The sequence below is a fragment of the Arthrobacter sp. 05T410 genome (assembly GCF_056396505.1).
Map to the genome: position 1 here is coordinate 1 of NZ_JBFTLP010000017.1, position 57,671 is coordinate 57,671.

Below are 57,671 nucleotides of genomic sequence, written 5' to 3' on the forward strand. Positions count from 1 at the left end.
CCTGGATCGAGCGCAGCTACCACCGAAAACGCCGTCAACGTGCCCTAGGACGGCTGACACCCATCGAGTTTGAGACAATAAAAAACGCGGCCTCAGCCGCGTAAGAAAATATCAACCACAGCTGTCAACTAAACCTTCAGCAGTCCCGACAGCTCGGAGATGTAATGCAGTAGAGCAGCTTCATCCTCCCTGTTGATCGAGGCTGAGAAGTACAAGTATGTGCAGAAACTCCTGAAAAATGTCGCGATGATTTCAAGCCTGTTATGCTCGGCAGTCACTCCGCTGAGTTTGCTCGCCCAGCCCGACTCTTGTATGTCGGTTAGCATGAATGCGGCCGCAATGGCGCTTTCTGCTTCCTCAATGAAATGTCGGTCATCTATCGCCTTGTCAAGAGCCTTGAGAAGCTTCCGCGACGAAAGTGAAGCTGAAATTCCAGACATGGTCATTAGGGACGGGAAAATATCGACTGTGCGATCGATGAATTCCTCTCGCTTGGCATCCGGGATCCCCACTGCCTGGGCCGTGATCTCGGCGACGTGTTTGAAGGCTTCCTTCAGAATTGGATCTGACGTGACGAGCCCAAGGTATCGTCCCCAGCCAGCCAGTACTTTCCGCAGCAACTGCGCTTTCAATTCGGGATCGGGCACTTGATCGCAGTCTCGCAGGGCAGTTGAAACGACATCGAGCACGATTGAGTACCTAAACGCCGCCGGCAAATCCTCAGGGATGGACAGCGGGAAAGCCTCAGGCTCTTCGTACGGGAGCAAGCCGTCCTCTGGATGATGGTCAGGTTCAACAAGCTTCTGAGAACCATCTGGCTGGCTACTTCCAGTGAACTCGATATCTATTGTGAGGTCAGACGGCGCGTCCACGACTTCAACTTGTCGAAGAGTCACTCGATCAGCCGCAAGATGTTGCGATTCGTTGAGATACTTTTCCAGACGGGCGAGCAGCTCTGCGTCCTGGCGTTTTAGGGAAGCGTAGTGACGAATGATAGGGGCGAAGAGTGTGGGATCGCCCAGTATCACTTCTCGGAACGAAGTATTCTCGGCTGCAGCCTTTGCCGCGAAAAGATAGAGGTAGCTGTGGTGGCTAAATCGAACGAGATTTCTGCTGCTTCGCACGACTCGTTGTGCTCGAAAATACTCGAGCAATTCGACGGCGGACTCTGAGATATCCCGTTTCTCGAAATAGGTTTCGATGCGGGCGATCACGGCTGACCCGGGAAGCGAACCAACGCGCTCCTCCACGAATAGCATTGCCAGGTCCGCCAACACGGCTTCTCGCAGACCAGCATCAACTGACCACCGGGCATCCTCGTCGACGTTGCCCCGCCCCAAAAGCTGGCTCAGATATTGGTCAAGCAGCGACGTATGCGAACTGTTCGCTGAAATGGAGTTTCCTGCGAGGAGGATCGATGCCAGCAATGCCACAATGAACGGCGTTCGAGGAAGGTTCTGCTGGGACAGAACGGACAGCACTCGCTGGGCAACTGATTCGGGCCGGCTTGCAGACGCTAGGCTGACAAGCTTGATGACGTCTTGCCGGCCAAAGCGTCCTATATAGCGCACCTCAGGGGCAAGGCCGGCAGCGACAAGTCTTTCGACGAGCTCCGCTTCGTTCTCAAGGCGGCAGCCGACGAAAACCTGACGGGGGTTGATCTTGATCAAATCTTGGATCATCTGCTCGCATAAGCGCCCAGCGTAAGGGGTCACGTTGTCGATTCCCACTACGACGTCAGCAGTGATCTCTGCGCCAGACGGTAGGAGATTCAAGGCCCGGGCCTCCGCCCGCAGTTGAACGACCAGAGGTTGGCCACCCTTGGTGAACTTGTTGAAATCCACAAGAACGGGTGGCGTGCCGGAACTGCTCGCGGCTTGGTCGAGTAACCACTGTAGGGCCGTTGTGAGTCCTGTGTTCTCTTCCCCGACAATGACAGTCACTCCGTTGAGCCGACTTATTTCGTAGGGATCTGACCTTTTGATCTTTTTGGTGTCAGCGATGTGTTCAGCGGCTTGAATGCGATCGCTGGAAACAGGGAAGAGCACAGGAGGGACGAGTAAGTCCTCAACCCGTCTGGAATCACGATCCGTGGCATTTTCACACATGATCGACTGCATCCTGACCTGATCGGCAAGAGCCTCGATTGCAAGTTGGGTCGGGTCGAGCACCTGCCCGGAAGGTGAGATGACGGCTTGATTGTCCGAGTTCGGGACCAAAGACTGGAGAAATGCCGGCAGATCTGAAAAGTCGCTGCCGTAGGCGACAGGATGGATGTGGTCTGACCTGTGCCCCACCATTAGCGCATCGACTTCGGAGGCTCGGCAGAGTCGATAGTGTCGATGCCCTGACGTACCAAAGGAGCTCCGGTGCCAGTCAATGAGACGGGAGAAGTTGGGGTCTGTTAAGCCAGCCCCCACTCCAACGTAGACAATGGATTTGAGTACGGAGGCGGCCTTCTGCAGTTCCTGGGCGCTACCGCTGTTCAGCAGGCGAGTGTAATCACCCTGACTGAGAACGACTGACGCCGGTTCTTCCCAGAAGCCGTGAAGATGTCCGACCTTGGTCGAGTTGTTGACTAGGATCTTCTGCATTTCCGAGCTGCTTTGCCATGTTGTCGACTGCCGTCCAGTGGCCTGCTCGATCAGAGAATCGTAGTTGGTGGTGAGAATTGGGCACCCGACCTTGTCCAGAGCCTCCGCCCATGAAGAATCCGTTGGAGTCAGGGCACCGATAGTGCCCTGAAGCCAATTGCTGACTGCTGTTTCCCCAGATTCGGAAACCTTGGTCTGAACCATCCCCGCCACCGAGATCAAGGCGTCCGTATCATTATTGTTGACGGCGTATTTCAGCGTCTGCTGGATCATGTCGTGCCAACCTTGCTGAGCCATGCTCCGCGCTGCAATATGCTTCAGGGTGCTCTCGATGAAGCCCACCCAGCTCGCGCAGTCGGCGTTATCTGTGCTCGATATGGACAACCCTGTTCCAACGACGAAGATGACCCGGCCTCTCGCGATGGCATCGCGCAATTCTTGCATTGGACTCCCCCTGGGATGTTGGACAGATCGAGACGATTCCTAGTCGGCCAGCCTATTCTGTCAGGTTCGGTAAGTCCGTATTGGTCTTGCTCCGCAGCGGTCTCGGGTTCGGCCCATTCCAGCGTTGCGACGATGTGTCCTTCGTTGGGAAGTGCTTCTTGTTCGGCGGGGAAGTTTGTCGTAGGCGTGGGAGAACCGATGCACTACGACACGGTGAAGCACGAGCTGTACCCGGATTCCTCGGAGCTGGAGGACTTCAGCTACGCCTGCGCAGATCGGCTTGCGCGTCTGATCGCCGGGGAACGGTACGGGACTTTTCCGGCCGGTATCGTGTGGTCGAGGAATTCTCCAACCGCGTCGAGCCGCGCTCCCCCGGTCTTCGGGGCCGCCTTTGGTACGGGGCGGCCAGCAGGAAGTCGGCGACTGTGCCTTCCGTGAGGCCGCCGCAACGTCATCACAAGCGCATGGATCGGCCCGTGTTTCGCAGGGCTTGGTGGTGATCCCAACCGATTCGGCGTCACCGGGTCAGCGGAAGAAGTACCAGCGGTACGTCGATGAGCGCACTCCCCGCACCCGGGCCCCGCAGGGGCCAAACGGCATGCTGTTCGCCCCGGATCTCATCGGCAGCAGCGGTGAAATCGCCGAGCAGCGACGCACACTCAGGATTCCAGGAAGTCGACGAGGTGGCCTTCGCGCTGCCCTTCAGCTTTGACCAAGAAGACATCCAGATCCTTACCGACATCGCCGACAGATTGGGTCCCGTCCTGGGATGGAATCCGGCCTACAGCCTTTGTGGGCGGGGTCAGAGACGCATTCTTCTCTGCCCCGGCACCGGAAGTGCCGGAGAATCTAGTCCACTGGTCAAGAGTTCCGTCCAGTTGGAGCACACCCCAAACTGACGTCGGGCTTGTTTGTCTTGACTTCCTTCCGGAACGGGCCTAGAACTCAACCTGACAGGATGAGGGTCGGAGGCGCCGGTGACGGGACAGCGGATCGGGTACGTGCGGGTGAGCACGCTGGACCAGAACGAGAAACGCCAGCTCGAAGGCCAGGTTCTGGACCGGGTTTTCACGGACAAGGCCTCCGGCAGGGACACAGTCCGGCCACAACTCACGGAACTGTTGCGGTTCGCCCGCGATGGGGACATCGTGGTTGTGCACAGCATGGACCGTCTCGCCCGGAACCTCGATGACTTACGTGCCCTGGTCCAGGGCCTGACCCGCAAAGGGGTGCGGGTGGAGTTCGTCAAAGAGAGCCTGGTCTTCACCGGGGAGGACTCCCCCATGGCGAACCTCATGCTTTCCGTGATGGGGGCCTTCGCTGAATTCGAACGCTCACTCATCAGGGAACGCCAACGGGAAGGCATCGCCCTGGCCCAGCAGCGCGGCGCCTACAAAGGGCGGAAAAAGACCCTCACACCGGAACGGGCAGCCGAGCTGGTCCAGCGCGCCGGCAGCGGTGTCCCCAAGTCCGTCCTCGCGCGCGACTACGGCATCAGCCGGGAGACCGTCTACCAGTACCTGCGCCAAGCCAGACCTTCATGAAGCTCTCCCCCGCCGACACATCGTTCCGCCATTGCGGCAACCTCGCCAGGTTGACGGAATCTTCATTATCGGCTCTTAAACCACGGGAGTAGATGTAGCTGCGAGACCCCCGTTCCTTGACGAAATCGGGCGTTTCCTCAGGTGAGGCAGCTGTTGCGGCGATGACGACGGAACCATCCGGCGTGCGTGCAGACGCAGGTCGGTCACTCGTACTCTTCGACCATCGGCCTCCACGCATCGGTATCGTCGGACTTCAAGCAGAAACAGTGCGGCAGATGATCACATGCCGCGTCGCCACCCTAGAAGACCCAGATGCCTGAACACCGCCGGATCGGCTACCGCTGGAACCTGCGTGCCCTCATGGCAACACTCCCTAGGGCCTGTTTTCCATGATGACACTTTTGTTCTCAACGCGCATTAGTATTCCTGATACGCATATCTCTCTCCACTGATGCCTGACATACGCTTGTGCTGCCTACGCGCACCTCCCCCAAAAGACTTCCAAGAGCAGAGGATCCATGCAGAACCCTTTGAGTCAGGACACGGCCGTACTGTGGCCTGCCGATCCGGACGTTTCCCACAGTGCCATGCTGCTGGACCTGATCCGGCGCGGTGCGTCCAAAACGCGTCCGCAGCTGGTGGCAGACAGCGGACTGGGCCGGAAGGCCGTTACGCAGCGCGTGGCGCAACTGCTGGAGGTTGGCCTTCTTGAAGAAACGGGACTGGCTCCGTCGGGTGGGGGCCGACAGCCCCAAACGCTTTCGGTAAACCCGAGGGCTGGTACCGTACTGGCCGCATTAATCGGTTCGACCGAACTGACCGTGGCCTCCGTTGATGCGGCAGGGGCGATAACGGGTACCGAGCAGGAGGCGTGGCGACTCGAAAAAGGACCTGAGCAAACCATGCAGCGCCTCGCGTCCCTGATGCGCCGTCGAATTCGCTCTTCTTCACATCGGCCATGGGCGGTGGCCATTGGAGTGCCCGGACCGGTGGAATTCAGCACCGGGCGGATCATAGCTCCGTCAGTAATGCCGGGGTGGGACGGGTTCAATCCCCGAATGTGGCTGCGAAGCATTATCGACGCACCCGTGTGGGTCGATAACCACGTGCACCTCATGGCATTGGCCGAGTGGAACGCAGGCGGTGGTTCCCGGCGGGACATGCTCTTCGTGGAGGTTGGAGTGGATGTAGGAGCGGGTGTCATTTCAGGCGGGCGCGTGCTCCGCGGTGACCGTGGAGGGGCGGGCGCAATCGGGCACATCCGAGTAACGGAGGACCCCGGCGCGCAGTGCCGGTGCGGCCTTACCGGATGCCTGGAAGCCGTTGCCGGAGGATGGGCCGTCCTAGCACGCGTCGCCGCGGCAGATTCGGTGGCGCCGCCGGGCTCATCTAAAAACCCGATAACTCCAACGCTGGAGGAACTTGGCCTGCGGGCGCGCGCCGGTGACGAAACAGTCCTGAAGGTCCTTCGCGATGCCTCCAACTCGCTGGGAGGCGTCATCGCCGACCTGGTCAACTTCGTGAACCCCGGCGAAGTCGTCCTCGGAGGGGGCATTCTTCGCACAGGAGGGCAGATTCTTGAGGAGTTCACCGCCATGATCAAACGGCGCGGGACTCCGCTGTCCACCGAACAGCTCACGGTGCGTGCCTCTGCCCTGCCATACGACTACGGGCTCTCAGGTGCAGGCAGGCTTGCCCTCGATGGCGTGCTGCAACCCGAAGCCTTGGCGCGGTGGCTTCCGGCTGGAAGCCCGGGGGCCCGTGCCGCCGAGTTGCAAGCTCTTCTAGCTTAGGCATTTGTGCTTCGCGCACATAAGTCCTGCTAAGCTGATGTGGAGATCGCAGATAGGCGATTCATGATCTGACAGGACTTCCTATGCGCACCCCCAACCTCCTTTCCCCCGACGGAACGCCGTACCGCGACCTGAACGGCAACGGGGTAATGGATCCCTATGAGGATCCGCGGCTTCCGGTTGAAAAGCGCGTCTCTGACCTGCTGGGGCGATTGAGCCTTGACGAGAAGATTGGGCTGCTGTTCCACACGGTGATTCATGTCGGGGAGCCAGGGGATCACGACGACCCAGGGCATGTGGGAACAGGCTCTGCCCGTGATTTGGTCCACGGCAAGTTCATGAATCACTTCAATGTGACCCACCTGAGGTCGGCACGCGACACTGCGCGCTGGCACAACGCGCTGCAGGAACTGGCCGAGCAAACCCCGCACGGAATCCCGGTGACCATTTCCAGTGATCCGCGCCACGGGTTCTCCCAAACGGAGGGAATGGCACAAGCGGCCGGAGACCTGTCACAATGGCCCGAAACCCTCGGCCTTGCCGCCATCGGCGACCCGGGCCTGTTCGAACACCTTGGAGAAATCGTCCGGCGCGAGTACCGCGCAATCGGTATATCCACCGCAATCCATCCCCAGATCGATCTGGCAACCGACCCCCGGTGGTCACGTCAGCTGCAGACGTTCGGGCAGGACCCGCAACAGGTCAGCGCATTCGTTCAAGCCTTCCTGCGCGGATTGCAGGGAGAGAAACTGGGCCCGCACAGCGTTGCCGCCATCGCCAAACATTTCCCCGGCGGAGGTCCCCAAAAAGACGGCGAGGACCCGCACTTCCCCTACGGCCGCGAGCAGGTCTACCCGGGCGGCAGATTCGACGACCACCTCCAACCCTTTGTCGCAGCAATTGAGTCAGGCGTATGCTCCATCATGCCCTACTACGGGATGCCCATAGCCCTTACATGGGAGGGCATCCCGGTCGAAGAAGTGGCCTTCGGCTTCAATCGCACCATGATCACCACACTCCTACGCGAACGACTGAAATTCGACGGAGTCGTGGTCACAGACTGGGCGATCCTCACCGATATCGAAGTCGGCGGACTGCCCTGGCCAGCAAAGGCGTGGGGCGTCGAACACCTCGACCGCGCAGAGCGCGCCGAGCTCGCCCTCCATGCCGGAGTCGACCAGTTCGGCGGGGAAACTGCCGTGGAGGTGCTCCAGTCACTCGTTAAAGCGGGACGACTGACCGAAGCGCGCATCGACGAATCGGCCCGTCGCATCCTGGACGTCAAATTCCAGCTAGGGCTCTTTGATGACCCCTATGTCGACGAAGAGAACGTGGCGCTGGCCGTCGGCGCTGCAGATGCCATCGCCGCCGGGCATCAAGCGCAGGCCCGATCGGTCACAGTACTTGCCAATGACGCTTCCCTGCCCCTGCTCCCAGGCACGAGAACGTTCCTTGACGGTGTCGGCGTGACCGCCGCAGCTGACGCCGGACTTGTCGCGGTAAGCGCACCGGAAGAAGCCGACGTTGCCCTCGTAAGGGTCAACACGCCATACGAGCCACGTTCAACTTACTTCCTCGAAGCCGGCGCCCATCAAGGCAGCCTCGACTTCCCGGCCGAAACGGTCACCCGCATCGCAGAACTAGCCGCAAAAGTACCCGTCATCCTCATCGTTCATTTGGAACGTGCCGCGATTCTTACACCGCTCGTAGACCACTGCGCAGCGATCGTCGGTGAATACGGTGCCTCCGATAAAGCAGTTCTGGATGCTCTGACCGGCCGCATCGAACCGGTGGGACGACTTCCGTTCGAGCTGCCCAGCTCAATGGAAGAAGTAAGAGCGAGCCATCCCGACGTAGGATCCGACACTGCAAACCCCCTGTTTCCCGTCGGCGCCGGGCTTTCGCTGAAACCTCAACCGACCACCGTTCAATCCAGTGAGTCCATGGCTTAGAACTTCCGGAGCACGCCCGGCTGGTGGATCACACCCCAGATTGACGCCCCTCGGCCGGCCGTGGAACTCCTTGCAGGACCAGCGCTAGCAATCAACGCTATGTGCGGTCGGGTGGAAGCTTCCGCTGTACCAGACGAGAACTGTAAGCAGGCCGTGGGATCTGGCAGAAACCACGTAAACGGCAATTCCGTGCGTACTCGCCGGTCAACCTATTGAAGGAGGACTTGTGTCCTGCAATTTGTATGAAGCGGAAGCCAGCGCTTCCTTCCCGCTAACGGGCGGCGGCCTGTTCCCACGCGCGGAGCTTCCTCTTTCCCTTGAAGTCATCGCTTTGGAGGAGCCCCAGAGCGGAGACGAGTGCCTAACCGTGCCATCAGCAGACTCATACCCCCTAAGTCGGGACGAGTAGGTACCCGATGCCCCGCCCGAGCGCGACACCCGCCAGTAGTGACCCGTGAGGGTAAGAACCTGCGCGGACGGTTTCTGGAAGTCGTTCTCGGAACCATCGGCAAGAGCGTCCTCGTGAAGGCGTTCCACCACACCGTGAAGGAGATCGAGGCCCGCGCTAAGTCCCACAAGGAGGCCGCGTAAGCGGCGGCCCGAACCATCCGCTTCGACATGGATGAAACGCCGACACAACCAGACAGAGCACCCCCTTTACACCTGCCTGATACCGCTGCCACCCTCATCACTCCCCGGCCCGAAGCCTGGCGCCTACCCGGGCTTCAGCGGGAAAACGAGAGGCCTGAACTCCTTCTCGATGGGCGCCTCATCCCGTCTTATGACCTCAGTATTCAATTCCTAAGAGTCACCTACGAACCCGGGACCGAGTCCTGCCCAACCAACATGACGCATAACGCCCGAATGCTTGCGCGGACAGCGCATAGGACTCGAAGGGGTACCGTCAGCGGCACACTTCGGCTGTCGCAGCTGGACATCAGGACAGAGATGGAACAGGCCGGGCGCGACATCGCAGAAGGGAACACGGTCAGCGGCGATGACTGCCGCCGAGGTGACCGAGGAATCATCCAACGACCAAGAGCCATGGAAAGTCGACGTCACCACCCCTGCAGTACCTCCGCCAGGTCACACAGGCCTGAACCTCTCCCCCGCCAGGCAGGCCGCTCACGCTGCAGCTGAAACCCGCCAGCTTTACGAAATCGCTGCGATAGCAGCGATTATGACAAGCGGAGGATCCTATTGCAGAATCTGCAGATTAGATCCGTTGATACGCATCCCCCGGTTTCGGCTGCCTGGACGCTGAAGTCCGCGCCGTTACGGGGATCCGGGCCTGTTCGGCGCCGCGCCGGGCAACAGCACGGCCCGTGGAATGGTCGACGGGTCTGAGGTACCCCCTAGGCGGATAATTCCGCGGATTTCCGGGCCCGCTGACTTGCCCGCCAGCGTTCTCTTCGCATAGTATTCCTGACATTCGTCTTGGCCGACCCTCTGTCGGCGCGGTTGTGCCGCCTCCCGTGGTTCGGTGGCACGATCCGGGCTGGAAACCCAAGGACCTTTCTGAACTCTCGAAAGGACCCGTCATGTCCGCTTCCACTCCATCACCTGGCCGTTCGCTCGCGCTGGGCCCCGGCACACCGCCCCTCTCTTCCACCCGCCTACGGCTGCTGATCGCGGCGCTGCTAGCTGTATCATTCCTCGGTGCACTCGACCACACCATCGTTTCGACATCGCTTGCTACTGTCGCCGGTGAACTAGGAGCCCTTGAGCGAATGAGCTGGGTCGTCGTGGGCTACACGCTCGCCAGCACGGTGCTTGTGCCCATCCTCGGCGGGCTGGGTGACCGAACCGGACCGCGACGAGTGTTCCTCATTGCCCTTGCCGCCTTTGTCGTATCTTCATTTGCGTGCGGCCTCGCACACGACATGATGCAACTCGTAAGTGCGCGAGTCCTCCAAGGGATGAGCGCTGCTGGCCTGCAACTCATGTCTCAAACGATTGTTGCGGAAGTCACGACCGCACGACAACGCCCGCGATATCTTTCTCTCATTGGCTCCGCGTTCCCCGTCGCAATCCTCATCGGGCCGCTTCTGGGGGGCCTGATCACGGACCACTGGGGCTGGCAGTGGGTGTTCTGGATTAACGTCCCCGCGGGGCTCGCCGCACTCCTCCTGGCAGTGATCGCCGTCCCCCACATTCAACCGGTCGGGGGGCGGCCATTCGATCTGATCGGCGCTCTACTGCTCACGGTCGTCCTAGTGTCGGTCGTTGTCGCCGTAGCATGGTTCAGCACAGCAGAGCTATCAGCTTGGATCGCCATCGGAGTGGGCGCCGTTGCGCTGGGCGGGCTCGTCGTCGTAGAGCGTGGCCAGGGAACGCCCATCATCCCTGTGCACATGTTTCACGATCGCACCTTCGCTGCAGGGGTAGGCCTGTCGGCGGTCATGGGGGCGGGCCTCATCTCCGCCACAGCCTACCTACCCACCTATTTTCAAATGGCGTACGGCGTAAGCGCGACGCTCTCAGGTCTGGTACCCATCGCCACCGTTTTTGGAATGCTGGTGAGTAACCTCCTGACAGGGTGGATCGTGTCCCGGACAGGTCGGTACCGCGCCTTTCCCATCGTTGGCACAGCCATGGGAGCGCTGGGACTTGGGACAATGTCCGTTCTCCCGGAGGGCGCACCGCTGTGGTTGCCAGCGGCAATCATGGCTTTTGTTGGACTTGGCACCGGGGCATTCATGAGCTTGGCGGTCGCAATTGTGCAAAGCGCTGCGCCTCGCAGTGAACTCGGTGCTTCGACCGCAATCGCGGGCCTTAGCGGCCAGATCGGCTCGACCATCGGGTCAGCCGTCGTCGGCGGCGTCGTCGGATTTGGCGTCGCGGCGCTCCTTCCAGACGGACTTGACGCCCGTACCCTTACACCAGCATCAGTTCACGCTGCCGATTTTGCCGTGCAGTCCGCGATCGCGACCATATATCACAACGTTTTCTCGCCGGTCTTCCTCGCGTTGGCGGGAGTTTATGTCCTAGGGTTGGTTGCAGCGTTGATGCTGCCCAATGGAAGCCTTTCCGACGAACCTGTGGCCACTGGCATCGAACCTGCCGATGTGGCAATGCAAGCAAAGGTCTGAAATGCCTGGCGGATTGCCCGTGTTTTCGCACGGCGTTCCTTCGGTGGACGCTATTGATGATTCTCATGCCACCACCTAATTTGCGCACGGCTGCAACCTTTCGGTCTAATCTGCTAACTACGCAGCCAGCGCTTCACTGCGCTAAAGCCGTAAAATTCTCGCCCTCAGAGTTGATACGGCGCATGCCAGGAAAGTCTGCTGCACAGCCCGTGATTGAAGACAAGAGATGCGCTGATCGATGCAGGACTAAGCTGTGGCTTTTACTCCTTCTGGGGACGGCCGGCCGTGGGCGAACCAGCGTGGGAAGGTTACGTCGAAGAGTTGCTCGCGGGCCAGTTCGACTCCGCCCCGTAAAGGTTCTCGTTCGTCATTGGCGGACTGGAGGACGATGAGGTCGCGCGTGGCCAGCGGAAGAGATAGTTCGTAGATTCTCTGCCGGACTTCAGAAAGGAAGACTTCCCCAGCAGAGGCCATCACGCCGCCTATGACGATGACTCCGGGGTTGAACATATTCACCAGGGTCGATATGGCTTCTCCTGCCACCTGTGCCGATTTCCGGATGAGGGCGATTGCCAGCGGGTCCCCTTCTGCCGCGGCCAAGGTAATGTCCTCAGGTATCAAGGGCGCTTTTCCGGCCCTGCTGGCCAGTGGGCCTTGTGCTCCATGCCCGATCGCCGACTCTGCGTCGCGCACCAACGCCCATCCGCCGGCAACCGCTTCCAGGCAGCCGATCTTCCCGCAGCGGCATTGGGCATCAGAGCCTGCGACTCTGACATGCCCGATGTCGCCGGCAGCACCGTTTGCCCCGCGATGCATTCGTCCCTCGGACAACAGTCCGGCGCCCATACCCAACCCGATTTTGCAGTAGATCAAGTCCGTAGGCACCTCCCGGCGGCGGGCGCCTTCACCCAGCGCCAGGAGATTCACGTCATTGTCCACCCAAACGGGTGCATCGTATCGCTCCTCGAAGGGTGTGCGGACGTCGAAATCGTTCCATCCTGGCATGATGGCCGGTGCCACAGGCCGTCCGGTGGAGAAGTCCACGGGTCCGGGAAGCCCCACCACAACGCTCCACACGGGTTGTTTGTTCCCCTTCTCCAGCAGGTCGTCCACCATCGACATCACGATGTCAATGGTTTCCCCTGGCCCACGGGAAATGTCCCAGTTACGGTGCATGTGCTCCAGGATGTCGCCGTCCAGCCCGGCAATGCCCACCCTGACGTGCAGGGCTCCCAGAGCACAAACGACAATAAGTCCCTGTTCAGCGCGAAATCGGAGCTTCCGAGGTTGGCGGCCACCGGAAGAGGCTCCGAATTCACCGTCGGCCAAGAGGCCCATCTTGATTGCCTGATCCACACGCTGGGAAACCACGCCGCGGCCAAGGCCAGTCACTTTGCCGATTTCCGGACGGGTGGTCGCCTCACCAGTGCGGACCATGTTGACGATCCGCAGCAGGCTCGTCACTTCATCCGTTTGGGCTCCGAAGCGGAGCGTGGACTCTGTCGTCATGCTTGAACACTCTTCCACAGCAGCGAGGACCAAGTAGGGGAACCTGTGATGTCGGGACCCACCCCATTCATGAATGGTCGAAAAAATAATGCCATAGTGAACAAATGCCTTCCGCCGGATTTGCAAACACAAAAAATGGATCAAAGCAGTGAGTGAGGCGAGCAAGGAGATCTTCGGGTGGGACTAGGAAAAGCCCCAAAAGCTTCCGTGGGTGCCGAAGCAATCACGGCGTGTTGCCGTGCAGAGATCCCTACCCGCTGCCGAGGAAGCCTAAAAGGGAACGATGGATAGGCTCTACGACGTAGCTACCGGCGCCGGGCGACACCGCGTTTGGATTGGAGCGCAATATCGTTGCTACGGACGTGCGCCGCACTTATTGTCCTGACCGCCGCCTGGTTCGGTCGACCTGCCAGCGCTACTCGCCCTAATATAGCTCAGCCTAAAAGGCACGGTAGGTGAAGTTCCTGAACCTCACCGCTCCCGCGCCGGTTGCGAACAGCGCTGGGCGCAGGCTGAGGAGCTCGTCGGCGGTGTTGGTGTTGTAGCCGGCAACGTTGAAACGCAGCCCATGTCTGGTCCACTCGGTCCCGTCGGTGCTGTAGTACTGGGTGACGATGTGATTGTCGTTGACTATGCGCAGGTGCACCGTTTGAGAAGCCGGCGCTGGTTCCCGCCAGTACGGGATAGCCCTTCCGGCCCGGAAGCTGGTCATGTGGGTACCGTCGTGGCCCATTCCGCAGAAGAGGCGGTCGCTGTAGTACAGCAACAGCCCGCCTTGGGCGCCGTCCCGAAGTTCCATCTCCACGCTGATCTCGTAGCTCCGGTCGCCCACGATGCAGGTCAGCGGTGAGCTGTCCGATGGGCTCGCTCCCCGCGCTTGCAGAACCAGCCCCTCATCAAAGGACACACGGAGATACTCGTCCTTGGCCGGGGCGTGGAACGACCACTGGACACCAAAACGCTCTGTGGAAAAATCGTCGGACAACGGCGAGCCGTGGGTCCGATCGGTTGCCAGGGCTGCGGGGGGGAGGGGCGCGGGCAGAGCGGTCGAGAGGTCTCCTCCGGCTGCTCGGGGCCACCCGTCGTCCTCCCACTCAATGGGTTCCAGCAGCGTCTGCCGGCCCAGCGTCGCAAACCCGTTTTCGTAGCCATGATAAATGCTCCACCATTGACCGTTCGGACCCTCGAACAAGGTGGCATGGCCCTTGCTCCACCATGGCTCATCCGCGTCCCAGGTCCTGATGATGGGGTTGCGGGGGCAATCCTCCCACGGCCCGTTCACGGAGCGGGAGCGGGCGACTGTGACCATGTGCCCGGTGGGTGGACCCGAGGTGCCGCCCACCGCCGTCGTAAGGTAGAACCATTCCCCACGACGGGTCAACTTGGGCCCTTCCAGCGCGTAGGCCTCCGTGACCCACTCGTCGGGGTAGCGCCAGCCGTCGTAGACGTGCTCCACCGGTCCGTTTGTGGCTAGTCCGTCGGCAGTGAGCCGTACGCGGCTGACGCCGCTGAGGAACAGGTAGCGGTTGCCGTCCTCTCCGATAACGTGCCCCGGATCGATATGCCCTTCGATGCCCAAGCTGACGGGCTCGCTCCATGGTCCTGCCATGTTCTCGGCATGGATTACGTAGATCAGCACAGGGGCAGTGGGATCCGGCGATACGGCGGTGGGAATGATCGGTATGTAGATGAAGAACCTGTCACCGACCTTGCACATGTCAACCGCGAAGACGTTGCCAATCGGCGTAGGCAGGGCCGACCCAAGGGGTTGCCAGTTCAGCAGGTCCCGCGAGTGCCAGATGATGAGCCCTGGGGTGGATTCGAAGGATGAGAAGGTCACATAGTAGTCATCCCCATCGCGCAGGATTGCGGGGTCCGGGTGGTCTCCCGCGAAGACCGGATTGAGGTAGGTTCCGTCTCCGAGGTCCGCGCGGCGCTGACCTTCCAGTCCCCCTGCGCGTGCTGCCAAGACCTTCCCTCCTGGCATGTGGGCGGTTGGGTTTTCCATAGAATAATCCCTTCGTTGTTGCCGGACTTCCGGACGATTTAGAATTCCGCGGCCATGTCCGTCCAACCCATCGCGCAGGATGGGCTCCGGGCGGATGGTCTCAGATGAAAACGCGGGCTGTTGTATAAGGGTTTACGGTGGTAACGCCGGATGTTCGGTCAAAGATCGTGATTGGTCCGGTGACGGATTTTTGGAGGCCAGCCTAATGACTCCACACGGTGACCGATGTGCGGGCCCACTGTCAGGTTCTTGGTGACTAGGCGCAATCAGCCGGGCTGAAGTGGGTCTTACCGTGGCCTCTACTCGGTCAAATGAAGACGCGGGCCGTTTCATACGGGTCTTCGAGCGTGACCCCGGATTCGCGGTCAAAGATCATGACTGGGCCGGTCCCTGTGATGGGGTTCCACCCGGGGTTGCCCGTCGCACAAAACGTGGCAATGCAGGAGTGCATACATGCGGCAAGCTCCGCGGGAGGCTCGTTCCCAAGTACCTCTCGAACTCCAATGGATTCCAATCTGTTGAAGGCGAACGGCAGGTCGATGCAATGTCCGGCGAATCCTGTAGGTGCTTCCCACTGAAATTGGTATGCCCAGACCGGTGACTTGGATTGTGCCGCCATCCGCGGTATGACGTGACGAAACAGTGAGTCGTTCAAATATGCTTCTGCCAACCAGGAGACAGACGGTGCATTTGATGCTTCCAAGTACGCGTCGGTGATGGCTGGTTTGGCTCCAAGCTTGTCAAGCGCTGTCTGGGGCTTCATAAGGTTCACATCCGCGGCCACGCCTCTGATAAAGCCGGAAAATTCGTCCCGAGTAGCGCCAATCAGCGTGGGAACGTCGTTAGGGACCGATTTGTCCAGCCCCTCTTCAACGGGTCCGTACTCACGTGAATTCGCGATGAAACTTGCTACCGCCATGGCTCGCTCCACAGGGGTTCCGTCCCCGGCGGGTAGTGGACTTAGCTGGGCATCGAGCAGTGCCTCTTCAGAAACCGAAGCGAACCCGCGTTTTGACACCCCAATACCCAGCCTCTCAGCAACCCGGTCAGTTGTTTCCATTGCCGATTCCGGACTCACTGACATAGACGAGCCCGACATGATTAGCGCCTGTGAGAACAGCCCCACGGCATCATGTCTTTTCATGAGTGCCAGTACTGCTCCACCGCCTGCGGATTGACCTCCAACGGTGACGCGGCGCGGGTCTCCCCCGAATGCCGTGATGTTGCTTTGCACCCATTGCAGCGCCGCGATGCAGTCAAGCATGCCCCGGTTGAGTGGTGCATCCGGCAACCAGCCAAAACCTTCGAAACCCAGCCGGTAGGAGATAGTCACGACTATGACTCCACTGCGGTTGAAGGCTGCGCCGTCGTACCAAGGACTAGCGGGGCTGCCCGCGATGAAGCCGCCTCCGTGAATCCATACCAGGACGGGAAGTCCTGACCCCGGGCCGGCCACCTCAAAAGGACCTGGCGCGAATACATTGAGGTTGAGGATGTCTGGGCCAAGGATCGATGGTTCAGGAATTGTTGTCACCGGGCCCAGCCCGCGCCGCTGAGGTGTTGGTCCGTACTCCAATGCGTCACGTACTCCACCCCAAGCCGTCGGAGGCACAGGTGCCTCAAAGCGCAAGTCGTTCACTGGCGGCTGAGCATATGGAATATTAAGGAAAGCCGCAGAACCCGCGCGCCAACGTCCGCGGACCCTTCCTTCGGCTGTCTGAACAATGGGCATATCGGATATCACGATCTGGTTCCTGTCTTAGCTGCCGAAAGCGGCGTCAAAGCTGGTCTGGGACGCGGGGAAGTCAAACTTCTTGAGGTTGGCGAGGGCTTCGGGGGCGCCGTGGAGCCGGTCCATGCCGGCGTCTTCCCATTCGATCGAGAGGGGGCCGTCGTAGCCGATGGCTGCCAGTGCGCGGAATGAGGATTCCCAGGGCACGTCGCCGCGGCCGGCAGAGACGAAGTCCCAGCCGCGGCGCGGGTCGCCCCAGGGCAGGTGCGAGCCCAACACGGTGTTCCGGCCGGTGGGGCGCAGCTTCGTGTCCTTGCAGTCCACGTGGTAGATCCTGTCCTTGAAGTCCCAGATGAAGGAGACGGGGTCGATGCCCTGCCACATGAAGTGCGACGGGTCCCAGTTCAGGCCGAAGGCCTCCCGGTGCCCGATCGCCTCGAGGGTGCGGACGGTGGTCCAGTAGTCGTAGGCGATCTCGGAGGGGTGGACCTCGTGCGCGAAGCGGACACCGCACTGGTCGAAGACGTCCAGGATGGGGTTCCAGCGGTCGGCGAAGTCCTGGTAGCCGGCCTCGATGACCTTCTCCGGCACGGGCGGGAACATCGCGACGTACTGCCAGATCGAGGACCCGGTGAACCCGACCACGGTGTCGACGCCGAGGGCCTTGGCGAGCCGGGCGGTGTGTTTCATTTCCTCGGCCGCGCGTTGGCGGACGCCTTCGGGCTCGCCGTCGCCCCAGACCCTGGCCCCGACGATCGCCTCGTGCCGGAAGTCGATCGGGTCATCGCACACCGCCTGGCCCTTGAGGTGGTTGGAGATGGCCCAGACCTTGAGGTTGTACTTCTCCAGCACGGCCAGCTTGGACTCGACGTAGCCGGGTTCGTCCCAGCGCCAGGCGTCCAGGTGGTCGCCGGAGACGGCGATTTCCAGGCCGTCGTAGCCCCAGCCGGAGGCCAGGCGCGCGACTTCCTCGAAGGGCAGGTCGGCCCACTGGCCGGTGAACAGGGTGTACGGGCGGGACATGTCAGGCTCCTTCAACTGTGGCCAACGACCTGTGCTCAACCTGGGTAAGCGTGCTCTTGCCTTTGGCTGATTTTTCGATGGCGGTGAGGATGTGCTGTACCTGGAGGCCTTCTTCAAACGACGGAGAGGGCGCCTCGCCCGCAGTGAGGGCGGTGAGGAAGTCGCGGATCTGGTGGATGAACGTGTGTTCCCAGCCGATGACGTGGCCTTGCGGCCACCACGCGTCAATGTACGGGTGCTCGGGTTCGTTGACGAGGATCCGCCGGAAGCCCTGTTCCCGGACCGGCACCGTGGCGTCATGGAAGTTGAGTTCGTTGAGGTTTTCGAGGTCGAAGGTCAGGGCGCCGTTGGTGCCGTAGACCTCGATTCGGAGGCTGTTCTTCTGCCCGGTGGCCACACGGGATGCCTCGACCGAGGCTCTCATGTCTCCGGTGAGCCAGAACGTCGCCCAGGCGGCGTCATCGACCGTGACGTCTTCGGGCCCATTCGGGCCGGGGCGCTGTGTGACGAAGGTCTTGAGCACGCCGGAGGCCTCGAGAATCGTTTGCCCGGTGAGGAATTGGATCTGGTCGATGGCGTGGGAGGCGATATCGCCGAGAGCCCCGGATCCGGCGGTCTCCTTACGCAAGCGCCAGCTCATGGGTGCGGTTGCGTCGGCGAGCCAGTCCTGCAGGTACGCGGCACGCACATGTCGGATGGTGCCGAGCCGGCCCTCCGTGATCAGTTCCCGGGCCAGGGCCAGGGCGGGCACGCGTCGGTAGTTAAACCCGATCATGGACTGCACCCCTCGCTCCCGGGCGGCCTGCGCTGCCGCGGTCATGGCCTCTGCCTCTGCCAGCGTGTTGGCCATGGGTTTTTCGACCAGGACGTGCTTACCGGCCTCCAAAGCGGCGATGGCGATTTCGGCGTGCATCCAGCCCGGGGCGCAGATATCGACGATGTGAATGTCGTCCCGGGTTATCACCTCGCGCCAGTCCGTGGCGGACTCGGCCCAGCCGTACTTGGCGGCTGCTTCGGCGACTCCGGCCGGGTCGCGTCCGACGAGGACGCGCCGTTCGAAGGCGGGGACGTCGAAGTAGCTGGCAACGTTCCGCCAGGCGTTCGAGTGCGCCTTGCCCATGAACGCATAGCCGATCACCGCCACGCCCAGGGGGCGCTGAGAATCCTGCTGCTGGAGTAAGTCGGTCATTAGGGGTCCTTAGATGCGGCTGCCGTGGCAGCTGAGGTGCGGGACAGGTGTAGCGGCCGGTTCATCGAGCGGAGCCTTGATATCCGTTGCTGCCGGTCGATTCAAAGGCGAGAAGGACCACCGGGCCCGTCAGACCGGAGACGGCCATGGGTGCGTCAGCTTCGTACACCTCGGCCACGGGAGCGAAGATTTCGCCGCTGGGTTGTTTTGCCTCGGCGATCAGCCGATTCATCCACGCGTTGGCGACCTCGATCTCGACTGTATTGAGGCCGGGCTGGACCGCGGCGGTGACGTCGAGCCGCCATGGGTGGGTCCAGATGATCCCGCAGTCGGTTCCGTTGATCCGTACACGGGCTATGTCGCCAACGTCTTCGACGTGCAGACAAAGCGCACGCCCCTCGATGGTTTCGGGAGTGGCCTCGAAGGTCGTCGAGTACGTGCCCACGCCCGCAAAAGCCTGGCTCTCAGGCCCTAGATCGGTCCACGGGCAGACCCCATCCGGCAGTTCGGTCTCGAGCGTACCGGGGAGTGAAAGGTGCCACCGACCGTCAAGGCGGATGGCGTCCGCTGCTTCGCACAGCAGTTCATCCGCCTGTCCACCCGGAACGAGGAACACCGAGCCCAGGGCCGGCAGTTCGAGCCTGTAGCGGCCCCCACCACCGGCTGTGCCGCCGTCGTCGGTTCGCTGCAACGCTTCCCGGCGGAGCGTGACCGGGTTCCACAGGACCATCGGCTCCTTGGCCGTTGACCGGATGGTGACCGTTCGCGGCTCAGGCCGGGGGTTGGCCACAAAGTAGATTTCCTGCGACGCAATTCTGCGACCAACGCGCAGTACATCCTCCTCCTCCACTACGAAGCCGGAGTGGAACCCCAGGTGCGTCATGGCCCAGGAAAGATCCTCGGTGTCCACAACGCTCGGTGAACGCCATAGCTGCTCGCGCAGGTTTTGGAACTCGCCCGGGTCATCGGCCAATGACGGGGAACTTTCCGGGCGTCGCCCCACGATGGGAACGCCGGATTCTGCCAAAGCAACCAGACGGCGCAGCGCCCTGGCGGTCATGCGATGACTTGAGCCGCCCAGGTAAAGCACCTTGTACGTGGTGCTGCCAGCAACAAGAGCATTATCACGGGCTGTGAACTGGCACTCAAGCGCCTCAAGATCCACGTAATCGAAGTCGAAATCGGACGGCACGGAATGGTCAGGTTCTTCCCCAAAGAGCGCCGTGAGCGGTGCCTCTTCACCGATGAACACTGCCACATCAACCGCCGGCGTTCCTTGGTTCAGCAGCCATGAGCAGCGGGCAAGATAGTCGATCCACGGTCGGGCGAGTTCAGCCCAGGGTTCAGTGCGAATGAAGGTCTGGCCTATGACGGACGCGAGGCCTATGCCGGGTGGCGGAACCTGAGTGGGCTGATGCGGGGAGGTATGGATACAGAACCTCGTAACCCCAAGGGCGAGTTCCAGATCGGCTACGTGCTTGAGCCTGCGCGGCGTGTAACTCCACGGGCGGTGCAAAGCCGTCATGGATTCCGCGCCGGTGAACGATTTGCCGTAGATGTGGGCAACAGATGAGGCACCCTTCAGGTCGGCTATAAACGTTGGTTTTGGCTCGTCAGTCCCGGCGTCAAAGACCCACATCGCCCCCATGGGGACGTCGGCGTGGCTTCGCATGGAGAGATCGCCGCCGAGTTGGGGACGGTGGTCTTCAAGTGCCTCGGCGTAGTAGATCATTCCTCGCTTGTGGGCCTCTTGGCTGAGCGTCCCGTAGTACTCACTTGAAATCAGGTCCGCCAGAGTGCGCCGGTAGTCCCACAGGAACCGGTCGCTGCGCGATGAATCTCCCACTACGTAACCAGCCAGAGCTGGCAGTAAGGGCAGCAGGTCATAACCCCTGAGATCAAGGAAGCGTTCCCGAAGGCGATCGGTGAAATTCTGTGGTCCGGACTCTATGCTGTCGCTGAGCAGGGCATCCAGCCGCTCCTCCCCCAGAGCGGCGTCAAACAGGCCGAGGTATGTGTCCAGGTAACGGCGGACTTTGGCCGCGTCCATTTTGTCGACTTCGAGCCCGGTGGCGTCAGGCTGGGCGGGACCGTTGGTCTGGCCGGTCAAAGACGCCCCGAACCTCAGGATGCACCAGTTCCCTGCAGGCGCTTCCCAGTCAAGGACGCCCTGGTCATCTACAAACGCCGTGACATCGACGACGCAGGACACATCAATGTCCGTTTTCCCGGTGGCAGCCTCATCGGTGTCCAGGGCGTAGTAGTCCGGTGCCGCTGCGAAGCCGGCTTTGAGTTCGCCCTGATGTACGCGGCCGCCGGCGAAGAGTGCGAACTCGGAGACGAGAAACTCGCTCACGGGGCGCATGATCGGTGGAATGCGCACGCCCTCAGCGAGGCGGGGCATGGCTGCTTCAAGGCTCTCGCCCGTAAGCTCGAGCCGGAACCGGCGTGCCGACACCGGGGGAAAGGATACGGTCCGCACTGCAAGCGCGGCAGCCGCCGGGTTCTCCGGAACATCCACTGTGGCAACCGTACGGTATGTGACACCATCGTCGCTTGCCAGAAGGACTGCGGCGGCCGCGGGCGGCGAACCGAACCCCTTGGGCCCCGGAAGGCCGACCGTAACAGCGGCTACCGTTACCGGCTCGTCGAACACCTGCTCGATCCACGCCGAAGACCGTTGGCCCGGGTCCCTCGGTAGGGATACCGATCCCGAGAAGCCACCGTCGACGATGCATCCCCAATCTCCAACGGGGTGGGACGCTTCCACAGCGGCAGGGAAGTACGCGGAGGGAATCGCGGCGGCCGGAAGCGCCACAACGGCCCAGTCTTGGGCGAAACGGCCCGGAGAGTCAGGATCAGCACCCCAACGCGGACAGTCCTGGTAGGGGCCGGGGACATCGGGCAGGGGCGTGAGCCGCTGGTTGATCGAACGCCCTCCCTCCACCCTGGTTTCGGACCAGACGACTTTCTTCATAGCGTCGGCGGACGCGACCCATGGGCCGCCGGCGGCGCTCCAGCCGGCCGAGGTGGCCACGGCGAACTCCATCCGCAGCTCGCTGGCTCGTCCGGCAGCGAGTTTCACCGCCTCTCCCCATTCCCGCGACCCGTGGTGCACTTTTGCCGGGACGACGAGTGGAGTGCCCATGCCGCCGTCGAACATTTGCACTCCACGGACACCGACGCGGTGCAGCCAGTCAAGGTCCAGACGAATGCCCTCGGGGTCGACGTTGCCGTCCATCCAGTGCCACCAGGCACGCGGACGTGCCTCGTCCGGCGGCGAACAAAAGCTTCGCCACAGGGCATCCAGAGCCGTCATCGGGGTTCCTGCGCTGTCGAATCGGCGAAGGTGTTTCGGGACGGCATGAGTAATTCCTTGGGTCTTTGTCATGTGCGAGTGGGTGACTAGGCGCGGCTTGCGGCGCCGGCCTGGGCCAGCAGCAATTGCTGGCGCTCGCCCCGCCTCTGCGCCTGGCGCTTCGGATCCGGGACCGGTGCCGCGAGCAGCAGTCGCTGGGTGTAGGGGTGCCCGGGGCTTGAGGTGATGGTCTCAGCGTCACCCGTTTCGACAATTTCGCCGTTCTTCATGACGGCCACACGGTGACCAATGTGCCGGACCACCCCCAGGTCGTGGGTGACGAACAGATACGCGACGCCGGTCCGCTCTTGAATTTCTACAAAGAGGTCCAGCACCCTGGCTTGAGTTGAGAGATCGAGTGCACTGACAGGTTCGTCACATACGACGAGTTTCGGGTCCCGGCAAAGGGCGCGGGCGATCGCTACCCGCTGGCGTTGCCCGCCGGAGAACTCGCGGGGCAGGCGCTGGACGGCGTCTGCCGGCAGATGAACGTAGTCGAGCAGCTCCCGGACCCTGCGTTCGGCGTCGTGACGTGAGACCCCGGTCACCAGCAAGGGCTCGGTAAGGATGTCGTTGACAGTCAACGCCGGGTTCAGTGAGGTGTAGGGGTCCTGGAAAACAACTTGGATGTCCCGGCTGAGGGTGCGGCGTTCGGCTCCCTTGGCGTGCGAGATCGATTTTCCATTAAATCGGATGTCGCCACCGCTGACCGGGGCCAGACCTAGGACAGCCCTGCCCAGTGTGCTCTTGCCGGAACCGGATTCGCCCACCAGCCCAAGAGTCTCGCCCTGGGCAATAGTCAGGGAGATGCCATGCAGGGCCCGAAACGGTTTGCGGTTCCAACCTTTGCGGCCGAATTCGACCACAAGGTCATCGACTTCCAAGAGATTGGGGGCGCCGGGAACTGGTGTGCCGGTCATGATGCGATCTCCTGATCCATGTCAACATCGGCGGGATGAACTCGAGTTGGCGTCAACGGACGGCGGGCGGGAGCGTTTTCCAGCGTCGAATCGAGCAACATCCGCGTGTATTCGTGCTTCGGGCTGGCGAAAAGTTCCTCAGCGGAGGCGGCTTCGACGATCCTGCCCGAGCGCATGACGGCGACGGTGTCACAGAGGTCGGCGACGACGCCAAAGTTATGGGTAACCAACACCACAGCCATGCCTCGCTCCGCCTGCAGATCACGGATCAGATCCAGCACTTCCGCCTGCACGGTGACGTCCAGGGCTGTGGTGGGCTCGTCGGCGATGAGCAGGTCGGGGTCGCAGGAGACAGCTCCTGCGATCAAGACGCGCTGGGCCATGCCTCCGGAGATCTCGTGCGGGTAGGCGTTGAACACCCGATCCGGGTCGGTGATGCCGACGCGGGCCAGAAGTCTAAGGGCCTCTTGTTTGGCCTCTCTGGCAGAAATGCGCAGGTGATACCGCATGGGTTCGGTGAGCTGGAAACCGATCCTGTAGGACGGGTCCAGGTTGCTCATCGGTTCCTGCGGAATGTAGCCGATCCGGCTGCCACGCAGCCGGTTACGCTCATCGTCGGAGAGAGCATCGAGCTGATGGCCGTCAAACGCGAGGCTGCTGGCAGTTGTCGTGGCACCGGGCGACAGCAGTCCCAGTATGGCGAAGGCAGTTTGGGATTTACCTGACCCCGACTCCCCCACCAGCCCAAGCACCTCACCCTTCCGTACGGCCAAGGAGACGTCATTCACGACGACGGCCTCCCCCCCGTCCTGTTTGTCATAGGCGACGCGCAGTCCTTCCACGACCAGCAGGGCGCCTGGAATCTGCCGGGCGTCAGGCTCAGTGTGGGCAACTGCCGCCGTGCTGCGTGCCCGTTCGGTCCGCATGCGGCGCTGCCGGGGAGGGATGCTGATGCGGCCACCCAGGGCATCCCGCAAGGAATTGCCTAGGAGCGCGAAGACCATGATGGTCAGGACGATGGTCACTGTAGGCCAGACGAGCAGCCAGGGAGCGTTGAAAATGTTTTGCGAAGCATCGCTGAGCATGAGGCCCCAGCTGGCGCGGTCTGAAGTGCCAAGGCCCAGGAATGCGATCCCGGCCTCGATGCCGATACCGGCGGCGGCAACTTGCGATGCTTGGATGATGCTGGGAGCAATAACGACCGGCAGCACGTGCCTGCCCATGATTCGTGTATTCCCCAGGCCGGAGACGCGGGCGGCATCGATGTAGAGCTCCTCGCGAACCGCCCGCACCGAGCCGCGGACCAGTTGGAATGCCGCAGGGGCGATCAGGACACCAAACACTGCCAAAGCCAAAGGAGTGCTTCGCCCGACGCGGGCAAGGACCACGAGCAGGATCACTATGGCCGGCAGGGACATGAGGGCGTTGCTCACCCAGCTGCTGGTGGCATCAAACCATCCGCGGAAGTAGCCGGCCAAAATGCCCAAGGGGACGCCGATGCCGGTGCATACCGCCATGACAATAACGGCGCTGATCAGACTGGTACGGGCGCCGTGGAGGAGCTGCGCGAGGACGTCCCGTCCAACGCCGTCGGCGCCGAGCGGGTGGGCCGCCGTGAATGGCGGTGCCAAGGTATCCGCGAGCTTGCTGGTCATAGGATCCCCAGGGGACAGCAGCGGGGCGAACACCGCGGCAAGTGTGAGCACTCCCAGAACAGCAATGCAGATCACTGCCACCGGGTCGCGCAGCAGCCGGCGGAACAGGCCGTGCCTGGCGACGTTGGCTTCCTCGGTCAATACCGGTTGGGGGCCGCTGGCCATGATGTTCTCGCTCATGCAACACGCACCTTTGGGTTGAGCCAGCCTTGCACAAGGTCCAGCACGAGGTTGACGATGACGACCATGGTCACGGTCAGAAGGACAACGCCGAGGACAACCGGCAGGTCGCCCTGTCCCGCAGCCAGGCTGGCCTGGGTGCCGACTCCCGGGATATTGAAGACTTTTTCCACAACGACGGCTCCCGAGATCATGACAATAAACATGAGTGACAAAGTGGTCACCGCCGGTGGGGAGGCATTACGCAGAGCGTGACGGTACAGGACGCTTCGGGCCGGCAAACCGCGGGCGCGCAGCGTGCGGACATAGTCGTACTGAAGAACGTCCGTCATGGACCCGCGGATCTGCATGGCCACCGACGCGATTGCCCCCATGGCAAGAGCAACGACCGGAAGCACAATCGACGACAACCACTCAGTAGGTGAATTCGCGAACGGGATATAGCCTGTGGCGGGCAGAACCCCGAGCTGCACGGCAAGGACCAGTACGAGCACAAGGGACAGCAGGAAGCTTGGAATGGCTTGAACCAGGGTCGACACAACCTGCAGGAGGCGGTCGATGACCCCGCCACGAACGGCAGCGAGTACACCCAGGAGCGCCCCGAAAATGCTTGTGAGAAGTATGGCACCAAGAACCAGTGACAAGGTCATTGGCAGGGCTTGGGCGAGCAGTGCGGTGACCGGCTGGTTGTTGAACCATGAGCTGCCCAGGTCTCCCGTGGCGGCGCTTGAGATCCATTCGCCATAGCGGACAATGACCGGCCGATCCAACCCCAGCTCGTGGCGTTTGGCCTCGGCCTGGGCTGCGCTGGCAGCCTGACCGAGAATCTGCCGCACGGGGTCCTGCCCGGTGAGGTTCAGCAGGAAGAACGTGGCCGTAGCGATCACGAACAGCAGGGCAACGCCGGCGGCCAGCCTGCGCAGGATGAATAACAGCATTTTGTTGACTCCGATGTCATCATGGTGGTCCGAGGGTAGTGCCGGGCCCAATGTGAAGGCCCGGCACCCGTTACTCAGCTCGCCGGAGCGAAGTTCCAGATCGGCAGGGCAGTGGAGAACTTCTGTGGCTTGACGGTTACCTTCTTGCTGATGGCAAAGTCGTTGTTGGGCTGGATCCAAGGGGCGAACCATGCCTGATCCACCACGTACTCGTTCAGCTTCTTGAACGTCTGCACCTGCTGGTCTCCGGTTTCCTTCTGGGCCTGGCCGATCAGCGAAACCACCTTCGGATCTGAGACATGCAGGGTGTTCCACAGTGCCTCGGGCGCGAGAGCCAGCTGGGCGATGTCCCAGGAGCGGTGGCTGTCGAGGCCGAAGATTGCTGCCGGGTACTTTCCGCCCAGCAGGTCTGAGATGAAGGTCTGTCCGTTCACGGGTTCGTAGACGGGCGTGATTCCGATGGCTTTGAGGGCTTCAGTCGTCGCGGCCTGCTGCGCCGGGTAGATGGGGGAAACATCCGGCATCTTCAGCTCGAAGCCGTTGGGGTATCCCGCTTCAGCGAGCAGCTGCTTGGCCTTCGCGACGTCGTATGTGTACTTACCGTTGAGGGCTTCGTCGTATGCGGAACTGTCCGTGCTGAAGAGCTGCGCTGTGCTAGTCCCGGCACCCCCATAGGCCTGCTTCACGATTGCGTCGCGGTCGAAGGCGTAATTGATGGCCTGCCGGACGCGGACGTCAGCCAAGGCCGGCGCCAGCTTTCCTTCACGATCGAAAAGGAACAAACCGGAAGTCGTGTAGGCCGGGAGGGAGACAACATTGAGTCCAGCGGACTTGAGGCTTGCAACATCCTTGGATGGAACGACAGCAGAATCGATCTGCCCCGACCGCAAAGCATTCTCCATAGCGTTGTTGTCATTGAAGACTGTGATGTTGATGGTGTCGTAAGGGTACGACTTCTTGTCGCCCCAGTACGAGGTGTTGCGGGTGTAGACGTACTTGTTGCCGGCCTGGGTCTGGGCTTTGTCCAGCACGTAGGGGCCGGAGCCGACAGGTTCGGTCTTCAGGGATTCCTTGCCGACAGCGGCCGGGCTGGCCAGCATACCGGCGTTTCCGCCCAGGTTAGGGAGAAGGGAAGGATCAGGAGCGGTAAGGACGAGCTTCACATGGGTCGGATCAACCACATCAACGCTCTTGAGGTCCCTCAGCTGCCCTCCGGCCTCACCGGTGCCCTTCTTGGCGGCCTCCAGGCCGGTCTTGACGGCCGCTGCGTCGAGCTTCGTGCCGTCGGTGAAAGTAATACCGTCGCGGAGGGTCATGCTTAGCGTGGTCTGGGTGGCGTCGTAGCTCCAGTCGGTAGCCACGTTCGGGGTCGGTTCTCCGTTTTCGTCGTTGCGCAGCAGCGAGTCATAGACGGGTTGCAGATACTGGGAGTTGGGCCCGGTGCCGAAGTTGCCGGGTGCGAAGCTGTCCGGCGCCGCGATCTGGGACAGCGACAGGGTTGTTGGCTGGGAGCTGGCTGACGAACTTCCGCCGGCACATCCGGTCGCGTTGGTGAGCAAGGCTGCGGCGGTTGCCGCCGCGATAAGGTACTTACGCATGTTTCTCCTGTTGGGAATGGGATTGAAGCGCCGTCCATTGAGTGGCGCCCAGCCACCTCGCGACCGAGGCGGCTCTATGCGACAGATGGTTTGTTTATCGTGTCAAACCACTGGTGAGGGCGTCGTTGGCCTTGGCCGTTTGTAGCTGTCGCATCAAAGCGTGCTGTCGTCGGACCTGGTCGCGGCCCCTGTAGGGTTCACGCCGGCCCTCGTATTCGCTGGAGAGCCAGCCGCTCCAGCCGGATTCCACAAGAGTGGAAACAATCTCTGCCCACGGAATGTGCAGGTCCCGAAGATCGTCGTCAATCTCAAAGAACTTTGTCTGGATGAAGTGCACGTGGGGAAGCACCTCGATCAGGTCCGACATCGGAACGGCGAGCGGCTCCAAGTGGGCCGGCCTTTTCTTGCCCTCCTCGAATCCCTCATGGCCGTCATCTACGCCAGCGGTCTGGAAAATCCCGGTGTCCATCAGCAGCTTGAAATGCTGGGTTCCCGACTTCCCGATGAAGTCCAGGTACCCCTGTGTGACAGGGTGCTTGATCGGCGTAGGAGCATGGATCTCAGGTGAGATGACAACGTCCAGCTCCTGAGCCAAGTCCAGGGACCGTTCAACAGCTTCGGACCAGATCGGGTGTGGGTCCAATTGGAGGGATGTCACACCGAACTTGGGTCGAATCGAGGTAAAACCAAGCTGCTTTGCCATCTTTAGGTCCAGCTGGATCTGGGCCGCACCCTCGGATGCGCTCAGGTTGCGGTTGTGCCACATGTCGGTGTCAACCCAGGCGCCGTAGTTGGTCGGGGTCAGCCCGTACTTGGCCAGGAGCCCGTGCCAGTTGTCAATCCAGGCTGTGGACGGTGAGGGATAGCCCGGTACATTGGCTTCCCCGAGAATTTCGATACCGGTGGCTCCCATGTCTGCAATATCGGCAAAAACGTCCTCCAGGTCCATGGAGGTATAGATGTCACCCGAGTAGCTGTAGGTCGACACCCCATAGCGCAGGCTGCCCTGCGGCGCCGGCGGCACGATGACGGGCTTGGCAGTCGACTTGAACGGGGACCGGGCAACGTGCGGCGGGAAGTAGGGGCGCCGCAGGAAGACGGTAACCTCCAAGTCGTGGACTCCCGGATTGAGTCCGCCCGGTTTAGGGACTGTGATGGTAGCCGTCTCGTCCAGCTGCCAACGCACGTCCGTTGAGTTGCGTAGTTCATCAAGTGTGAAGTTTCGCCCCTGGAGGGTCCATGTGGGGACGTGATCCGGGATCTTCTCCCCGTCAATTGTTACTTCAACTCCGTCCAGCAGGCTGGCCGAGGTTCCCCTGTAATTTGGGTTGCGGAGCTGGAACTGGAAGCCGATGATGCGGCCGCCTTCGGTCACATTCCGGAACCCCCGCCCCTGGATGGTTTCCCTTTCAAGCATGTTGTCAGTTCCTGTCTGCGTTAAATTGGTTGGCGATTGAGTTGGCACCGGCTACCGCGAGTGCGACGGAGAGAAGTGTCGGGTTGCACGCGATCGAGGTCGGGATGACACCGTTGCCGGCCACGTAGAGGCCGCTCACTCCCCAGACCTCACCGGTTGGCCCGCAGACCGACGTACCGTCGGCGGACTGGCCCATGCGAGTTGTTCCTTGGTAATGGAGGGAAGCGCCTGGCGGGAAGGTGAGCGGTTCCTGGTTTAGAGGTTCTCCGAGTGCCTTAGCGGCCCGGCGGATTGCCTGGCGTGACGCCTCGATGGAGGCATGGTCCCGTTCGGTGAGTCGGTAGTGGATCCGCATGGCAGGCATTCCATAGGCGTCCTGCTCGTCGGCATCGAATTCGACCCGGTCGGCCTCCTGCAAGTCTTTTCCGCAGAACCAACCCAGGCCCACAATGCTTCCAGGTGCGGGGACATCGGCATCGGCCAGCGGAACAGGAGATGCATCCAGCTGCATGACCTGGCCGTGAAATGGCTCCTGATCGGTGAACGGCACCCAACTCACCCCGCTGTGCTGCAGGATCGTCGGCCGGTCCCCTGCGGGGCGCGGTTCTTCCGGCAATACGGCTACTTCATTCAACCGGACGGCGAAGACTGTCTGCGGCTGATCGTTTAGGTAACGCCCTAAGGCTTTGGGCCGAACACCGGAGGCCCACAGCAGCTGAGGGGTTCGCAGCGCATCGGCGGCCACAACGACCTTTGCAGCTCGGATCTCATGCTCGGTGCCGTCTTGCAGATCACGCACCAGCACGCCACGGACATGGCCGTCTTCCACCAGCGCCCGGGTCACAAGGGCTTCGGGAAAGAGACTGAAGTTCGGGTTGTTCCGGGTTTCCTCCCCGAAAACAATGTCGGCACCGGACCACGTGATGCGGCCGTCGTCATGCCGCATCACGGCCAGCGGCATGGGACGGACCCGACGGTCCTCGGCCCTGCCAGCATCCAAGGCATTGCCAAGCCGCTGCCGCACGTCCTTCGAGTACGGTGCGTCATCAAATGCGTTGTCGGCAACATGCAGTAAGCGCTCCGCTTCCTCCAGCAGTCCGTCCAGATTCTGGAGGAAGGGAATGCGTTCGCTCCCGCCTGGTCGGGGGCAGGCGCCGGTCCAGTGTGCGCCCATGCCGCCGACGTTTGACGACATCGCTGCACCGGGCATGCCGTCTTCGCCCGGCTGTTTGTAGCCCTTGGGGAGAAGGAAAGTGCCGGGGCGGACCATACGTGATCCGGTTCCGGCCGCAGTTGATGTGGAGCTTCCACTCGCTGCCGCGACGAGTGAGGGTAGCCCCTCCGATCGGCGTTGAGCCGTGGCCCTCTCGTGGATGTCGGCAATGTTCTTTACGTGAATTCCGGGAGGATCGGCGAGCAGCGGGCCGGCTTCGAAGCACGCAACGGTAGCGTCGGGGGCTTGTTCGCTCAGAATCCGGGCGTAGGCAGCTCCGCAGGGTCCACTGCCGATGATGGCCACATCCACTGCTCTGGGGAAACTTCTGGTCATGCCACTTACATCCAATCGAAATGGCTCATCCGGCGCCGATGATCGGCCGGAACGGCAGGTTCCTGGTGTGGCCCAAGCCACTTTGCTCCCGCTTATCTTCTACCGGTGTCCGGAAGAAGTCAACACCGGGATTCGGAAATGACAAGTCGGAGGCAAACAAAACGGCCCTGGGCGACTCGGCGTCCAGGGCCGTAGCTGGGAGGACGGCTAGGCCAGATGCGCCTCGACGAGCGCGTCCGACGAGCCGTGGCGCGATTCAAGCAATGCTGGCAGGTGCTCGCGCGAAAAGAGTTGACCTAGTGCAAGCTGCACGCCGCCCGCCACGCCGCCCGCTTCCTCATTGACCGCCGACAACTCAATCAGGAGATCAGCCGCGGATACCGGCAATAACCGCTCATGCACGGCCCGCCGGATTGGTTCCAGGACGTAGGAGCCCGCGCGTGCGAGACCTCCTCCGATGATCATGAGTTCGGGGGCAAAGAAGCTGACCAGTGTGGCCAAACTCCCGCCCAAAGAGGAGGCCGTCCGACGTAAAAGTTCGCGGGCAGCATCGTCCCCGCCTTCGGCCGCAAGCGTGATGTCCAGCGGGCGGATCTTGCCTGTTCGGCTTAGAATTTCGGCCAGCACAGGGCTCTGACCGCTCTCGGCCAACGTCTGGCCCTGCCGGCTCATCGCGGAGCCGCTGGCAAGCGCTTCGAGGCATCCGATCTTGCCGCAACGGCAGATGGCGATGCCTGCCTCCGCCACGGCCACGTGTCCAATGGCCCCTGCCAGCCCATGTGCTCCCCGGTAGAGTCTGCCGTCCACCACCAGTGCAGCAGCGATGCTGGCCCCCGCCCCGATATACAGCATTTGCTTTGCCGCCGCCGCTGCGGGATTGGCCCAGATCTCGCCGAGCGCCAGGAGGTTCACGCGGTTGTCAACCCATACCGGCGCCCCCCAGCGCGAGGCCAAATGCTGCCGCACAGGATAGCCATCCCACCCCGCCATCACTGGCACGGCCGCCGGTACGCCGGTGTCAAAGGCTACGGGGCCCGGCAGACCGGCACCCATCGCAAGCAGGGGGCCACTAATCCCTGGCGCAGTACTGACCTCTTCCACCAGCTCCGTAGCCTGATTGAGCACCGCCACGGGTCCGTCCGTGACATCGATCTGGACCTGTCGGGTGGAGCGGATTGTTCCCGACAGATCGGCCGCCGCAACGACGAGTTCGTTGGAGGCGACATCCACGGCAACGACGTATCCGGCGGCAGCATTTAATTTCAGTCGCTTCGGTGCTCGTCCGCCGGTAGAAGGACCGAGGCCCGCAGGATTCACGAGCCCGACGGATTCCAACTCGGCCACCCGTTCTGCGACCACGCTGCGCCCTAGTCCGGAGCGGTCAGCCAAGGCGGGCTGGGTTATCCCTGCCTCGCTGCGGATGGCATCAAGAACGGCCGCCATGCCGGAATAACGGTCAATCGGCATTAATTTTCCTTCCATAGCGGAGAGCAATCTCCGAACCGTAGTATATCCTTTCGACGGTGACCGGAAGAAGTGTCAAAGGAGAGCTCATGTCGCGAGAAACAGTGACCACCCTGGAAGGCGTCGCCTACCGGGACCTCAATGGCAATGGCGTGATGGATCCCTACGAGGACCCTCGCTTGACCCCGGAGGAGCGGGTCGCGGATCTCCTACCCCGACTCTCAGCCGAAGAAAAGGCCGGACTGCTCTTCCACACAGTGCTGCCGGCCGGCAAACCGGGCGATCTCGATACACCAGGACCCTTTGGACCGGAGACACCTCGAGACGTTATCTCCGGGAAGCTGGTGAATCACTTCAATGCCCACACCCTGCCATCACCGCGCGAGGCGGCCAGATGGCAGAATGCGCTCCAGGAATTAGCCGCCAGCACGCCTCATGGCATCCCCATCACCTTCTCCAGCGACCCTCGTCATGGGTTCGCCGACAACGTCGGGATGGCGCTGGCCCCGGGCTCCATGTCCCAATGGCCCGAACCACTCGGCTTGGCCGCCATCGGTGACCCTGAACTACTCGTTCAGGAATTCGGTGACATTGTGCGTCGTGAGTATCTGGCCGTCGGGATCAGGGCTGCCCTGCACCCGCAAGTTGATCTTGCAACCGAACCGCGATGGGCCCGTCAAGCCCAAACGTTCGGGCAGGACGCCGGTGCCGTCTGTGCCATGGTCGCGTCTTACCTCCGGGGCCTTCAGGGTCAGAAAGTAGGTGCGGACAGCATTGCCTGCACAACGAAGCACTTTCCCGGAGGCGGAGCCCAGAAGGACGGCGAGGATCCGCATTTCCCATATGGCCGAGAACAGGTCTACCCGGGAGACCAGTTCCAGGAACACCTCGCCCCGTTCCGTGCTGCCATCGATGCAGGAACAAGCGCGATCATGCCGTACTACAGTTTGCCCGCGGGACTGGAGCTGGATGGACAACCCGTCGAGGAAGTCGCGTTCGGCTTCAACCACCGTATTATCACGGGCCTGCTGCGTGAGGAACTCGGATTCGACGGAGTGGTCCTCACCGACTGGGGCCTCATCACCGACCTTGAGGTGTTCGGACTCCCCTTCCCGGCCAAGGCATGGGGCGTGGAGCACCTCTCCCCCGCGGAACGGCTCGATGCACTGCTTCGCGCCGGTGCCGATCAAATGGGAGGTGAAATGCGGACGGACCTTCTACTCGAGCTCCTCAAACAGGGCACCATCACTGAGGAGCGGCTCGATGAATCCGTCCGGCGCGTACTCCTGGTCAAATTCCAACTCGGACTGTTCGATAACCCGTTCGTGGACGAGGACGAAGCTGAGCGCGTCGTGGGCGCCGCCGAGTTCCAGGAAAAGGGCCATCGTGCCCAGGCGGAAGCTATGACGGTTCTCAAAAACGAAGCCATTCTTCCCCTTGCAGCAGGCCTGCACCTTTACATTGAAGGAGTTGATCCAGCGGTCGCCGCCCGATACGGAACAGTCGTGAGCGACCCGGCGCAGGCAGACGTCGCGGTGGTTCGCCTCAAGGCACCCTTTGAACCCCGGAATACCTACTTCCTCGAAGCCATGACACACCAGGGATCCCTCGACTTCCCTGCTGCGGTCATCGAGCACATTACTTCCCTTGCTGCCACAGTCCCGGTGGTATTGGACGTGTACTTGGATCGGCCAGCCATTCTGACGCCGTTCGACGACGCTGTTACCGCCCTAGTAGCCAACTTCGGGGCATCCGACGCGGCGTTGTTCGATGGCCTCACGGGAAGGATCGCACACCGCGGAAGCCTGCCCTTTGAACTGCCGCGGTCGATGGACGCCGTCCGGGCAAGCCGGCCCGACGTCGCATCAGACACCGCGGAGCCGCTGTACGTCTACGGTTCCGGGATCAGTTGATGAAGATGGATAAAGCAGACATCAGATGGGGGCTCGCCGGCACGGGAGCAATCGCCCGGGAGTTTGCGCACGCGTTGAAGGAAGTGCCCGGCGCGTCACTCGCAGCCGCAGCATCCAGAAATCAGCTCTCTTCGGCTAGGTTTTGCTCCGAGTTCGACGTCCCACAGCATCATGGGTCGTTTCAGGAACTAGCGGAAGACGACGCCATCGACGCCGTCTACCTGTCCACGCCGGCCGGGCTTCACCATGCCCACGCCACGTTGTTCATGGAGTCCGGCAAACACGTCCTGGTCGAGAAACCCTTCACTCTCAACCACGCCGAGGCTCTGGACTTGGCCCGGACCGCCCAGCGAACCGGAACGGCCCTGATGGAGGCCATGTGGACGCGCTTTCTGCCGGCCTACGTGGAGCTTCGGCGCTTGGTCGATGACGGAGCCATCGGCGAAGTGCGATCGGTGGAAGCCTCCTTTGGATTTCCAATTCCGGACTCGGGCCCGCAGGGCCGGCCAAGGTTGCATGACCCTGCGCTAGGCGGAGGAAGCCTTCTTGAACTGGGCGTCTATCCTGTTCAGCTCACGCACTGGCTGCTCGGCAACGAACCGTCCGTTGCAGCCGTTGGCCACTACAGTTCCAGTGGCGTAGACCTGGACACGGCAGCGCTCCTGTCCTACCCCACGGGAGGCACGGGGATCGTCAAGTCTTCCATTCGGACGCCCCTTCCGAATGATGCACGCGTCCTGGGAACCGAGGGATTCATTCAACTGCCGGCCCCGCACCACTGTCCCGACCGCATAACCGTTTTGCGCTACAACCGCTCCGGTCCCGGCGTGCTGGAGCCCCGTACCATGCCCGCGCCAATCGAAGGGAGCGGGCTTAGATACGAGATTCTCGAGTTCCAAACGCTCTTGAGGACCGGCCAGTCGCAGAGTTCTGTGATGCCGCTGAATGACACCCTCGCCATCATGCACACCCTGGATCTCATCCGGGATAAGACTCGATCCCAAGGGCGGATGGAACCAGCCGGGGCATGATCCCGATCATCGTCTCAACCACACCCATGGACCACCGACCCCTATAGGGCATCTCGCATTCTCGTTGATGAGGTGTAGGCCCACTTGCGACAAACAGCGTTTGCTGGAAGGACCGGAAACTTGGAACCACAATTGCAGCCAGAGCAAATCCTCGCCTCGATGACGTATGCCGAGAAGCTGGCCCAGCTTCAAATCGTTTGGAGGCCCGATCCAGCCGATGCCGGAAACCTCGCACGGACGGGTGCCGGGGCTCTCTTCTGGCCCGCCACAGCGGAGGCAACGAACGCCCTCCAACGGCAGGCCATAGAGGAGAGCCCGCATGGCATTCCACTTCTTATCGGCTTGGACGTCGTTCATGGCCAATTCACTATTTTTCCCACGCCCCTGGCACAAGCCGCCAGCTTCGACCCAGAGGTTGCAGCCGCCGACTCACGCTTTTCTGCCGCGGAGGCCCGGTCCACCGGAGTCAACTGGACTTTTTCACCGATGATCGACGTCTCCCGTGACCCGCGATGGGGACGCGTGGTCGAAGGCTTTGGCGAGGATCCCTATCTCAACGCCATCCTTGGGGAAGTCAAAATCCGGGGCTACCAAGGCGACGACCTCTCCTCGGGAAGCTCCATTGCCGCCTGCGCCAAACACTTCGTTGGCTACAGCGCGGCCGAAGGAGGACGGGACTACAACACCACGGACATCTCCGTTCAGCGGCTTCGCAACGTGTATCTGGAACCGTTCAGAGTTGCGGTTGAGGCGGGAGTCGCCAGTATCATGGCGAGCTTCAACGCGGTGTCGGGCGTTCCCATGCACGCCAACCGGCAGATGCTCACCGACGTCTTGAAGACGGAGTGGGGACATGCCGGCATTGTGGTCGCGGACGCAGGTGGCGTAGGCGAACTCATAGAGCATGGTGTCGCAACCTCGCCGGCGGACGCGGGACGACTGGCTCTTTCGGCCGGGCTGGACGTGGAGATGGGTGGCTCTCTGCTGGTAGACGGTGAGCCAATCATCCAAGAAGGCGAGCTGGACAGCGCACGCCTGGACGATGCCGTACTTCGCGTGCTTCGCCTCAAGCAGGCTCTTGGCCTTTTCGAGAACCCTTACGTCGACGAACAGACGGCCGCGACCGGCCCTACCGAAGCCTCGCTGTCGGCAGCGAGAACCACAGCCGCACGCTGCACGGTTCTACTGAAGAACGACGGGCCCGTCCTCCCTTTGGCTGCACAGGGACAACGCGTGCTAGTAGTGGGTCCCTACTCCGAAAGCAAGGACCACCTCGGCGCATGGGTGCAATTCTTCGCTTCCCCAACCACGACCTCCATATTCGAATCCCTGGAGACGGCACTACCCGACTCCGAGATCACGACACTCCCGGGTGCAAGATTCTTCGACTCCGACCCTGCCTTGCAGGCAGAAGCAGCAAAGGCCGCTGTTGAGGCAGACGTGGTCATAATCGCTGTAGGTGAACCCAGTTCGATCTCTGGCGAGGCCAGCTCACGCAGTTCATTGGACCTCCCCGGCGATCAGACCGAGTTGATCAGGGCTGTCGCGCAGACAGGCACCCCCTTCGCCGTGGTCTTAATGACGGGACGCCCGCTCGTGGTCAGTGACTGGATCGATGACTGTCCTTCCCTGCTCGTGGCATGGCACCTGGGCACCGAGGCCGGGGCCGCGATTTCCGATGTTCTCACCGGTGCTGTTAATCCCGGTGGAAAGCTCCCGATGTCCTTTCCCCGTTCCGTGGGTCAAATTCCCATCTATTACAACCACGAGTCAACAGGGCGGCCGGCCCGGTCGGGAGGAAGTCTTGCTGACAAGCGGCCCGACGTCGGGCTGACCGGGCCTAACAACACCGATGACTACTACAAGTCGAAGTACCTGGACTTGAAGCTAGGGCCACAATTCGGCTTTGGGACTGGGCTCAGCTATACGTCGTTCGAGCTGGAGGCATCGCCCGATCAGGCACTTTCGGTCACGCTGGATGAGCTTAGAGACGGAGCGAGACTTTCTTTCACCACGGCCGTTCGCAACACCGGGACTAAAGATGGCGACGAAGTGGTCCAGTTGTACGTCTCGGACCTCGTGGCAAGCGTGACCCAGCCTGTCAAACGGTTGCGAGGCTTTAACCGGATCTTCGTACCTGCCGGACAAGAACGACATGTGTCACTAACAGTCGGCTTTGATGATCTCGGATTCTGGACCAACGATCCCCACACCGGATACATCGTGGAGCCAGGCGAGTTCCGTATAGAGATTGGCGACGGCGTCTCCTCCCAAGGATTCAGCCTTACAGTCACTCCCTCCTGACATAAAAAGCCCCAGAGGTCATTGGAACCCTGATATACCCGCAGCTTTCCGGACAAACAAACAACGAGGATCAATCACCATGTCAAACCCGAACACCGCAGTACAGGAAGAAGTAACCCCTCGACCAGGAGTAGATGCACCGAACCTCCCGCGCCTGGAGCGAATTGGCAACCACACCCGGCTCATCGTTGACGAGAAGCCTTTTCTCTGCATCGGAGGGGAACTTCATAATTCAAGCGCATCCGATCGGAACTACATGTCCCCTATCTGGGACAAACTGGCAACGGCCGGCATTAACTCCGTTATCGCTCCTGTGTCATGGGAACAAGTCGAACCGGTGGAAGGACAACTCGACTTTTCGATCGTGGACGGGTTGGTGGAAGACGCCCGGTCCAACGGCGTCCGACTGGTATTGATTTGGTTTGGGGCGTTCAAGAATGCTTCCTCCACTTATGCCCCCAGCTGGGTGCGTGCCGACCGGGAACGCTTCCCACGAGCGGAGAGGGGCGTCAAACCCCTGAAGACGCCCTTCTCCTATCCCGGATCCATGCCTAGGCCAAGTCTGTCCGTCTTCTCGCGCAACCTGTTTGAAGCGGACCGGACTGCTTACACGGCCTTCATGAAGCATGTGGCGATGATCGATCCGGACCATACAGTCATCATGGTCCAGGTTGAAAACGAAGTGGGTCTGTTGGGAGCAGGAAGGGACCGCAACGCGCTGGCCGAGTCCGCCTGGAATGCACCGCTCCCCGAGGAACTCATTGCTGCGGTTTCCGATGCACCGGAATCATTTGACCCGCAATTTGTGCAGGTCCTCGGCGCAAATCCAGACCCTAGCATGAGCTGGGCAGACCATTTCGGCGATGACGACCCCGTTGCTGAGGAGACATTCATGGCCTGGGGATTCGCATCCTTTGTGGGAGGCTTGGCGGCTGCCGGAAAAGAGATCCTGCCACTCCCTGCATACGCGAACGCTTGGCTTGGACCCCAACGCGGGCAGGACCTGCCCGGCCAGTACCCCAGCGGGGGACCGACCGCCCGTATGATCCCGGTGTGGCGGGCCGCGGCTCCCGCCATCGACTTCCTGGCACCCGATATTTACGTTCCCAACTCTGCAGAAGTCATGCGGCAGTACGCCTCCGACCTTAACCCGTTGTTCATTCCTGAAGCCCGCTTCCGCGCCGGAGATGCGTTTTTGGCGATCGGCGGCTTTGGAGGTTTCGGCTACAACGTCTTCGGTGTAGAAGAAGGCAGGGAAGGCAACCAGTTCAGCACGGCCTGCGGGATCATGACTTCCCTCACGCCGGAAATTGCCGATGCCCAGCGCGATGGACGGATCTTCGGTTTCGCCCTTGACCAGGACGAGGATTCCATCAGCGCTGAGCTGGTCGGCACTGCCATCAGTGTTCGCAACGCCAGGAAGCTCCTCGAAAACATGCTCCTGGACGCTGGCGTGAGGGTTCCACCGGCGCCGGAACTCCCCGGAGAAACGGTTGCCGCAACCCACGGTCCCACTCCCGGAGACGGCCGTCCGTTCGGGCTGGTCCTCGCCATCAACCCGGCTGAGTTCATCATCGTCGGCCAAGGCGCGCAGGTGGATTTCCACAAGCCAGGTGCTGACGTTGAGCTTGATTCAGTCCGGGAGCTGGTTATGACCGATACCGGGCTGCGGGAAGGACGGTACCTCAACGGGGACGAACGCCTCGAGATCCTTTCCGACAAGCACATCAGCGCCGTGAAGGTCCGTCTGCTGATCACCCCCAGCGAATAGTCACCAGCCCCTAAGACCAGCGAATAGTCACCAGCCCCTAAGAAAGGACCCCACATGCCGTTTCACCCCGACATCGCCGCCCGGCTCCCCTTACTGGGAGGCATCCCATCCTTGGAGGCCGCCCTCAGCGAGCCCTCAATGAGGGCGCAGATGGAAGCATTCGATGCCTATCCGGATGCGCCGCCCCCTCCGTATGCCCGGACTCGCATGGTCTTCGTTCCCGGCCACCACGGCCCAGTACCGGTGCGCATCTACACTCCTGAAGAACAACAAGACCATTCAGGACATGCATTGATCTGGATGCACGGAGGCGCGTTCCAATTCGGGGACCTCGACACGAACGAGGCAGACTGGACAGCCCGGCAGTTGGTTCACCGGGCATCCGCCACAGTCGTCAGCGTAGATTACAGACTGGCCGTTGACGGAGTCCGGTACCCAGTCCCCCTTGACGACGTCGTTGCCGCCATCCGATGGGTGCAAGCCAACACAACGGACTTGGGCATCACGTCACTTTCGGTGGGCGGAGCCAGTGCAGGTGCCAATTTGGCCGCAGCCGCTGCCCTGCGACTCCGGGACGAGGACAAGTGGGTACCCGAGCACCTTGTTCTGGTGTATCCCATGATGCACTTTGACCTCCCCCAACCTTCTGAGTCGCTTCGGCGCGCCTTGATGGAACTGCCAAGTGCCATGAAACTTACCCCAGATATGGCGCGTTCCGTGAAGGAAAGCTATCTGGGAACCGCAGACGACGTTGCAGTCCCGGGCTACGCAATGCCAGCCGGCGCAGAACTCAATGGACTCGGACCAACCCTTGTCCTGAACGCCGAATACGACGAACTCAGGGCGTCAGGAGAGGCCTTCAGCGCCCTACTTGCCGCCAGTGGCGTCGACGTCGAGCAAGTAAAGATCCCTGGTATGCTCCACGGCTTCCTGAACTTGCCCGCGGCATTTGCTCCTGTAAACGACGCACTAGAGCGGATCGCAGCAAGGCTACGACCACGGAGTCAGTGACGCCCAAGGCCCGGGGTAGAAACAGCTCTTACAAAACCATTCCCCGGAAGGGAAGCCAATATGCCTCCCAAGATTCTCAACAAATTCCTGGAACAAAAAGTCTTCGAGCCATCAAGAAGGATGGTCGCGCAGCAACATGAGGAAACTGCCCCTGTCACACGGGGAAGTGGTTTTTCTCAGAGACAGCATTACCGCGGGGGGACTTTGGCATGAGTGGTTCCCGAGCGCACAGATAGTAAACAGGGGTATCAGCGCCGACACACCACTGGAGTCCTGGCGCTTTTAGACACTGCTTTACAGTCGCCGTCCAAAGTCCTTGCGGCCCCTCATTTAGGCATCACTGGGCCAGAACTAGGGGTGGTTCATCGAGGCGCGACCTATCGGCAGACTGCCGGACGTCATGCGAGCTCTCTCGTTGGCCGGGCTCCCCCGGCAACTGGAGGATCAACAAGCGGCAACCCAAGTCACAGGAACAGGCATGCAATTGAATAAACCACGGGTAGAAAAACCCGGCATGGTGGAAGTACGGGTCGAGCAAGCAAGCGAACTTGACGACGTTCTGACAACGGCAATAGAGGTCATAAAGAAGGCCGCCGCTGAACACCGGGTAGGGATTCTCGTGACGCGGATCGACACCGGCAGATACATCGTACGCGCCCATCCTGCCGTCCCCTTTGGGTTGATACGCCAGCAGCATGGCGCAGTAAATAGCTAGCAACCCGGCTCTGCCAGGGCCGGGGCGAAAGCGTACACTGCCCCCTTTAATTCCTCCCTTGATCCGAGCACCCTTAGGGCGGGAATCGAACTCAGGTTACGGGTCGGGCACGAAATCGTCAGCTGCATAGTGGACGTAGTAATGCCTGATCAGTCCTGCTTCTGGATCTGGACGGCTGCCGGGATGGGCCGGCGAATGATTGACACTCGTAGTGCCGCCATGGCCGCTCTTGATTCCTGAACTTAACCTGCGGGAAGCGCGCCGCGACATGGAACCAGCCCCAATCGCACCTGCAATCCGCACGGCCAGGCAGTCGCGTTGAGTCGACCCCCAGGCACTAAGAAGAAGGGTCGCCGAACCCGCTCATCGCAGTGGGGGCACTTGCACTGGCGCCCCCGCGTGCTGCCAACCTAAAGTACACCCCAGACTGACGTCAGGCGGCCAACCAAATATTGTCAGATTAGGGTCCAGCGGGCGTTTTCTGCACCCCACCGGTTACCGGTCTTGGATCTCAATCTGACAGAAGGAGGCGGAAACGCAGCGCCGGCGCAGCTGGACATCGCTGCCATCAATCACGAATTGGCACTGCTCTTCCCGTCCGTTGCTGTCAACGGGCCGGATCCCGGCAGCCAGTGAGTGCTCCAAGAACTGATGCATCGGCTGCCTCCGGGCATCCGCCGCGAGTTCCGCTCCTACCTGGCCGGGGCAGGCCTTGACGGGCAGGCACTGGTGGAAAGGGAGTCGCCGAGGCGATGGCTCCTTACCGCTGGCTCGCCCGCCGCATCGGGCCCGAGGCCTAGCCCTCACCGCTGCGAGGATGGCGGCCGCCGGCCGAGGTCCATGAGGCAATGACCGAACTCGACCGGGTCCGGGACTGGATCGGCAAAGGCAACCGCGAGGACCAGACCGTGCCCGGGCTCCTGCTGCGTGAAGGCGCCCAGCAGCTCGGTCTGATCCGCAAGATCAAAGGCAGGCTCGTCCGCGGCGAAGAGGCTGGGTGATGACCCGCGCAGTTGTGGCTGTTCCTCGCCCGAGCCATTGGCCGGGCTTGGTTGGGCACCTCAGGCCGCACCTCAAGCTGTCCTCGCCGCCCGGAACTTGGACGGAAGCACCGGTGCGCTGCCCCGGGGTCCTTAATGGCCGTGCGCGCCGCGGCCGTCGCCGTCCGCACGGTTGAGCCCCGTTCAGGTTGATTTCTTGTTATCCAGGTCACATTGCGTCTATCGTTGTCGGGGGCCACAGCGTGGTGGCCCCGTTTTAGAGCGGAGAACTGTGTGAACGAGAAGCTGCGGGTGCTGGTCCGTGTGGACCTCGATGGCGCCAAGGCCCGCGTCAATGTCCAGGGTCACGTGACGGTTCAGAACGTCCATGGCCTCTACGGTGTGGTCCAGCGCGCCGGCTCGCTCGCCTCAGGGCTGTCGCTGGAACTCGATGTGACACGCGCACAGACTGACTCCGACGCCATGGGAGAGCTTCGCGCGTGTGCAAAGTCGCATCATCTGCCGGTGCACGTGGACCCCCGCCAGCGTGACTATCAAATCAGCCTCCTGACGCAGAACACCGCGGTGTCCGCGGCCCTGTCGCCAGTCCTGGCAGCCTGACCCGCCCCACTGGCTACGTGGGTTGGCCGTGCCCTTGGCTCACAGCCTGGGCCTGTGTGCCTGAATCTGATGTCCGTGCAGGGCGCGGAGCATGCGGTGCGAGAGAGCGCGTTGAACTTGTAGCATCGCTCCCCTGGACCGGGCAGCTTGCGGCATGCCTTATCCCGCGCACTCGATGCAGTACGGATGGCCGTCCCGTTCGCGCGCGAGCTGGGACCGGTGCCGGACCAGGAAGCAGGAGTAGCAGGTGAACTCGTCCTTGGCCTGGGGAATGACCTGGACGATGAGTTCCTCGGAGACAAACTCCCCGCCGGGGGTCATGGCCTCATCCAGGGCGTCGGCTTCGTCCAGCTCCCGGACGACGCTGCGGGCATCCGGTGCGTTCGCGGACTGCAGCGCCTCCAGGGAGCGGTCCTGGGATTCCTTGACGTCGGAACGTACTTCGTCGTAATCAGTTGCCACTGAGGTGTGTCTCTTTCTGGTGTTCTTCTCTGACGGAACTGCAACATATACCATCGCCCGGGTATTCCCTTTGCCGGGGGACCGGCCGGCCGGGTCGGGCGCCCGGCGTAACGCCGGTTGGCGGATAGGCGCCCCAGGCGTTGTGGGCTTCGGCATCCGCGTCGGGTTCGGTCCTTTTCAGCGCCGCGACGATGCCTCTGGCGATGTTTGTTGGTTGACGGGGAGTTTATCGCAGGCAGACGGCCAGAGGGAGGTGGGGCGTCCCAGGCTTCACCGGTTGTTGCGGTCGTTCCTGGCTTTGTGGAGGCGGATGCCGATGGCTTCGCTGCCGCCGGTCACGTTGGAGTTTATCGTTGATCAGGTCGGCGTAGAAGTTGGGTTTGACGCTGTTACGGGCAGCAGCGCACGACCGGGGTGCCCCGGCATTGAGCTTGCCGGTCTTGGGCTTGATGGCGCAGTGGCCCGTTGACTGCACTCTGGGTGGCCCTGCCTGACCGCATGGCGGGAGGGGTGGCAGCGCGGGGTCCTGTCGGGGGGACCGAGGTGCGTGGGTGCACCGGCGCATCCGGGCCGGGAGGGCCCGCCGGTGTTGGGCGGAGAGTCTTGACTTACTCTTCCTCCGGCGAGACCCTGCAGGGATCCGGCAAGTTCCATCGACGAAGGACACCGCCATGCCCGCGGCAAACCACGAAAACGTCGGCGAGGACCTTTCACAGGTCGCTGAACTCGCTGCGCAGCTCCGGGTGGATTCCATCCGGTCCAGCACGTCCGCCGGATCCGGCCATCCGACGTCGAGCATGTCGGCCGCAGACTTACTGGCTGTTCTGGTCAGCCGTCATCTGCGCTACGACTGGGACAACCCGGACCTGGACACCAATGATCACCTGATCTTCTCCAAAGGCCATGCCTCTCCCCTGCTGTATTCGGTCTTCAAGGCCGTCGGCGTCGTCTCCGATGATGAGCTCATGACCGGCTACCGCCGGTTCGGCCAGCGCCTGCAGGGACATCCGACGCCGGCACTGCCGTGGGTAGATTTCGCGACGGGCTCGCTGGGGCAGGGACTTCCGGACGGCGTCGGCGTGGCCCTCGCCGGGAAATACCTGGATCGGCTCCCCTACCGGGTGTGGGTGCTGTGTGGCGACAGCGAAATGGCGGAAGGCTCCATCTGGGAAGCCCTGGACAAGGCCTCCCACTACGGCCTGACCAACCTCGTCACCGTCGTTGACGTAAACCGGCTGGGACAGCGGGGCGAGACCGAACTCGGCTGGGACATGGAGTCCTACGCCCGCCGGGTCCAGGCCTTCGGCGCCCAGGCCATCATCATCGACGGCCACGATCTCGACATGATTGACACGGCCTTTTCCACGGCGGCGGAAGCACCTGAAGGGAAGCCCGTGGTCATCCTCGCCAAGACCATCAAGGCCAAAGGCTTCCCACAGATCGAAGACAGTCCGGATTGGCACGGAAAACCCTTACCGCCCGACATGGCCGAGAAGGCGATTGCCGAACTCGGCGGTCAACGGACACTGACCTTGCGCGGCCCCCTTCCGGACGAAGGGTCAAAGGCACGCATCGACGCTCCCGGCGCAACCTCTCCCAGCTACGCTGTGGGCGAGAAGGTCGCCACACGAAAGGCTTACGGCGACGCTTTGGCAGCACTCGGCGGCATCGATCCCGCCGTTGTTGCCCTGGACGGTGAGGTCAGCAATTCCACCCACGCCGACGAATTCGCGAAAGCATTCCCCGACCGGTTCTTCGAGATGTACATCGCCGAGCAGCAGCTCATCGCCGCCGCCACGGGACTGAGCACCCGGGGATATAAAGCCTTCGCCTCGACCTTCGCGGCCTTCCTCACCCGCGCCTACGACTTCATCCGCATGGGGTCCATCACCGGCGCCGATCTTCGCCTGTGCGGCTCGCACTCCGGCGTCGAGATCGGCGCCGACGGCCCCTCACAGATGGCGCTGGAAGACCTCGCAATGATCCGGGCCGTGCATGCGTCGACCGTCCTGTACCCTGCCGACGCCACCAGCACAGCCGCCCTGGTGCAGCGCATGGCCGAAACCTCCGGCATCAGCTATCTCCGGACCACCCGCGGCGCCTACCCCGTCCTGTACAGCGCCTCCGAGCAGTTCCCGGTCGGCGGTTCCAAGCTCCTGCGGTCCTCCGGCAACGACGACGTCACCCTCGTCGGGGCAGGGATCACCCTTCACGAAGCGCTTAAAGCAGCAGACATCCTCGACGCTGACGGAATCCAGGCCCGCGTCATCGACTGCTACTCCATCAAGCCCATAGACGCAGAAACACTGCTCACCGCCGCCGGCGAGACACAGGGCCGCGTCATCATCGCCGAAGACCACCGCCCCGAGGGAGGCCTGGGATCAGCGGTCAAGGACGCCCTGCTCACGGCACCGCCGAGTGACCTGTCCATCACACACCTGGCCGTGCACGGCATGCCCGGGTCCGGAACCGGGCAGGAGCTCCTCGCCTGGGCAGGCATCGACGCCGAACATATCGCCGAGGCCGCCCGACGCCTGGTCGGGCCAAACCCGCACCGGACTTGAAGGCGCGGCTCTCCGGGAACCACATGAACCCCAGACACGCCTCTCCCCCGACATTGTCACAGGGCCGGGCCCCTGCGCGGTGACGGTCCGGCCCGCCGACCTGAGCCAGATCATACTCAGAGAATCCGCTTCGCAACCGTTTCGATGCCTCAGCGGGGCGCCTGCCGCGCTCCGGAGGAAACCCGCTCTGACCGTCTGGCCCCAAAACCGGGATTCTGGACTTTGGCCGGGGCTGGAATCACGGGCCCAGGATTCATTTCCGCGGTGGCGCGGTTGGCGATCGGGAAAGACCTCGTAGTGTAGGCGCCGGCCTAATTGTCCAAAGAGCTTTGGACTATTCCTGATGTTGCTTTGGCGGAGTCAGCACGCCGTGGCTGTGTGAGTTTCCCAATGTGGGCGGGTTATTGGCTGTCTTCGTTGTCAGAGTCTGGTTCTGTCCATTCCAAGGCCGCTACAAGGTGCCCCTCGTTTGGGGAGAGCCTGTTGTTCGGAAGCCGGGAGCTTGTCGTAGGTGTAGGCGGCGACGGCCATGGGTGAGGTGGATCGTCCCAGGCTGTACCGGACGCTGCGGTCATTCTTGGTGCCAGATGAGGATGCCGATGGTTTCGTTGTGGTGGCCGCGCCGAAGGGTGTCGCTACGTAGAAGTTGAGCTTGCCGGCGTATTCGGGCTGGAATTTTCCCGTCTTCACTTCGATGACGACGTAGCCCGTTGGCCGCACTAAGCAGCCTGGGGTCTCACTCCCGCACCGGCAGAGACTGCCGATATGCAGCCAATGGCCGTCTAGCCAAAGCTGGGCGAGTCCCACAACCTGCGTCCGTGGGGCGGGGATCGAGCACCCGCCAACTATGCCTACAGGATGACTCTCCGACCACCTAGCGATTATCGAGTATCCATAATCCGTGTGGAAGACTGGGAACATGGCGGGGTCAGCAGCTTTTGAGAACGAGAGCCTTTCGGAGAAGGTCAAGCGGACCATCGTGGACCGGGTTGTTGACGGCACTTATCCTCCCGGGATGCGACTCGTGGAGCTCCAACTCGCCAAGGAGTTCGGCGTCAGCCAGGCACCGGTCCGCGAAGCCCTGCGGGAACTGTCCTCGACCAGGCTGGTAGAAAACATCCCCCGCCGCGGAAGCTTTGTCCGGTCTGCTTCCCAAGATGACCTCGCGGAGGTCTATTTCGTCCGCCTCGCGCTGGAGGGGACTGCCGCCGCGGCCGCGTATCCCACCTTGCATACTGACCCTTCGCCGCTGCGCGAGGCGTTGGCCGGCATGCGCGAGGCCGCGGCAACGAACGATGCCCACGGCATCGCGAAGTACAGCACGGCCTTCCACCGCGCCGTCGTCGCCGCCACCGGAAACCGGCTCATGCTGGAGATCTGGGACTCCCTCCATGTCCAGGCCCGGACCATGGCCACCGTCGTCCGCGGCCACGTAGACCTACACGCCGCCGCCGAAGCCCACGTCCCGATCCTGGAGGCCTTCGAGAACGGCACACCAGACCTCTGCACCCAGCTCGTCATCGAGCACCAGCACGAGTACTCCATCCTTCCCCAGGAATAGCGCCTCCCTCGAGCCTGTCGGCGGGGTCCACGGGATGCCGTGGATAGCTTTCTGAAACTTCCTCTTGTGATGCCGATCACCCTCAGGTATCGTCGTTCCTATCAATTATCGATAATCGATCAAGGGAGATCACTTTGAAGCTCATCACTTTCCGCAACCAAGGCACCGAACAGACCGGCGTCCTCAGCGAAGACGCCTCGACCGTGACAGCCGTTGCCGGCTCGCAGGATCTGCTGTCACTCATCGACAACTGGGACGAGGCCGCGGCGCAGATCACCGCCGCCACCGGCCCGGCCATCAACATCACTGACGTGGAACTGCTCGCCCCGATCCCGCTCCCCCGCCGCAACATCTTCTGCGTGGGCCGCAACTACGTCGAACACGCCAAGGAATTCGCGAACTCCGGGTACGACGCCACGGCCAGCGCCAACGCGCAGCCGGAATACCCGGTCGTGTTCACCAAGGCACCCTCCACCGTTATCGGCACCGGCGCCGACATCGACCCCCACGCCGGAGTCACCTCCGAACTCGACTACGAAGCCGAACTCGGGGTCATCATCGGCAAGAGAGGCCGCGGCATCAGCAAGGCCGATGCGCTGGACCACGTCTGGGGCTACACGATCATCAACGACGTCACCGCCCGCGACCTGCAGAAAGACCACAAGCAGTGGTTCCTCGGCAAGAGCCTGGACACGCACGCGCCGATGGGTCCCTGGGCCGTCACCCGCGACGAGGTCGGCGACGGACCGCTGGACCTGCTCTGCACCGTCAACGGCGAAACCCGGCAGAAGGCAACCACGGCGGACCTGATCTTCGACATCCCCACCATCATCGAAACCATCAGCGCCGGCATCACCCTCCAGCCCGGCGACATCATCGCCACCGGCACCCCCGTCGGAGTGGGCATCGGCTTCACCCCGCCCCGGTTCCTGACCACCGGAGACGTCGTCGAAATCAGCATCAGCAAACTCGGCACCCTGAGCAACCGGATCGGAGAAGGACGATGAGCACCGCAACCATCGCCCCCGGCCTGACAGCCGTCGGCACGAAGCAGCTCTTCGTCGAAACCACCGGCGCCGGGCCCGACGTCGTCCTGGTCCACGGGCTCGGCGGCACCACCAGCTTCTACGAACCCCTCGTCGCCTCACTGGCCGAACGGTTCCGGGTCACCCGCTACGACTTCACCGGACACGGACGCTCACCCCTGGCGAGCGAACTGACCCTCGAATCCCTAACCGCCGAACTGGCCCTGGTCATCGAATCCCAGACCGCCACCGGACGAGCGCACCTCGTCGGGCACTCGATGGGAACCCTCATCGTCCAGCAGCTGGCATCGACACGCCCGGACCTGGTCCAGGAAGTCGTCCTGCTCGGCCCGGTCCGCGAACAGACCCAGGCCGCGAAGGACGCAACCCGGGCCCGAGCCTCCCTTGTACGGGAGAAGGGCATGGCGGCCGTAGCCGACACCGTCGCCCACGCCGCCACCGCCGACCACGCAGCAATCGGGAACCCGCTCGTCCGGCCCTTCGTCCGCGAACTGCTCCTCGGCCAGGACCCGGAAGCCTACGCCCAGGCCTGCGAAGCCCTCGCCGCCGCGAAAAACCCGGACCTGACCACCATCCAGTCCAAGGTCTTGCTCCTCACCGGCAGCGAGGACAAAGTCAGCACCCCGGCCTCCAACGAGACTATGGCCGCAGAACTGGGCGGCGCCGAACTCCTGGTCGCACCAGGAACCGGCCACTGGACAGTACCCGAGGCGCCCGACTTCGTCACCGCCGCCGTCCTCGACTTCCTCACCAGCACAACCCTCACGCCGTCGACAAAGAACACCTGCGCGTGCAGCAACGCCAGCCCGGGCTGCCAATCCCGCCGCCAGCAGAGCATCACCATGCAGATCCGCAAAGCCCCCTAACAACCGCTCCACCGCCTCCATCTCAAGATAAGGACAACGAAGTCATGTCGAAAACCCTCTTCACCAACGTCAACATCCTCGACAGCACCGGAGCCCAGCCCTTCCTGGGCGAAGTGCTGATCGCCGATGAGCGCATCACCGACGTCCGCGCCGGCTCCGGGAACCTTCCCCGCGAGGGCGTCAAGGTCATCGACGGCCGCGGCCAGACCCTGATGTCGGGCCTGTGCGATGCACACACCCACTTCACCTGGAACGACGGAGACCTCAACGGCCTGGAAACCATGCAGGTCGAAGAACACCTGCTCCACACCGTGCAGTCCGCCAAAACCTACATCGACTACGGCTACACCATGTGCTTCGGTGCAGCCAGCGCCAAGAAGCGCCTCGACGTCGTGGTCCGCAACGCCATCAACGCTGGAGACATCCCGGGCCCCCGCTACCTGGCCAACGGCCAGGAAATCGCCACCACCGCCGGCGACCTCGTCCCCGGCATCACCCAGATCGCCGACGGCGTCGAGGAAATGCGCAAGGTCGTCCGCGAAACCATCGGCCTGGGCGTGGACCAGATCAAACTCAGCATCTCCGGTGAGGAAATCACCGGCTCCAAGGCAGCCACCGACACCTACATCACCGAAGAAGAACTCCAGGTCGCCGTCGACGAGGCACACCGCCGCCACGTCCGCGTCTGCACCCACGCCCGCAGCCGCGACTCCGTCATCATCTCCCTGAAGACCGGCGTGGACATGATCTACCACGCCTCCTACATCGACGACGAAGGCATGGACATGCTCGAAGCCGCCAAAGACCGCGTCTTCGTCGCCCCGGCCATCAACTGGATCGTCGCCACCCTCAACGACGCCGCCGCCTTCGGCTACTCCCACGAAGCCGCCGAAAAAGCCGGCTACGCCCGCGAACTCGAAATCGCCTGCAAAGCCATCCAGGAAATGCGCCGCCGCGGCATCCGCGTCCTCCCCGGCGGAGACTACGGCTTCGCCTGGACACCCCGCGGCACCTACGCCCGCGACCTGGACCACTTCGTCAAGCTCTTCGGCTACACCGAAATGGAAGCCATCATCGCCGCCACCGCCCTCGGCGGGGAACTCTTCCAGAAACCCAACGAACTCGGCAAGGTCCTGCCCGGCTTCTACGCCGACCTGATCCTGGTCGACGGCAACCCGCTCGAAGACATCACCATCCTGCAGGACATCACCAAGATCACCGCCGTGATGAAAAACGGAGAATTCCACCGCGAACCGGCCGAACACAGCCCGGCCACCCCGGAAACCGCACCCGATCTCGCACTGACCCACCTCTAACCAGCCCGCTACGGCCCCGGCCTCCGGCCGGGGCCGTACTCAAACTCATCCCCCGCACCACCGGGTCGCCCGTTCGGCGGCTCTTGCACGTGGCAGAACCCGTACGGCCCCCAGCTTTCCTTTCAAAAAGACAATGACGCCATTTTGACCCTAAGGAACACACCAATGAAGCCCCTCGTCACCATCGGAATCACCGCCGGTATCCTCGCCGGACTCTGGACCCAGTTCAGCACACCCTTCGGCCTCATCACCTGGGTTGGCTTCCTCTCCTGGGCCTGCTTCTTCGCCGCCGGCGGCAAACGCGCAGGGCTGCTCAAGACCATCCCCGCCAACCTCTCCGGGGTGCTGTGGGGCGCAGCCATCGTCTGGGGAGCGGCGAACCTCCCCATCCCGGGCGCGCTCGGCATCTCCGTCGCCGTCGCCGCCTTCGCGATGTGCGTCCAGGCACGCTGGACCGTTCTGGGCTTCATCCCCGGAGCATTCGCCGGATGTGCAGCGTACTTCGGCGCCACCTTCGATGCGGCCGGGACCTGTCTGGCCCTGATCGCCGGCGCCGGCCTCGGCTGGCTCTCCGAATTCACCGCAGGCCTTCTCACCAACGCCGGCAAGAAGGCACAGACACCCGCCCCGCTTACAGAAACCCAACCTGTCGCCTAAACGGCAAAAGGGCGGCCCTTCCAGACCATGCCTACAGCTCAGGTGCCACCGGCCAGGTTTACGCCGCCGGTGGCACCTGACCCCACAGACCGTATCCCACCCCACGACCGAGGAACCGCCATGAGTCCAACCACAGCGCACTCCGCTTCCGGGTCTGGCCCCATCGAACACAGGGCCCTGAAACCCCAAACAGCGCGCTGCTTCCGGGTCGACGACTGGTTCCGCCTCCCGGCAACAACGGTAGAAATCCGCCACCACGGCACCTACGTCAGAACCGCACGGGTCGACGCTGCGACCGCGGACTCGAGAATGCTCTGGCTTTCGCCGGAAGGCGTCGAGTCCCGTGTGCTCATCGACAAACTCGACGGGTACGAAGTGTGGATCGACCCCGAACAGCTTTACTACGCCGCGCAACACCGGTAGCCGCAGGAGGCAGCCATGACCATCGTCACTGAACAGCTCAGCACCATCGATTCCCAGCGGGTCCGGGACGTCATGTCCAAGGTGCCCACCAGCGTCACGGTTGTCGCCGGCCAGCCCGAACTCACCGGTGAACGCGCCGCCATGATCGTCGGATCATTCGTCTTCATTTCCGCGGACCCCTGCCTTGTCGGCTTCTTCGTCCACCAAGAATCCACGAGCTGGCCACAGCTGAACAAAGCCACGGTGCTCGGTATCAGCACCCTGGCCTCAACCCAGACACAGTTCTGCCGCAAAGTCGGCAAGAAAGAAGCAGACCGCTTCGACGGACGCTTCTGGACCCAAGGGGAGTTCGGTGCCCCGCTGGTCTCTGGTTCGGTTGCATCCATGGAATGCCAGATCGAGAACGTCACCAGGGTAGGCGATCACGACTTCGTCCTGGCCCGTGTCCTCGGACTAAACAGAGGTAACACCAGAGATCCCCTCGTCTTCCAAAACCACGAATTCGCAGGCCTCCGCCCCTGCTAACGACGGTCGGCCACCCGGGCGGTTACATCCCGCCGGAATCGGCCACTGTTCCTTGCTCGAGCGCCGCAGTGATCGCCTCCGGGGATGGCAGCGCGGCTCGCTCCTCCGGCGGAAGGGAGTCATAGGTGTACGAGCTGACGGCGACAGGCTGGGATGAGCCGTCCAGTGCGTACCTGACCGTGGGTTCGTGTTTTGAACTGCAAACAAGGATTCCCACCGTTGGGGCCATGCCCGGGAACCTGACTAGGTTGTTCACGGCCGCGACATAAAAGTTGAGCTGTCCCAGGTGTTCCGGCCTGAATTTTCCTGCCTTAATCTCCACGACCACAAATCTGTTGGTGGGTACGTGTACCAGGAGGAGGTCGATGTAGAAGTTCTCGCCTTCTACATCGAGGTGATACTGGCGGCCATAGAAAGCAAACCCCCGGCCGAACTCTGCCAGCGTTTGGGACATGCGCTGTGTCATGGCCTGTTCGATGGCCAGTTCCTGAGCCTCTGACGTCAGACCGAGAAAATCGAGTACCAAGGGGTCTTTGGCGACATGCCTGGCCAGTTCAGCCCCGTCGCCGGGCAGACGTTCCTCGAGGTTGTTTGGAGCGGCCCCGAGGCGTCGGTGGAGTCCTGTGGCGATTTGATGCTCAAGGACTTCAAGCTTCCAATTGTGTTCTACAGCTGATTCGGCGTACCAGTCGCGGAGCTCGGGGTCCTTGAGCTTGAGCAGCTCGACAATGTGTCTCCATGGGAGCACACCGACTCTGCTGCGGACTTCTGCCTGTGACAAGTCCCAGGCAGCGGCGAACGACCGCATGTAGAAGAGGTTTGATCGGGAAAAACCGCGCATGTTCGGGAAGGACGTCTTTAAATCTGCCGCGAGGCGCTGCAGCACTTTAGTCCCCCACGGTTCCTGGGCCTGTTGCTGCAGGATCGTTGCTCCAATGGCCCAATACATTTCGACCATCGCGCTGTTCGCCGCTTGCTGTGCACGTAGTTGGGCGGAAGCAACCAGTGTCTTCAGGGATGCGAGGGTTCCGGCATAGCTGCTGGGCAAGTCAGGCTCAATTGTGGGCACGCCCCCACCCTAACTGTTCCCCCCGACAGGAGCCGGATCGAGGCTGTAGCTAATTGTCCAGAGTTCTCTGGACAATTGACGCTGGGGCGGTTTCGACCCGTGAACGTTCCTAATAGTCCAGAGAACTCTGGACTATTAGGAACGTCGCGGGGCTCGCCGGGCGGGCGGACGGCACCCCCGCAGCTGACCGGCAGGGCCACCCGAGTGACCGTGTCTGACCTCAGGCGTCGGGGTCATGGCCAAGGACGCGGAGCAGGTCACGGGTTGTCATGCTCAGCTGTTCGAACCAGTGCCGATAGAACAAGGCCGTCATCTGCTGGGGAGGGGTGTCATCGAGTTCATGGAGCAGCTGCAGGGCTTCGCGGATAACGGCCTCATCTGACGCCAGCTCAGGATCAGGCCGGCGTTCCGGTTCCTCCGGGTGTTCCATGCGGGCGACTCCTTCCATCGTGTATGGCCACAGGTTTTGCCGCCCGCCCCCGGCACGAGTTGGGTTCGATCCTCTTGACCGGTACCGGGCTGGCACGGCTGCTGGCGCGGCAGCAGGGGGCCACTAGCGGCTGGGGCCGTTCCGGGTTTTCCGGGCCCCCATTGCTTCGCCCCTGATTGTTTTCCGCGCCCTCGCCGGATCTTTGCCGCTGACGAGTGCGGCGCTAGGGTGCGTGCCCTCGCTACGGGCAGCGGCAAGGCGTCCCTTGACGCGTTCCTCGCTGGCGGTGCCGGAGAGGGAGGCGGCGAACGCCCGGTGATGGTCAGCGGAACCGTAGTCTGCGGCTGGGCTGGTTTCGGCCTTCCCGCCCTGGTCCTTCAGCCGTTCGCTGTCGTCGGCGGTGACCCTGCCCTCCAGCTCGCGGCCGAGCTCGGCGATGCGCGCGAACAGTTCCGCTTCGGTGCGTTCGTAGCGTTGTTCCAGCGGCTGCTCCCGGGAACCCGTGAATCCTCCCTCGGCAAGGAGCTTCGCGTCGTGCCATTCCTTGGCGGCATCCACGAACCTGGCGTCGTTGAAGTGGTCCTCGCCGGCCCCAGTGAAGTTCGCCGTGGTTTCTTCGCGCAGCTTCTCGATGGTGGGACCGTTGATACCCTCTTTGCCGATCAGGTACAGACGTTCCTTCACCGCGGTGTCGGCGGCCTCGATGGCCGCCGGGGTCTTCGCATCGTGCGCGCTCTGCAGCGCCGCCGACAGGGCGGGGTTGTTCAGGTATTCGAGAGGCACCTGATGCCGCTCCATTTCCGGGGCCAGCGTCCGGGCCTTGGCGCGGAGCTCTTCGGCCTGTGCCGCGGCGATGAGTGCCATGCCTTTCCGGTGCTCGGCGACGGCGGCGCGGCGTGCCTGTTCAGCGCTGATGGTTTCGATTCCCGATTCCAGGTACGCGGCATCCTTGCCGACGTCGCGGGTGTCGATGCCGTAGCGGCGCTGGACTTCGGTCCGGATCCGTTCGGATGCGGCGAGGGCGGCCGGATCAATATCCTTCCAGCCTTCCGCGACGGCGTGTGCCGTGGCGATGTCGCTGGGCTGGGCTTTGTCCCACCATTGGGCCTTTTCCACAGGTGCCAGTGCCGCGTGGGCGGCGCTGCCTTCGGCGGCGAGACGTGCCCGGGCTTCGTGCGCTGCCTGGGCGTCCTGGTGTTCGATCTGGCGCTGGGTCTCCTGGCGCTGGCGTGCCAGTGTCTCGGCAATGCGTGAGGCGATCATCAGCGACTGCCGCAGACCGCCGTCCAGGGCGTCATCCATTCCATCTGATTCACTCATGCTGTTCCCCTTGCAGTTTGGGTGGTGGTCTATCGGTCGAGGCCCGGACCAGCGTCGCGCCGGCTGGGCTGGTAGGTCCTTGCAGGCGTTGCCGGTGTGAGGGTCGTGGGCAGTACTGATCCGGGACGGATGGGGACCATGCCGCGCCGGGCGATATCAATCGCCCTCGGCGCCACTCCGGCCGTCGGGGCCGGCTGCTGTCCGGCGCCCACCGGAACCGGCTTGGGCATGGTCCCGGTGAACGGGGCCAGCCGCTCCTCGACCACCGACCGGATGCGTTGGGCCTCACGGGTCCGCCCGGACTGGGCGTGCATTTCATACACGGCGAAGGCGGTGTTGATCAGCTGCACCATGAGTGCCGTTTGCGCGGCCGTCTTGTTCTTGCTCGATGCGGCCATGAACAACATGGCCGTTCCCGCAATCGACGGGAGAGCGACAGGTTTGCTGTGCTGCCGTGGTGCGCGGAGCTGGGCGGTGCGGGACAGTTCGGCGGCGGTGGCCGCCAGCGGACCGGGGGTTGGTTCGAGCCGGTAGGACCATGCCGCGAACGCTCCGGATACGTCCCGTGCTGCCTTCGCCCAGGTCGCGTGATCATCACGCGGGATGGTGCGCAGCTGATCCGCCAGGGCGGATGCGTTGCGGGTGTATTCCACCCACGCTTCCGCCGGTGGTGTTGTGTTCTCGGGGCCGGTCCTTAAGACCGTGCGCTTGTTCCGGGCGGCTGCGTTCCATTCCGCTGCGGCTTCCGTGGCCTCGTGCGGGGTGTCGGGCCATTCTTCACGGAGGGCACCGAGTTTCAGGTCGGAGGCGAGGGTTCCGCCGCCGAACCAGATGGGACGTTCTCCCCGGGCGGGGCGTTCGGCTACGGAGTACCCAACAATGACGTCGGTGGTGTTCTTGGCATAGCGCGGCCGCACGAGCAGGCCGGTGTCGCGGGCCCGGCGGACGAACTCCGCCTCGGACGCGGAGGCGCTGGCGCTGGCCCGTACTTTCCGTGCCAGGGATGAGCGGTGCATTTCGCGGTCGTCCCGGATCGCGGTGGCCTTCTCGGCCCGGTCGTAGCCACGGGTGGCATGCACCGTGGAGAGCTGTTCCAGACCGTACTTGACCTCCAGCTCGCGGCAGGATTGCTGTGCTCGTTTGTAGTCGCCGTGCGTGGTGGCTTTGGTGCCGTCCTCGCGAACCAGGGACACCGCGATGTGGATGTGGTGGTTGCCGTTCTCGGACGTGCCGTGGTTGATCGCCGCCCACCTGCACTGGGCCTTGCCGCTGGCTGCGGTGAAGCCCATGGCGTCGACAAAGTCGTTGGCAATGTCTCCCCACTGCTGATCCGTCAGCGGCCCCTCTTCGGCGCGGAGGCTAAGCGAGCAATGCCAGACATCAGCCCGTTTGTGACCGTCCTCCACCCGCCGCTTCGATACCGCGTCCCAGCGGAAATCCTTCTGCAAGATCTCGACGCCAAAAGACTTCCGGGGCTGGTCCAGGTGCTTCCCGATCGCGACGGCGTCATCGCGGTCCAGGACGCCGTCGTCGTACCAGGCCATGATCGCTGCATCCCCGGCCACCAGGTGCGGATCGGTGTGGGAGTTCTTCGTCTTGTCCGCATCGGTCGATGCCAGATACAACAGCAGTCCGGACATCCTGGAGCCGCGGGTGATGTTGGGAATCATCGGCTACATCAGCCCCTCAATAGTCCGGTCAATCCGCATCGCAACCTCACGCACATAGGCCAGCGCCGCCTTCGCGTCCTGCGGGAACTCGTCGCCGGCGTTCGCGTGGCGGGCGATCTGGTTCACGTTGTTCGACACCCGCGCCAGGAGCGTGTGCAGGGCCATCAGTTCCGCCATCGCCGCTCTGCGCTCCGTCGGCGTCTCAGCAGTCTCGGACAGGGCCGCGGTGATCAGCAGGTTCGGGACCGTAACCTTCTCCCGGGCGGCCCGGGCAACCAGCGCAGCCTCTTCCCCGGCGGTCACCCACACTTCGCGGCGCTTCTTCGTCCCCGCCGGCGAGTTCTCCCGGCGGCGCTTGGACAGCCGCGGACGGGACTCATTCTGCTCAGTCAAGCACTCCCCCATCCCTTTCAAAGCCCAGCGCAGCGACCCCGAAACCGGGGACCACACCACCGAGTGTGCCAAGCAAACCGCCGCAGGCGCGTGAGCGACACGCCATTTACACCCGTGTAAATGTATAGCTTGCTCCGCCCTGCCGCCTTCCGCCCGTCGGTTTTCCCTAGGCGGTGGTTCTGCAAAGCAGCCGTCACCGGCATGCAGAGTCGCTGCCCGGAATCGTCATACCGGCGGGCTAGGCTGGTCGCATGGCAACCATCGACATTGAACAGACCCGTAACCAGGCCAAAGCACTCCTGAACTCACGCATCCATTCCGTGACCGAACTGGTCAAGACCCGTCAGCGGATCACCGACCTGCGGGAACAGCTCGCCGAGGCAGAACGTGAAGACAAGCGCGCGTACGTGCGCGCCACCAAAGACGGATGGAGCCCGGAGGAGCTGAAGAAGCTGGGCCTCGAATCCGGCGCTGCAGGGCGTCGCCGTAAGGCCGCGAACCGCGCCACCGGCGACAGCGCCGCGGCCACTACCGAGGACGAAACTCACGGCGCCCAGTAGCGTTGCCCCTCGCCCTCATGGGCACGGCAAAAGCCCAATCGCTCCGCTGCCTTTCCCACACACATGTGGACGACGGGACCCGGCTGACCGGCTGCACACAACCGCCAGATAACCTTGGGACTCGTCACTCACCAACGTGTCCGGCGATCATGCACAGCCTGGACATTGCCCGGTCACCAGCGGCCAGTTTCCCATGGACCAAGACACGCCGCTCCGCCGTCGCAGGACGCTGCGGCTGGCTCTTTTCAGCCATAGACCACAAGCAGCTCCGGTGGGCAGCTACGACGAAGGCCGGCACCTTTTTGAACTGCTCCCCGAAAGTTGGACTGAGAAATCAATCCTTACTTACGGGGAGCAGTTTTATGCAGGACAGTAGTTCGTTATCTGAGGAACAGCGCGAGGCCGCGGTAGCGTTGTTCGAGTTGGGTTGGGGTGCGAAGGCAGCTGCGACGAGGCTAGGGGTCCGCTCGAAGGCTGTCATCCGCATCCATGGCTTGTGGAGAG

43 protein-coding genes and 1 pseudogene are annotated in these 57,671 nt (G+C 62.4%); 23 read left to right on the forward strand and 21 right to left on the reverse strand.

The window, feature by feature from the left end; translation table 11 throughout:
- Positions 1-128 precede the first annotated feature (128 nt).
- Positions 129-3,038 carry an SIR2 family protein gene (locus AC1DFR_RS17110; protein ID WP_476873986.1) on the reverse strand — a complete coding sequence of 970 codons (2,910 nt, stop codon included), beginning with the start codon at positions 3,036-3,038 and terminating at the stop codon, positions 129-131.
- Positions 3,039-3,218: 180 nt separating this feature from the next.
- Between AC1DFR_RS17110 and AC1DFR_RS17115 the strand changes: the two are divergent.
- The 6 genes and pseudogenes from AC1DFR_RS17115 to AC1DFR_RS17140 form a co-directional block, all read left to right on the forward strand.
- A pseudogene (locus AC1DFR_RS17115) lies at positions 3,219-3,817 on the forward strand (LLM class flavin-dependent oxidoreductase); the annotation flags it as partial.
- A gap of 198 nt (positions 3,818-4,015) precedes the next feature.
- Complete coding sequence (locus AC1DFR_RS17120; protein WP_476856234.1) at positions 4,016-4,582, forward strand: recombinase family protein; 567 nt, start codon at positions 4,016-4,018, stop codon at positions 4,580-4,582.
- Between the two features lie 587 nt (positions 4,583-5,169).
- Entirely contained in the window at positions 5,170-6,375 is a 1,206-nt protein-coding gene (locus AC1DFR_RS17125; protein WP_476850995.1) for an ROK family protein, read from the forward strand.
- 83 nt (positions 6,376-6,458) lie between these two features.
- On the forward strand, positions 6,459-8,327 hold the full coding sequence (locus tag AC1DFR_RS17130; RefSeq protein ID WP_476850994.1) for a glycoside hydrolase family 3 protein: 1,869 nt from the start codon (positions 6,459-6,461) through the stop codon (positions 8,325-8,327).
- Positions 8,328-8,774: 447 nt separating this feature from the next.
- Positions 8,775-8,918 carry a hypothetical protein gene (locus AC1DFR_RS17135; protein WP_476850993.1) on the forward strand — a complete coding sequence of 48 codons (144 nt, stop codon included), beginning with the start codon at positions 8,775-8,777 and terminating at the stop codon, positions 8,916-8,918.
- Between the two features lie 950 nt (positions 8,919-9,868).
- Positions 9,869-11,419, forward strand: coding sequence for an MFS transporter (locus AC1DFR_RS17140; protein ID WP_476850992.1), 1,551 nt, complete (start codon positions 9,869-9,871; stop codon positions 11,417-11,419).
- A 246-nt stretch (positions 11,420-11,665) separates the two neighbouring features.
- On the opposite strand, the gene AC1DFR_RS17145 is transcribed toward AC1DFR_RS17140, so the two are convergent.
- From AC1DFR_RS17145 to AC1DFR_RS17205, 13 genes are all read right to left on the reverse strand, one after another.
- Entirely contained in the window at positions 11,666-12,928 is a 1,263-nt protein-coding gene (locus AC1DFR_RS17145) for an ROK family protein (protein ID WP_476850991.1), read from the reverse strand.
- A 439-nt stretch (positions 12,929-13,367) separates the two neighbouring features.
- The gene (locus AC1DFR_RS17150; RefSeq protein WP_476850990.1) at positions 13,368-14,897 is read right to left on the reverse strand and encodes a family 43 glycosylhydrolase; all 1,530 of its coding nucleotides are present in this window, start codon (positions 14,895-14,897) and stop codon (positions 13,368-13,370) included.
- 346 nt (positions 14,898-15,243) lie between these two features.
- Positions 15,244-16,668 carry a carboxylesterase/lipase family protein gene (locus tag AC1DFR_RS17155; protein ID WP_476851105.1) on the reverse strand — a complete coding sequence of 475 codons (1,425 nt, stop codon included), beginning with the start codon at positions 16,666-16,668 and terminating at the stop codon, positions 15,244-15,246.
- 27 nt (positions 16,669-16,695) lie between these two features.
- Positions 16,696-17,691, reverse strand: a complete 996-nt coding sequence (locus AC1DFR_RS17160; protein ID WP_476850989.1) for a sugar phosphate isomerase/epimerase family protein — start codon at positions 17,689-17,691, stop codon at positions 16,696-16,698.
- A gap of 1 nt (position 17,692) precedes the next feature.
- Positions 17,693-18,880 carry a Gfo/Idh/MocA family protein gene (locus AC1DFR_RS17165; RefSeq protein WP_476856390.1) on the reverse strand — a complete coding sequence of 396 codons (1,188 nt, stop codon included), beginning with the start codon at positions 18,878-18,880 and terminating at the stop codon, positions 17,693-17,695.
- 61 nt (positions 18,881-18,941) lie between these two features.
- Positions 18,942-22,199: a glycosyl hydrolase gene (locus AC1DFR_RS17170; RefSeq protein WP_476850987.1), complete on the reverse strand. Its 3,258-nt coding sequence runs from the start codon at positions 22,197-22,199 to the stop codon at positions 18,942-18,944.
- Positions 22,200-22,285: 86 nt separating this feature from the next.
- The gene (locus AC1DFR_RS17175; RefSeq protein WP_476850986.1) at positions 22,286-23,158 is read right to left on the reverse strand and encodes an ATP-binding cassette domain-containing protein; all 873 of its coding nucleotides are present in this window, start codon (positions 23,156-23,158) and stop codon (positions 22,286-22,288) included.
- Entirely contained in the window at positions 23,155-24,993 is a 1,839-nt protein-coding gene (locus AC1DFR_RS17180; RefSeq protein ID WP_476850985.1) for a dipeptide/oligopeptide/nickel ABC transporter permease/ATP-binding protein, read from the reverse strand. Before AC1DFR_RS17180 ends, AC1DFR_RS17175 begins: the two co-directional genes overlap by 4 nt.
- Positions 24,990-25,931: an ABC transporter permease gene (locus AC1DFR_RS17185; RefSeq protein WP_476850984.1), complete on the reverse strand. Its 942-nt coding sequence runs from the start codon at positions 25,929-25,931 to the stop codon at positions 24,990-24,992. The genes AC1DFR_RS17180 and AC1DFR_RS17185 overlap by 4 nt, the downstream gene beginning before the upstream one ends.
- A gap of 74 nt (positions 25,932-26,005) precedes the next feature.
- Positions 26,006-27,529: an ABC transporter substrate-binding protein gene (locus AC1DFR_RS17190; protein WP_476873987.1), complete on the reverse strand. Its 1,524-nt coding sequence runs from the start codon at positions 27,527-27,529 to the stop codon at positions 26,006-26,008.
- A gap of 94 nt (positions 27,530-27,623) precedes the next feature.
- Positions 27,624-28,946 (reverse strand): C-glycoside deglycosidase beta subunit domain-containing protein, encoded by a 1,323-nt coding sequence (locus AC1DFR_RS17195; protein ID WP_476856389.1) that lies wholly within the window; start codon positions 28,944-28,946, stop codon positions 27,624-27,626.
- A 4-nt stretch (positions 28,947-28,950) separates the two neighbouring features.
- Complete coding sequence (locus AC1DFR_RS17200) at positions 28,951-30,495, reverse strand: GMC oxidoreductase (protein ID WP_476850981.1); 1,545 nt, start codon at positions 30,493-30,495, stop codon at positions 28,951-28,953.
- A 207-nt stretch (positions 30,496-30,702) separates the two neighbouring features.
- Complete coding sequence (locus AC1DFR_RS17205) at positions 30,703-31,962, reverse strand: ROK family transcriptional regulator (RefSeq protein ID WP_476850980.1); 1,260 nt, start codon at positions 31,960-31,962, stop codon at positions 30,703-30,705.
- Between the two features lie 86 nt (positions 31,963-32,048).
- On the opposite strand from AC1DFR_RS17205, the gene AC1DFR_RS17210 reads away from it, so the two are divergent.
- The 8 genes from AC1DFR_RS17210 to AC1DFR_RS17245 all read left to right on the forward strand — a co-directional run bounded on the left by AC1DFR_RS17210 (position 32,049) and on the right by AC1DFR_RS17245 (position 42,305).
- Positions 32,049-33,872 carry a glycoside hydrolase family 3 protein gene (locus AC1DFR_RS17210; RefSeq protein ID WP_476873988.1) on the forward strand — a complete coding sequence of 608 codons (1,824 nt, stop codon included), beginning with the start codon at positions 32,049-32,051 and terminating at the stop codon, positions 33,870-33,872.
- Positions 33,872-34,903 carry a Gfo/Idh/MocA family protein gene (locus tag AC1DFR_RS17215; protein ID WP_476850978.1) on the forward strand — a complete coding sequence of 344 codons (1,032 nt, stop codon included), beginning with the start codon at positions 33,872-33,874 and terminating at the stop codon, positions 34,901-34,903. The genes AC1DFR_RS17210 and AC1DFR_RS17215 overlap by 1 nt, the downstream gene beginning before the upstream one ends.
- Before the next feature lie 159 nt (positions 34,904-35,062).
- Positions 35,063-37,207, forward strand: a complete 2,145-nt coding sequence (locus AC1DFR_RS17220; protein WP_476850977.1) for a glycoside hydrolase family 3 N-terminal domain-containing protein — start codon at positions 35,063-35,065, stop codon at positions 37,205-37,207.
- Positions 37,208-37,286: 79 nt separating this feature from the next.
- Positions 37,287-38,978: a DUF5597 domain-containing protein gene (locus tag AC1DFR_RS17225; protein ID WP_476850976.1), complete on the forward strand. Its 1,692-nt coding sequence runs from the start codon at positions 37,287-37,289 to the stop codon at positions 38,976-38,978.
- Positions 38,979-39,032: 54 nt separating this feature from the next.
- Complete coding sequence (locus AC1DFR_RS17230; protein WP_476856387.1) at positions 39,033-39,989, forward strand: alpha/beta hydrolase fold domain-containing protein; 957 nt, start codon at positions 39,033-39,035, stop codon at positions 39,987-39,989.
- Between the two features lie 478 nt (positions 39,990-40,467).
- Positions 40,468-40,704: a hypothetical protein gene (locus tag AC1DFR_RS17235; RefSeq protein WP_476850974.1), complete on the forward strand. Its 237-nt coding sequence runs from the start codon at positions 40,468-40,470 to the stop codon at positions 40,702-40,704.
- An 848-nt stretch (positions 40,705-41,552) separates the two neighbouring features.
- Positions 41,553-41,705, forward strand: a complete 153-nt coding sequence (locus AC1DFR_RS17240) for a hypothetical protein (RefSeq protein WP_476856386.1) — start codon at positions 41,553-41,555, stop codon at positions 41,703-41,705.
- 273 nt (positions 41,706-41,978) lie between these two features.
- Positions 41,979-42,305, forward strand: coding sequence for a hypothetical protein (locus AC1DFR_RS17245; protein WP_476856385.1), 327 nt, complete (start codon positions 41,979-41,981; stop codon positions 42,303-42,305).
- A gap of 159 nt (positions 42,306-42,464) precedes the next feature.
- Here AC1DFR_RS17245 and AC1DFR_RS17250 read toward each other — a convergent pair whose 3' ends face one another.
- Positions 42,465-42,767: a DUF4193 domain-containing protein gene (locus AC1DFR_RS17250; protein WP_476856384.1), complete on the reverse strand. Its 303-nt coding sequence runs from the start codon at positions 42,765-42,767 to the stop codon at positions 42,465-42,467.
- Positions 42,768-43,438: 671 nt separating this feature from the next.
- Between AC1DFR_RS17250 and AC1DFR_RS17255 the strand changes: the two genes are divergently transcribed.
- Complete coding sequence (locus AC1DFR_RS17255) at positions 43,439-45,331, forward strand: transketolase (RefSeq protein WP_476856383.1); 1,893 nt, start codon at positions 43,439-43,441, stop codon at positions 45,329-45,331.
- Between the two features lie 420 nt (positions 45,332-45,751).
- Here the strand turns inward: AC1DFR_RS17255 and AC1DFR_RS17260 are convergent, their stop codons facing one another.
- Positions 45,752-46,051 (reverse strand): PDDEXK nuclease domain-containing protein, encoded by a 300-nt coding sequence (locus tag AC1DFR_RS17260; RefSeq protein ID WP_476856382.1) that lies wholly within the window; start codon positions 46,049-46,051, stop codon positions 45,752-45,754.
- Positions 46,052-46,250: 199 nt separating this feature from the next.
- Here AC1DFR_RS17260 and AC1DFR_RS17265 point away from each other — a divergent pair, with 199 nt between their 5' ends.
- The 7 genes from AC1DFR_RS17265 (at position 46,251) to AC1DFR_RS17295 (ending at position 51,725) form a co-directional block, all read left to right on the forward strand.
- Entirely contained in the window at positions 46,251-46,892 is a 642-nt protein-coding gene (locus AC1DFR_RS17265) for a GntR family transcriptional regulator (protein WP_476856381.1), read from the forward strand.
- 134 nt (positions 46,893-47,026) lie between these two features.
- On the forward strand, positions 47,027-47,899 hold the full coding sequence (locus AC1DFR_RS17270; RefSeq protein WP_476856380.1) for a fumarylacetoacetate hydrolase family protein: 873 nt from the start codon (positions 47,027-47,029) through the stop codon (positions 47,897-47,899).
- Positions 47,896-48,804, forward strand: coding sequence for an alpha/beta fold hydrolase (locus AC1DFR_RS17275; RefSeq protein WP_476856379.1), 909 nt, complete (start codon positions 47,896-47,898; stop codon positions 48,802-48,804). Before AC1DFR_RS17270 ends, AC1DFR_RS17275 begins: the two co-directional genes overlap by 4 nt.
- 44 nt (positions 48,805-48,848) lie before the next feature.
- The gene (locus AC1DFR_RS17280; protein WP_476856378.1) at positions 48,849-50,120 is read left to right on the forward strand and encodes a metal-dependent hydrolase family protein; all 1,272 of its coding nucleotides are present in this window, start codon (positions 48,849-48,851) and stop codon (positions 50,118-50,120) included.
- Positions 50,121-50,285: 165 nt separating this feature from the next.
- On the forward strand, positions 50,286-50,777 hold the full coding sequence (locus AC1DFR_RS17285; RefSeq protein WP_476873989.1) for a DUF1097 domain-containing protein: 492 nt from the start codon (positions 50,286-50,288) through the stop codon (positions 50,775-50,777).
- Positions 50,778-50,897: 120 nt separating this feature from the next.
- A complete protein-coding gene (locus tag AC1DFR_RS17290) occupies positions 50,898-51,200 on the forward strand; it encodes a hypothetical protein (protein WP_476856376.1) in 303 nt (100 codons plus the stop codon).
- Between the two features lie 15 nt (positions 51,201-51,215).
- Positions 51,216-51,725, forward strand: a complete 510-nt coding sequence (locus AC1DFR_RS17295) for a flavin reductase family protein (RefSeq protein ID WP_476856375.1) — start codon at positions 51,216-51,218, stop codon at positions 51,723-51,725.
- A 22-nt stretch (positions 51,726-51,747) separates the two neighbouring features.
- On the opposite strand, the gene AC1DFR_RS17300 is transcribed toward AC1DFR_RS17295, so the two are convergent.
- The 5 genes from AC1DFR_RS17300 to AC1DFR_RS17320 all read right to left on the reverse strand — a co-directional run bounded on the left by AC1DFR_RS17300 (position 51,748) and on the right by AC1DFR_RS17320 (position 56,607).
- Complete coding sequence (locus AC1DFR_RS17300) at positions 51,748-52,794, reverse strand: PDDEXK nuclease domain-containing protein (RefSeq protein ID WP_476856374.1); 1,047 nt, start codon at positions 52,792-52,794, stop codon at positions 51,748-51,750.
- Positions 52,795-53,014: 220 nt separating this feature from the next.
- Entirely contained in the window at positions 53,015-53,224 is a 210-nt protein-coding gene (locus tag AC1DFR_RS17305) for a hypothetical protein (RefSeq protein WP_476873990.1), read from the reverse strand.
- A 123-nt stretch (positions 53,225-53,347) separates the two neighbouring features.
- Positions 53,348-54,544 carry a hypothetical protein gene (locus tag AC1DFR_RS17310; RefSeq protein WP_476856372.1) on the reverse strand — a complete coding sequence of 399 codons (1,197 nt, stop codon included), beginning with the start codon at positions 54,542-54,544 and terminating at the stop codon, positions 53,348-53,350.
- A gap of 29 nt (positions 54,545-54,573) precedes the next feature.
- Positions 54,574-56,214, reverse strand: a complete 1,641-nt coding sequence (locus AC1DFR_RS17315) for a relaxase/mobilization nuclease domain-containing protein (protein ID WP_476856371.1) — start codon at positions 56,212-56,214, stop codon at positions 54,574-54,576.
- A 3-nt stretch (positions 56,215-56,217) separates the two neighbouring features.
- Positions 56,218-56,607 carry a MobC family plasmid mobilization relaxosome protein gene (locus AC1DFR_RS17320; RefSeq protein ID WP_476856370.1) on the reverse strand — a complete coding sequence of 130 codons (390 nt, stop codon included), beginning with the start codon at positions 56,605-56,607 and terminating at the stop codon, positions 56,218-56,220.
- A 251-nt stretch (positions 56,608-56,858) separates the two neighbouring features.
- On the opposite strand from AC1DFR_RS17320, the gene AC1DFR_RS17325 reads away from it, so the two are divergent.
- A complete protein-coding gene (locus tag AC1DFR_RS17325) occupies positions 56,859-57,167 on the forward strand; it encodes a hypothetical protein (RefSeq protein WP_476873991.1) in 309 nt (102 codons plus the stop codon).
- Positions 57,168-57,671: the final 504 nt, after the last annotated feature.

Excerpts from the sequence above, each read along its gene's own strand:
- AC1DFR_RS17110 (WP_476873986.1), bottom strand. The coding sequence starts at position 3,038 with ATGCAAGAATTGCGCGATGCCATCGCGAGAGGCCGGGTCATCTTCGTC.
- AC1DFR_RS17125 (WP_476850995.1), top strand. The coding sequence starts at position 5,170 with ATGCTGCTGGACCTGATCCGGCGCGGTGCGTCCAAAACGCGTCCGCAG.
- AC1DFR_RS17130 (WP_476850994.1), top strand. The coding sequence starts at position 6,459 with ATGCGCACCCCCAACCTCCTTTCCCCCGACGGAACGCCGTACCGCGAC.
- AC1DFR_RS17140 (WP_476850992.1), top strand. The coding sequence starts at position 9,869 with ATGTCCGCTTCCACTCCATCACCTGGCCGTTCGCTCGCGCTGGGCCCC.
- AC1DFR_RS17145 (WP_476850991.1), bottom strand. The coding sequence starts at position 12,928 with ATGACGACAGAGTCCACGCTCCGCTTCGGAGCCCAAACGGATGAAGTG.
- AC1DFR_RS17155 (WP_476851105.1), bottom strand. The coding sequence starts at position 16,668 with ATGCCCATTGTTCAGACAGCCGAAGGAAGGGTCCGCGGACGTTGGCGC.
- AC1DFR_RS17160 (WP_476850989.1), bottom strand. The coding sequence starts at position 17,691 with ATGTCCCGCCCGTACACCCTGTTCACCGGCCAGTGGGCCGACCTGCCC.
- AC1DFR_RS17165 (WP_476856390.1), bottom strand. The coding sequence starts at position 18,880 with ATGACCGACTTACTCCAGCAGCAGGATTCTCAGCGCCCCCTGGGCGTG.
- AC1DFR_RS17170 (WP_476850987.1), bottom strand. The coding sequence starts at position 22,199 with ATGACGGCTCTGGATGCCCTGTGGCGAAGCTTTTGTTCGCCGCCGGAC.
- AC1DFR_RS17175 (WP_476850986.1), bottom strand. The coding sequence starts at position 23,158 with ATGACCGGCACACCAGTTCCCGGCGCCCCCAATCTCTTGGAAGTCGAT.
- AC1DFR_RS17180 (WP_476850985.1), bottom strand. The coding sequence starts at position 24,993 with ATGAGCGAGAACATCATGGCCAGCGGCCCCCAACCGGTATTGACCGAG.
- AC1DFR_RS17185 (WP_476850984.1), bottom strand. The coding sequence starts at position 25,931 with ATGCTGTTATTCATCCTGCGCAGGCTGGCCGCCGGCGTTGCCCTGCTG.
- AC1DFR_RS17190 (WP_476873987.1), bottom strand. The coding sequence starts at position 27,529 with ATGCGTAAGTACCTTATCGCGGCGGCAACCGCCGCAGCCTTGCTCACC.
- AC1DFR_RS17195 (WP_476856389.1), bottom strand. The coding sequence starts at position 28,946 with ATGCTTGAAAGGGAAACCATCCAGGGGCGGGGGTTCCGGAATGTGACC.
- AC1DFR_RS17200 (WP_476850981.1), bottom strand. The coding sequence starts at position 30,495 with ATGACCAGAAGTTTCCCCAGAGCAGTGGATGTGGCCATCATCGGCAGT.
- AC1DFR_RS17205 (WP_476850980.1), bottom strand. The coding sequence starts at position 31,962 with ATGCCGATTGACCGTTATTCCGGCATGGCGGCCGTTCTTGATGCCATC.
- AC1DFR_RS17210 (WP_476873988.1), top strand. The coding sequence starts at position 32,049 with ATGTCGCGAGAAACAGTGACCACCCTGGAAGGCGTCGCCTACCGGGAC.
- AC1DFR_RS17215 (WP_476850978.1), top strand. The coding sequence starts at position 33,872 with ATGAAGATGGATAAAGCAGACATCAGATGGGGGCTCGCCGGCACGGGA.
- AC1DFR_RS17220 (WP_476850977.1), top strand. The coding sequence starts at position 35,063 with ATGACGTATGCCGAGAAGCTGGCCCAGCTTCAAATCGTTTGGAGGCCC.
- AC1DFR_RS17225 (WP_476850976.1), top strand. The coding sequence starts at position 37,287 with ATGTCAAACCCGAACACCGCAGTACAGGAAGAAGTAACCCCTCGACCA.
- AC1DFR_RS17230 (WP_476856387.1), top strand. The coding sequence starts at position 39,033 with ATGCCGTTTCACCCCGACATCGCCGCCCGGCTCCCCTTACTGGGAGGC.
- AC1DFR_RS17235 (WP_476850974.1), top strand. The coding sequence starts at position 40,468 with ATGCAATTGAATAAACCACGGGTAGAAAAACCCGGCATGGTGGAAGTA.
- AC1DFR_RS17240 (WP_476856386.1), top strand. The coding sequence starts at position 41,553 with ATGACCGAACTCGACCGGGTCCGGGACTGGATCGGCAAAGGCAACCGC.
- AC1DFR_RS17255 (WP_476856383.1), top strand. The coding sequence starts at position 43,439 with ATGCCCGCGGCAAACCACGAAAACGTCGGCGAGGACCTTTCACAGGTC.
- AC1DFR_RS17265 (WP_476856381.1), top strand. The coding sequence starts at position 46,251 with ATGGCGGGGTCAGCAGCTTTTGAGAACGAGAGCCTTTCGGAGAAGGTC.
- AC1DFR_RS17275 (WP_476856379.1), top strand. The coding sequence starts at position 47,896 with ATGAGCACCGCAACCATCGCCCCCGGCCTGACAGCCGTCGGCACGAAG.
- AC1DFR_RS17280 (WP_476856378.1), top strand. The coding sequence starts at position 48,849 with ATGTCGAAAACCCTCTTCACCAACGTCAACATCCTCGACAGCACCGGA.
- AC1DFR_RS17285 (WP_476873989.1), top strand. The coding sequence starts at position 50,286 with ATGAAGCCCCTCGTCACCATCGGAATCACCGCCGGTATCCTCGCCGGA.
- AC1DFR_RS17290 (WP_476856376.1), top strand. The coding sequence starts at position 50,898 with ATGAGTCCAACCACAGCGCACTCCGCTTCCGGGTCTGGCCCCATCGAA.
- AC1DFR_RS17295 (WP_476856375.1), top strand. The coding sequence starts at position 51,216 with ATGACCATCGTCACTGAACAGCTCAGCACCATCGATTCCCAGCGGGTC.
- AC1DFR_RS17305 (WP_476873990.1), bottom strand. The coding sequence starts at position 53,224 with ATGGAACACCCGGAGGAACCGGAACGCCGGCCTGATCCTGAGCTGGCG.
- AC1DFR_RS17310 (WP_476856372.1), bottom strand. The coding sequence starts at position 54,544 with ATGAGTGAATCAGATGGAATGGATGACGCCCTGGACGGCGGTCTGCGG.
- AC1DFR_RS17315 (WP_476856371.1), bottom strand. The coding sequence starts at position 56,214 with ATGATTCCCAACATCACCCGCGGCTCCAGGATGTCCGGACTGCTGTTG.
- AC1DFR_RS17325 (WP_476873991.1), top strand. The coding sequence starts at position 56,859 with ATGGCAACCATCGACATTGAACAGACCCGTAACCAGGCCAAAGCACTC.